This is a genomic window from Streptomyces sp. NPDC058279, from assembly GCF_042881255.1.
Taxonomy (GTDB): domain Bacteria; phylum Actinomycetota; class Actinomycetes; order Streptomycetales; family Streptomycetaceae; genus Streptomyces.
On the sequence record NZ_JBHVYA010000010.1, the window covers coordinates 161893 to 218066 of the forward strand.

At 73.8% G+C, this 56174-nt stretch carries 47 protein-coding genes (2 of these 47 only partly in view); 25 read left to right on the top strand and 22 right to left on the bottom strand.

Features of this window, described 5'->3' with window-relative positions; translation table 11 throughout:
* The 4 genes from ACFVXJ_RS20735 to ACFVXJ_RS20750 all read right to left on the bottom strand — a co-directional run.
* A protein-coding gene (locus ACFVXJ_RS20735; protein WP_389663524.1) for a 1,4-dihydroxy-6-naphthoate synthase crosses the window boundary here: on the bottom strand, nt 1–558 show its 5' portion. Its footprint begins 342 nt before the window's first position; only the first 558 of its 900 coding nucleotides appear in the window; the start codon lies at nt 556–558; the stop codon falls past the left edge of the window.
* Nucleotides 539–1270 carry a futalosine hydrolase gene (locus ACFVXJ_RS20740; protein WP_389663526.1) on the bottom strand — a complete coding sequence of 244 codons (732 nt, stop codon included), beginning with the start codon at nt 1268–1270 and terminating at the stop codon, nt 539–541. The genes ACFVXJ_RS20735 and ACFVXJ_RS20740 overlap by 20 nt, the downstream gene beginning before the upstream one ends.
* Before the next feature lie 7 nt (nt 1271–1277).
* Nucleotides 1278–1775, bottom strand: coding sequence for a DUF2771 domain-containing protein (locus ACFVXJ_RS20745; protein WP_389663527.1), 498 nt, complete (start codon nt 1773–1775; stop codon nt 1278–1280).
* Nucleotides 1776–2123: 348 nt separating this feature from the next.
* Nucleotides 2124–3503 carry an MFS transporter gene (locus ACFVXJ_RS20750; protein WP_389663529.1) on the bottom strand — a complete coding sequence of 460 codons (1380 nt, stop codon included), beginning with the start codon at nt 3501–3503 and terminating at the stop codon, nt 2124–2126.
* 323 nt (nt 3504–3826) lie between these two features.
* Here ACFVXJ_RS20750 and ACFVXJ_RS20755 point away from each other — a divergent pair, with 323 nt between their 5' ends.
* Nucleotides 3827–4735, top strand: a complete 909-nt coding sequence (locus ACFVXJ_RS20755) for a DUF3027 domain-containing protein (protein WP_389663531.1) — start codon at nt 3827–3829, stop codon at nt 4733–4735.
* 418 nt (nt 4736–5153) lie between these two features.
* On the opposite strand, the gene ACFVXJ_RS20760 is transcribed toward ACFVXJ_RS20755, so the two are convergent.
* From ACFVXJ_RS20760 to ACFVXJ_RS20770, 3 genes are all read right to left on the bottom strand, one after another.
* On the bottom strand, nt 5154–6668 hold the full coding sequence (locus ACFVXJ_RS20760) for an SPFH domain-containing protein (RefSeq protein WP_389663532.1): 1515 nt from the start codon (nt 6666–6668) through the stop codon (nt 5154–5156).
* Nucleotides 6669–6809: 141 nt separating this feature from the next.
* Nucleotides 6810–7016 (bottom strand): hypothetical protein, encoded by a 207-nt coding sequence (locus ACFVXJ_RS20765; protein ID WP_389663615.1) that lies wholly within the window; start codon nt 7014–7016, stop codon nt 6810–6812.
* Nucleotides 7017–7062: 46 nt separating this feature from the next.
* Complete coding sequence (locus ACFVXJ_RS20770; protein ID WP_389663534.1) at nt 7063–8055, bottom strand: WD40 repeat domain-containing protein; 993 nt, start codon at nt 8053–8055, stop codon at nt 7063–7065.
* 76 nt (nt 8056–8131) lie between these two features.
* Between ACFVXJ_RS20770 and ACFVXJ_RS20775 the strand changes: the two genes are divergently transcribed.
* Nucleotides 8132–8821: a GDSL-type esterase/lipase family protein gene (locus tag ACFVXJ_RS20775; RefSeq protein WP_389663536.1), complete on the top strand. Its 690-nt coding sequence runs from the start codon at nt 8132–8134 to the stop codon at nt 8819–8821.
* Between the two features lie 84 nt (nt 8822–8905).
* Here ACFVXJ_RS20775 and ACFVXJ_RS20780 read toward each other — a convergent pair whose 3' ends face one another.
* Complete coding sequence (locus ACFVXJ_RS20780) at nt 8906–9895, bottom strand: aldo/keto reductase (protein WP_389663538.1); 990 nt, start codon at nt 9893–9895, stop codon at nt 8906–8908.
* 231 nt (nt 9896–10126) lie between these two features.
* Between ACFVXJ_RS20780 and ACFVXJ_RS20785 the strand changes: the two genes are divergently transcribed.
* Nucleotides 10127–10555 carry an MmcQ/YjbR family DNA-binding protein gene (locus ACFVXJ_RS20785; protein ID WP_389663540.1) on the top strand — a complete coding sequence of 143 codons (429 nt, stop codon included), beginning with the start codon at nt 10127–10129 and terminating at the stop codon, nt 10553–10555.
* Here ACFVXJ_RS20785 and thpR read toward each other — a convergent pair.
* The 3 genes from thpR to ACFVXJ_RS20800 form a co-directional block, all read right to left on the bottom strand.
* Nucleotides 10504–11085, bottom strand: a complete 582-nt coding sequence (thpR, locus tag ACFVXJ_RS20790) for an RNA 2',3'-cyclic phosphodiesterase (protein WP_389663542.1) — start codon at nt 11083–11085, stop codon at nt 10504–10506. The two genes, ACFVXJ_RS20785 and thpR, sit on opposite strands and share 52 nt — an antisense overlap.
* Before the next feature lie 183 nt (nt 11086–11268).
* A complete protein-coding gene (locus ACFVXJ_RS20795) occupies nt 11269–12597 on the bottom strand; it encodes an MFS transporter (protein WP_389663543.1) in 1329 nt (442 codons plus the stop codon).
* Between the two features lie 27 nt (nt 12598–12624).
* Nucleotides 12625–13062, bottom strand: coding sequence for a MarR family transcriptional regulator (locus ACFVXJ_RS20800; protein ID WP_361314748.1), 438 nt, complete (start codon nt 13060–13062; stop codon nt 12625–12627).
* Nucleotides 13063–13237: 175 nt separating this feature from the next.
* Between ACFVXJ_RS20800 and ACFVXJ_RS20805 the strand changes: the two genes are divergently transcribed.
* Nucleotides 13238–13420: a hypothetical protein gene (locus tag ACFVXJ_RS20805; protein ID WP_031146958.1), complete on the top strand. Its 183-nt coding sequence runs from the start codon at nt 13238–13240 to the stop codon at nt 13418–13420.
* A 10-nt stretch (nt 13421–13430) separates the two neighbouring features.
* On the opposite strand, the gene ACFVXJ_RS20810 is transcribed toward ACFVXJ_RS20805, so the two are convergent.
* Complete coding sequence (locus ACFVXJ_RS20810) at nt 13431–14858, bottom strand: NCS2 family permease (protein ID WP_389663545.1); 1428 nt, start codon at nt 14856–14858, stop codon at nt 13431–13433.
* Between the two features lie 184 nt (nt 14859–15042).
* Between ACFVXJ_RS20810 and ACFVXJ_RS20815 the strand changes: the two genes are divergently transcribed.
* Nucleotides 15043–15327, top strand: coding sequence for a DUF2530 domain-containing protein (locus ACFVXJ_RS20815; RefSeq protein WP_389663547.1), 285 nt, complete (start codon nt 15043–15045; stop codon nt 15325–15327).
* Between the two features lie 132 nt (nt 15328–15459).
* Nucleotides 15460–17934 (top strand): HAD-IC family P-type ATPase, encoded by a 2475-nt coding sequence (locus ACFVXJ_RS20820; RefSeq protein ID WP_389663549.1) that lies wholly within the window; start codon nt 15460–15462, stop codon nt 17932–17934.
* Between the two features lie 27 nt (nt 17935–17961).
* On the opposite strand, the gene ACFVXJ_RS20825 is transcribed toward ACFVXJ_RS20820, so the two are convergent.
* Nucleotides 17962–18345: a hypothetical protein gene (locus ACFVXJ_RS20825; protein WP_389663551.1), complete on the bottom strand. Its 384-nt coding sequence runs from the start codon at nt 18343–18345 to the stop codon at nt 17962–17964.
* A 267-nt stretch (nt 18346–18612) separates the two neighbouring features.
* Here ACFVXJ_RS20825 and ACFVXJ_RS20830 point away from each other — a divergent pair, with 267 nt between their 5' ends.
* Nucleotides 18613–19923, top strand: a complete 1311-nt coding sequence (locus ACFVXJ_RS20830; protein WP_389663553.1) for a helix-turn-helix domain-containing protein — start codon at nt 18613–18615, stop codon at nt 19921–19923.
* Nucleotides 19924–19940: 17 nt separating this feature from the next.
* On the opposite strand, the gene ACFVXJ_RS20835 is transcribed toward ACFVXJ_RS20830, so the two are convergent.
* Both ACFVXJ_RS20835 and serC read right to left on the bottom strand, forming a co-directional pair.
* The gene (locus ACFVXJ_RS20835; protein ID WP_389663555.1) at nt 19941–23069 is read right to left on the bottom strand and encodes a sacsin N-terminal ATP-binding-like domain-containing protein; all 3129 of its coding nucleotides are present in this window, start codon (nt 23067–23069) and stop codon (nt 19941–19943) included.
* A 200-nt stretch (nt 23070–23269) separates the two neighbouring features.
* On the bottom strand, nt 23270–24391 hold the full coding sequence (gene serC / locus ACFVXJ_RS20840) for a phosphoserine transaminase (RefSeq protein WP_361314761.1): 1122 nt from the start codon (nt 24389–24391) through the stop codon (nt 23270–23272).
* A gap of 175 nt (nt 24392–24566) precedes the next feature.
* Here serC and ACFVXJ_RS20845 point away from each other — a divergent pair, with 175 nt between their 5' ends.
* Entirely contained in the window at nt 24567–27209 is a 2643-nt protein-coding gene (locus tag ACFVXJ_RS20845; RefSeq protein ID WP_389663617.1) for an FAD-binding and (Fe-S)-binding domain-containing protein, read from the top strand.
* Between the two features lie 76 nt (nt 27210–27285).
* Nucleotides 27286–28257: a DMT family transporter gene (locus tag ACFVXJ_RS20850; protein WP_389663557.1), complete on the top strand. Its 972-nt coding sequence runs from the start codon at nt 27286–27288 to the stop codon at nt 28255–28257.
* A gap of 13 nt (nt 28258–28270) precedes the next feature.
* On the opposite strand, the gene ACFVXJ_RS20855 is transcribed toward ACFVXJ_RS20850, so the two are convergent.
* On the bottom strand, nt 28271–29893 hold the full coding sequence (locus ACFVXJ_RS20855) for an alpha/beta fold hydrolase (protein WP_389663559.1): 1623 nt from the start codon (nt 29891–29893) through the stop codon (nt 28271–28273).
* 349 nt (nt 29894–30242) lie between these two features.
* On the opposite strand from ACFVXJ_RS20855, the gene ACFVXJ_RS20860 reads away from it, so the two are divergent.
* The 7 genes from ACFVXJ_RS20860 to ACFVXJ_RS20890 all read left to right on the top strand — a co-directional run bounded on the left by ACFVXJ_RS20860 (nt 30243) and on the right by ACFVXJ_RS20890 (nt 39376).
* On the top strand, nt 30243–31103 hold the full coding sequence (locus ACFVXJ_RS20860; protein WP_389663561.1) for a TIGR03084 family metal-binding protein: 861 nt from the start codon (nt 30243–30245) through the stop codon (nt 31101–31103).
* 89 nt (nt 31104–31192) lie between these two features.
* A complete protein-coding gene (locus ACFVXJ_RS20865) occupies nt 31193–32920 on the top strand; it encodes an acyclic terpene utilization AtuA family protein (protein WP_389663619.1) in 1728 nt (575 codons plus the stop codon).
* Nucleotides 32917–34515 (top strand): acyl-CoA carboxylase subunit beta, encoded by a 1599-nt coding sequence (locus tag ACFVXJ_RS20870; protein ID WP_389663563.1) that lies wholly within the window; start codon nt 32917–32919, stop codon nt 34513–34515. Before ACFVXJ_RS20865 ends, ACFVXJ_RS20870 begins: the two co-directional genes overlap by 4 nt.
* Nucleotides 34516–34523: 8 nt before the next feature.
* On the top strand, nt 34524–36488 hold the full coding sequence (locus ACFVXJ_RS20875) for a biotin carboxylase N-terminal domain-containing protein (protein ID WP_389663565.1): 1965 nt from the start codon (nt 34524–34526) through the stop codon (nt 36486–36488).
* Entirely contained in the window at nt 36485–37648 is a 1164-nt protein-coding gene (locus tag ACFVXJ_RS20880) for an acyl-CoA dehydrogenase family protein (protein ID WP_389663566.1), read from the top strand. Before ACFVXJ_RS20875 ends, ACFVXJ_RS20880 begins: the two co-directional genes overlap by 4 nt.
* Nucleotides 37649–38042: 394 nt before the next feature.
* Complete coding sequence (locus ACFVXJ_RS20885) at nt 38043–38780, top strand: enoyl-CoA hydratase family protein (protein WP_389663568.1); 738 nt, start codon at nt 38043–38045, stop codon at nt 38778–38780.
* Nucleotides 38768–39376 carry a TetR/AcrR family transcriptional regulator gene (locus tag ACFVXJ_RS20890; RefSeq protein WP_389663570.1) on the top strand — a complete coding sequence of 203 codons (609 nt, stop codon included), beginning with the start codon at nt 38768–38770 and terminating at the stop codon, nt 39374–39376. The genes ACFVXJ_RS20885 and ACFVXJ_RS20890 overlap by 13 nt, the downstream gene beginning before the upstream one ends.
* Nucleotides 39377–39477: 101 nt before the next feature.
* Here ACFVXJ_RS20890 and ACFVXJ_RS20895 read toward each other — a convergent pair whose 3' ends face one another.
* On the bottom strand, nt 39478–40584 hold the full coding sequence (locus ACFVXJ_RS20895; protein ID WP_389663572.1) for a citrate synthase 2: 1107 nt from the start codon (nt 40582–40584) through the stop codon (nt 39478–39480).
* A gap of 200 nt (nt 40585–40784) precedes the next feature.
* Here ACFVXJ_RS20895 and pdxH point away from each other — a divergent pair, with 200 nt between their 5' ends.
* Both pdxH and ACFVXJ_RS20905 read left to right on the top strand, forming a co-directional pair.
* Nucleotides 40785–41447 carry a pyridoxamine 5'-phosphate oxidase gene (pdxH, locus tag ACFVXJ_RS20900; RefSeq protein ID WP_389663574.1) on the top strand — a complete coding sequence of 221 codons (663 nt, stop codon included), beginning with the start codon at nt 40785–40787 and terminating at the stop codon, nt 41445–41447.
* 437 nt (nt 41448–41884) lie between these two features.
* Nucleotides 41885–43240: a PAS domain-containing protein gene (locus ACFVXJ_RS20905; protein ID WP_389663576.1), complete on the top strand. Its 1356-nt coding sequence runs from the start codon at nt 41885–41887 to the stop codon at nt 43238–43240.
* Nucleotides 43241–43275: 35 nt separating this feature from the next.
* Here the strand turns inward: ACFVXJ_RS20905 and ACFVXJ_RS20910 are convergent, their stop codons facing one another.
* Nucleotides 43276–44031 (bottom strand): SIS domain-containing protein, encoded by a 756-nt coding sequence (locus ACFVXJ_RS20910; protein WP_389663577.1) that lies wholly within the window; start codon nt 44029–44031, stop codon nt 43276–43278.
* Nucleotides 44032–44274: 243 nt separating this feature from the next.
* On the opposite strand from ACFVXJ_RS20910, the gene ACFVXJ_RS20915 reads away from it, so the two are divergent.
* The 3 genes from ACFVXJ_RS20915 to sigJ all read left to right on the top strand — a co-directional run bounded on the left by ACFVXJ_RS20915 (nt 44275) and on the right by sigJ (nt 47258).
* The gene (locus ACFVXJ_RS20915) at nt 44275–44967 is read left to right on the top strand and encodes a metal-dependent transcriptional regulator (protein WP_136217024.1); all 693 of its coding nucleotides are present in this window, start codon (nt 44275–44277) and stop codon (nt 44965–44967) included.
* 397 nt (nt 44968–45364) lie between these two features.
* Complete coding sequence (locus tag ACFVXJ_RS20920) at nt 45365–46273, top strand: alpha/beta fold hydrolase (protein ID WP_389663579.1); 909 nt, start codon at nt 45365–45367, stop codon at nt 46271–46273.
* A 91-nt stretch (nt 46274–46364) separates the two neighbouring features.
* Nucleotides 46365–47258: an RNA polymerase sigma factor SigJ gene (sigJ, locus tag ACFVXJ_RS20925; protein WP_389663580.1), complete on the top strand. Its 894-nt coding sequence runs from the start codon at nt 46365–46367 to the stop codon at nt 47256–47258.
* Nucleotides 47259–47316: 58 nt separating this feature from the next.
* Here the strand turns inward: sigJ and ACFVXJ_RS20930 are convergent, their stop codons facing one another.
* From ACFVXJ_RS20930 to ACFVXJ_RS20940, 3 genes are all read right to left on the bottom strand, one after another.
* A complete protein-coding gene (locus tag ACFVXJ_RS20930) occupies nt 47317–48963 on the bottom strand; it encodes a transporter (protein WP_389663582.1) in 1647 nt (548 codons plus the stop codon).
* Nucleotides 48960–49790 carry an ABC transporter ATP-binding protein gene (locus ACFVXJ_RS20935; protein ID WP_389663584.1) on the bottom strand — a complete coding sequence of 277 codons (831 nt, stop codon included), beginning with the start codon at nt 49788–49790 and terminating at the stop codon, nt 48960–48962. The genes ACFVXJ_RS20930 and ACFVXJ_RS20935 overlap by 4 nt, the downstream gene beginning before the upstream one ends.
* 106 nt (nt 49791–49896) lie before the next feature.
* Nucleotides 49897–50583: a bifunctional DNA primase/polymerase gene (locus tag ACFVXJ_RS20940; protein WP_389663586.1), complete on the bottom strand. Its 687-nt coding sequence runs from the start codon at nt 50581–50583 to the stop codon at nt 49897–49899.
* A gap of 214 nt (nt 50584–50797) precedes the next feature.
* Here ACFVXJ_RS20940 and ACFVXJ_RS20945 point away from each other — a divergent pair, with 214 nt between their 5' ends.
* The gene (locus ACFVXJ_RS20945; RefSeq protein ID WP_389663588.1) at nt 50798–52180 is read left to right on the top strand and encodes a transcriptional regulator; all 1383 of its coding nucleotides are present in this window, start codon (nt 50798–50800) and stop codon (nt 52178–52180) included.
* Between the two features lie 149 nt (nt 52181–52329).
* Nucleotides 52330–53904 carry a hypothetical protein gene (locus ACFVXJ_RS20950; protein ID WP_389663590.1) on the top strand — a complete coding sequence of 525 codons (1575 nt, stop codon included), beginning with the start codon at nt 52330–52332 and terminating at the stop codon, nt 53902–53904.
* A 36-nt stretch (nt 53905–53940) separates the two neighbouring features.
* On the opposite strand, the gene ACFVXJ_RS20955 is transcribed toward ACFVXJ_RS20950, so the two are convergent.
* A complete protein-coding gene (locus ACFVXJ_RS20955; protein ID WP_389663592.1) occupies nt 53941–55221 on the bottom strand; it encodes an ABC transporter substrate-binding protein in 1281 nt (426 codons plus the stop codon).
* A gap of 196 nt (nt 55222–55417) precedes the next feature.
* Between ACFVXJ_RS20955 and ACFVXJ_RS20960 the strand changes: the two genes are divergently transcribed.
* Complete coding sequence (locus tag ACFVXJ_RS20960) at nt 55418–55864, top strand: hypothetical protein (protein WP_389663621.1); 447 nt, start codon at nt 55418–55420, stop codon at nt 55862–55864.
* A 14-nt stretch (nt 55865–55878) separates the two neighbouring features.
* Nucleotides 55879–56174, top strand: partial view of a formyltetrahydrofolate deformylase gene (purU, locus tag ACFVXJ_RS20965; protein ID WP_389663594.1) — the beginning only. It continues 583 nt past the right edge of the window; the window shows 296 of its 879 coding nt (coding positions 1–296); its start codon is at nt 55879–55881; its stop codon lies beyond the right edge, outside the window.

Genomic DNA, 56174 nt, shown 5'->3' on the forward strand with positions numbered 1-56174 from the left:
GTCGGCCAGGCAGTGCAGCCCGTAGTCCTGATAGGTGAACCGGGCCTCGTGGATGACCAGTCCGGCGTCCACCCGGCCGTCGCGCACCGCGGGCATGATCTCGTGGAAGGGCAGCACCACGACCTTGCCGACCGGCGCGGGGAGCACGGCCGCCGCCCACAGCCGGAACAACAGGTAGGCGGTGGAGCGCTCGCTCGGCACGGCGACCGTCTTCCCGGCCAGGTCCACGCCGGGTTTCCGGGTGAGCACGAGGGGACCGCAGCCGCGTCCCAGCGCGCCGCCGCAGGGCAGCAGCGCGTACTCCTCCAGCACCCAGGGCAGCACGGCGTAGGACACCTTCAGCACGTCGAGCTCACCGCGCTCGGCCATGCCGTTGGTGAGGTCGATGTCGGCGAAGGTGACGTCGAGGGCGGGCGCGCCGGGGACCCGGCCGTGCGCCCAGGCGTCGAAGACGAAGGTGTCATTGGGACACGGCGAGTAGGCGATGCGTACCGGAGTGCCGTCGATACCGACATCGACGCCGAAGCCCACACCGCTGTCAGGGCTGCCGCTGCTCATGCTGTTCTCCCCAGTGGACGAGTACGGGTCCCAGCGCGCGGAAGCCGTCGGCCAGCGCGGCCAGGGCGTCCCCGATCCGCCAGGCGTCCCGGTCGCGGGGCCCGACGGGATTGGACACCGCCCGGATCTCCAGGACGGGCAACCCGTGCGCGGCGGCGGCTTCCGCCACGCCGAAGCCTTCCATGGCCTCGGCGCCGGCGAGCGGGTGGCGGGCGGCGAGTTCGGCGGCGCGGGCGGCGGTGCCGGTGACGGTGGAGACGGTGAGGACGGGCGCCAGCAGGGCGCCGGTCGCCTCGGCGGCCCGGGCGGCGAGCTCGACGGGCGGCAGGTGCACGCTGTGGCCGAAGCCGAGCGCGTCCACCGGCAGGAACCCGTCGGGTGTGTCGGCCCCGAGGTCGGCGGCCACGAGGGCGTCGGCGACGACGAGGGAGCCGGGTGGGGCGGCGGGCGCGAACCCGCCGCCGATGCCGGCGGAGACGACGAGTGAGTAGTCGGCCAGCACGAGGGCGGTGGCCGTGGCCGCCGCCACGGCGGCCGGCCCGACGCCGCCGACAAGGACGTCGGCGGCGAGACCGGGCAGGTCCCGGCGGTGGATCGGATAACCCCCGGGCAGCGTGCGCGGCTCCGGGGTGACCGGGTCCGGATGAGGGGTGAGACCGGCGGTCACGGAGTCTGCCTCCGCGGCCACGGCGGTCACGATGAGCGCGCGCACGGTGCGGCTACTTGAGCTTGACCTTGAAGGTCCAGACGGCGAGCGGCTTGCCGCTCGCGTCGACCTGGACGAAGCCCAGCATCTTCGAGGCGGGGGCCTCGCCCTGGCCGCCGGTGGCGAAGACGTCGGCGCCCTGGAAGCTGCGGTAGGTGTTCGAGGACGGCTCGGTGATCGGCTGGCCGTCGAGGACCGCCTGCCACTTCTTGTCGTCCTTGACGACGTCGGGCTCGACGCCGAGGCGCAGGGTGTCGCCGCGGCCGTACTCGATGGTCTTGGCGTTCTTGGCGTTGGCGAGGCAGGACTGGACCCGCTCGACCGTGAGCTCCTCGCCGCCGGCGGGGCGGCAGGCGCTCTCGGAGGACACCGACGAGCTGCCGACGGTCACGGTCGCGAGCGGGGTCGGCTTGGCGGAGCCACAGGCCGACAGGAGGAGGAGGCCGGCGGACACGGCTCCGAGGGCCGCGACGCTGCGGTGGGCCCTACCCGGGAAAAGCGGTGCGGTCATGAGCCGAAGGCTATCGGGCCGGTGGGCCGGGGTGCCGCACGGGGGGTGTGCGGGGCGTGGCTCCCCGCCGGGGGCGGTGGGCGCGGGTGCCGGTGCGGCGCCGCGGCGCGAGCGGCCCCGGCTGCGCCGGGCTTTCGGGGCTCCGCCCCGGACCCCGCGCCTCAAACGCCGGCGAGGCTGGATTGGGCCGGCGCCTCAAACGCCGGCGAGGCCGGATTGGGCCGGCGCCTCAAACGCCGGCGGGGCTGGATTGGGCCCGCGCCCCGGACCCCGCGCCTCAAAGCCGGTGGGGCCGGATTGGGCCCGCGCCTCAAACGCCGGCGAGGCTGGATTGGTGGGGCCGCGTTGTTACGCCACGCGGGGGCGGGAGGGGCCGGGGTGGTGGTGGGGGGCGGTGAGGGCGCCGCGGAAGGCGAGGGCGGTGCCCGAGGCGACTATGGCCGCCGCCACCGCCATGCCGAGGACGCCGTTCAGCGGGAGCACGATCCCGATGCCGCCGCCCAGGACCCACGCCATCTGGAGCAGGGTCTCCGAGCGGGCGAAGGCCGACGTACGGACCGCCTCCGGCACGTCCCGCTGGATCATCGCGTCCAGGGAGAGCTTCGCCAGGGCCTGGCAGAAGCCCGCCGTGGCGCCCAGGATCGCCACGAACAGCCCGCTGAAGAACACCGCCGCCAGCACCGCGACCCCGAGGGTCACCGCCAGCACCGCCGCGATGATGGTCTCCGGCGCCCGCGCCCGCAGCCACGCGCCCACCGCCGTGCCGCCCGCGTTGCCGACGCCCGCCGCCACGCCGACGATGCCCAACGACACCGCCGCGCTCTGCCCGGCCAAGGGCTGCTCGCGCAGCAGGAACGCCAGGAAGAAGATCAGGAACCCGGACAGCGCGCGCATCGCGGCGTTCGCCAGCAGCCCGCACAGCACCGGCCGGCTGATCGTCCGCAGCCCCGGCTTGCGCGAGTGCGGCTCGTGGGTGGACAGCCGCGCCCGCCGTTCGCCCTTCGCCTCGTCCACCTTGTGCGGCAGCGTGAACGCGGCGAAGGTCCCCCAGATGAAGATGGCGCACGCCCCGTACAGCGGCCAGGGCGGCCCGATCGCCTGGAGCCCGGCCCCGACCGGCGCCGCCGCGCCCGTGGCCAGCAGACCGGCCAGCGTGACCCGGGAGTTCGCCTTGACGAGCGAGAACTTCGGCGGGAGCAGTCTCGGCACCACCGCGCTGCGCACGACCCCGTACGCCTTCGACGCGACGAGGACACCGAGCGCCGCCGGGTACAACTCCAGACCGCCCGTGGCCACCGCGCCCGACATCATCACCGCCAGCAGGGCGCGGGCCAGCATCGCGCCCGCCATCGCGGCCCGCCGCCCGTGCGGCAGCCGGTCCAGCAGCGGCCCGATCACCGGGGCGAGCAGGGTGAAGGGAGCCATGGTGATGGCGAGGTACAGGGCCACCCGACCGCGTGCCTCGTCCGTGGGGACCGAGAAGAACACCGTGGACGCGAGCGCGACGGTGATCATCACATCGCCGGCGCCGTTGATGGCGTGCAGCTCGATCAGCTTGCCGAGCCCCGATTCGCCGGCTCCGTGCGCGTGCGTGACCCGCCGGATTCCGCGGACCGTACCGGTGATGGGGACGTGCAGGGCACGACCGACGGCCCGGCCGGCCCGCCTGGCCGGTCCCGGGCCGTCTGCGGACGACCGTACGGGTGCCACCTGGTCATAGTGCCCCACTCGGCCCTCGTGGACCCGCCCCGGCGCGTTTCGGGCGCCCGGCCGGTCGGGTTGTCCGCGAATCGGACCTTGCATGTGGGCCGGAGGCGTCGGAGGAGGTAGCGTGCGTAGCGCGCCACCGGCGGTTGCTCTTGGCCGCGCGCCTCTTCGCGATCCCGCAGAATGGATTGCAGGTAGGTGCGCCCGAGGCCGATCGGGTGCGGACGTCGACGCGGCCCTCTGGTCCGCTCCGCCCGCGCTACGTACGGACAAGACCGACGGGTCGTTGTGGACGACAGTACGGACGGCGCACTCGTGAGACGGCGTAGGAGAGAACGAGACCTGTGAGTGCTGCGACGACGCGAAGCCGTACCCCCGACCGCCTGTGTGCCGAGGCGGTAGACCTCGCCCGTGCGGCGGCCGAGGAGGCCGCCGCCCCCGGAGTGGTGGGCGAGCATGTCTCCGTCGTCTCCGAGGGCGACCGGGTCGTCACCCACTTCTTCGAGTGCAAGGACCCCGGCTACCGGGGTTGGCGGTGGGCCGTCACCGTGACGCGCGCCTCCCGCGCCAAGCTCGTCACCCTCGACGAAACGGTGCTGCTCCCGGGCGACGACGCGCTGCTCGCCCCCGAATGGGTGCCGTGGAGCGAGCGGCTGCGGCCGGGCGACCTGGGGCCGGGCGACCTGCTGCCCACCGAGGCCGACGACCTGCGGCTGGAGCCGGGCTGGTCGGGCGAGGACGCGCCGCCGCCGAACTCGGTGGTCTCCGAGGAGATGGCCGAGCTGGTCGAGGCGGAGGACGCGGACGTCACCGACCGGACGGTGGTCCCGGTACGGGGCTCCATCACCTCGGTGGCCGAGGAGCTCGGCATGCGCCGGGCGCGGGTCCTGTCGCGGTACGGGCTGCACAGTGCGGCGGACCGCTGGGACGAGGCGTTCGGGGCGAAGACGCCGATGGCCCAGGCGGCGCCGGCGTCGTGCGTGTCGTGCGGGTTCCTCGTGGCGATCGGCGGCTCTCTGGGCCAGGCGTTCGGCGTCTGCGCGAACGAGTTCGGTCCGGCGGACGGGCGGCTGGTGTCGCTGTCCTACGGGTGCGGGGGCCACTCGGAGGCCGCGGTCATGCCGAAGCCGCTGCGGCCGGCGCCGCCGGTGCTGGACTCCATGGCCTCGGACGAGTTCCTGCTGCGGCCGGCGCCGGACACCGGCTCGGTGCCGGTGTCCGACCTCCCGCCGGCCGACCTGGGCCACTCCTAGCCCGCGGCGCCGCGGCGCAGGTGCCCCCGGCCCCGCCGGGCTTCCGGGGCTCCGCCCCGGACCCGCGCCCGGAATCTTCCCCGGGTACCCCGGACTCCGTCCGGGAGAACCCCCTGAGCTGCCCCCACGAGGCCGCCTTCGCCGCGGCCGGCCCCGCTGACGTACGGGCGGGCGGTGGCCGCGGCGGCGGCTGCCTCGGCCTTCTCCACCGCCTTGCGGCGGCGGCAACGGCGCCACGCCGTGGGACTCACCCCGGCCCGCCGCGTCACGCGCGCACGGCCTCGCCCGAGATCGGGACGGCCCCGGGAGGGCTTGGCCGCACGTCAGCGGGACGCGGCCGGTGCCGTTCCGCGTCGACCGGCCCCCGGGTGCGGCTTTCCGGGGGCCGCGCCGGCGGGTACGGCCCCCGGTTGCGCCGTCAGGCCCCGGTGGCCTGGTCCGAGATCGGGATGACCTCGCCGGAGGGGGGCGTGGCGGTCGGGACGGCCGTGGCCGGCTGGTTCGGGGACTGCGCCATCGAGGACAGCAGCTGTCGGGCCAGGCCCAGGCCGGTGCCGCCCATCGTCAGGGCCTTGGCGAACATCTCCGACATGCCCTCCGCCCCGTTCAGCAGCACCATGTGCTCCACGTTGCCGAACGCACCCGCCCCGGCCTCCACGATCTTCGGCCAGTTCTCGGCGAGCTGCTGGGCCACCACCGCCTCCTGGTTCTCCGCCAGCGCCGCCGCCCGCGCCTTGATGGCCTCCGCCTCCGCGAGGCCCTTCGCCTTCGCCGACGCCGCGTCCGCCAGGCCACGGGCCTTCGCCGCCTCGGCCTCCGCGAGGCCCCTGGCCTGCGTCGCCGCCGCCTCGGCCTCGCCCGTCGCCCGGGTGGCCTTCGCGTTGGCCAGGCCGCGCGCCTCCGCCGCTTCGGCCTCGGCCGCCGCGGCCGCCTTGACCCGGGTGGCCTCGGCCGCCGCCGCGAGTTCCGTCTCCTTCGCCTTCGCCTGCGCGGCCGAGATCCGCGAGTCCCGGTCCGCCTCGGCGAGCGTGCGCTGCTCGTACGCCTTCGCGTCCGCCGGCTTGCGCACGTCCGCCTGGAGCTGCTGCTCGCGCCGGTTGGCCTCCAGCTCCGCGACCCTGGTCTCCTGGACGACGACCTCCTGGCGGGCGGCCGCCTCGGCGAGCGGGCCCGCCTGCTTGGCCGCGGCCGCGGCCTTGTCCCGCTCGGCCTGGTAGCCGGCCTGGAGGATCTCGCTGTCCCGGGTGGCCTCCGACATCCGGGCGAAGGCGGCCTGCTCGGCCTCCGTCGCCAGCAGGTTCGCGTCGGCCTGCGCGATCCGCGCGTCCCGCTGCACGGCCGCCGCGTGCGGCATCGCGAGGTTCTTGATGTAGCCGGTCGGGTCCTCGATCTCGTGGATCTGGAGCGAGTCGACGATCAGGCCGAGCTTCTCCATCTCGCTCCCGCAGGCCGCCCTGGTCTGACCCGTCAGCTTCTCGCGGTCACGGATCATGTCCTCGACGGTCAGCCCGCCCACGATCGAGCGCAGATGACCCGCGAAGACGATGTGCACGCGCTCGGGGATCATCTTCTGCTGGTCCAGGAACCGGCGTGCGGCGTTGGCGATCGAGACGGTGTCGTCCCCCACCTTGAAGATGACCACTCCGCGCACCTTCAGCGGGATGCCCTGGTGGGTCACGCAGTCCACCACGAGCTGGGTCTCGTTCAGGTCCAGTGACAGTTTCCGCACGGCCTGGACCCCCGGCAGTACGAGGGTTCCGCGCCCGGTGACGATCCGGAACCCCATGCCGTCGCCCAGGCCCTCGGTCCGGTGCGCGGAACCGGAGATGACGAGTGCTTCGTTCGGTTCGGCGACCCGCCACATGAGTTTGAACAGCCCGACCAGAACAAGTACGGCGGCGAGAACGACTCCCGCCACGACGCCGATGTCCATCGGCAAACGCCCCCTTAGAGCGGTGCCGTTGCGGCACCGGAGAAGGCGAGTGTGCGCCTGCCGGGACCGGGCGTGAAGGCGTCGGCGGAGACTTGTCGCAATCTTGATACGCGCAGGTGGAGTCGCAGGTGGAGCCGGGGGTCAGTTGACGTACGCGGCACTCACGTACACCGTGCGCGGCGGCAGGTGTTCCACCACGGTGACCACCGTCCCCACGGGCAGCGGCGTTTGTTCGCCCAGTGCCGGATACGCCAGGAAGTGCTCGGCTCCGCCCCGGATGCGGACGATGACCTCGCCCACCAGGCCGGGCCCCACCGTCCCGGTGACCCGCCCGCTCAGCCCCACCATGTCATCGGCCATACCGGCAGGTTACGCGGCCGGGCCGCCCGGGCCGTCAGCGTTTGCGCCGCACCAGCCGACGGCCGCCGAGCACCAGGGCCGCGGCCAGGACGAGGACCAGCGCGCCCTTGGTGAAGCTGCCGGACCCCGGCTTCGCGGGAGCGGCCGGGGAGCCCGGCGCGGGGCTCCCGGAGGGGCCCGGGGGGGTCGTCTTCGGGTCGGGTGTCGTCGGGCGGACCGGGACCGCGACGACCCGGCTGTTCGTGCCCTCGGAGCCGAACAGCAGCGTCGAGCCGTCCGCCGAGTACGTCACCGACTCCGCCTGCCCCTGCCAGGGCGCGGCCACCGCCTCGCCGGGGCCCTGCGGGCGCCCGTCCCGCCACGGGTACGTCTTCGCGAAGAAGTAGCCGCGCAGCGTCAGCCGGCTGCCGTCGGGTGAGAACGCCCCGTCCGTCACCCAGGGCACGTCCGCGATCCGCCGGAACACGTTGGTGCCGTCGGCCGACAGCCGGTCGGGCCCTTCGTAGAGTCCGCCCGTCCGCTCGTTCTTGCTCGCGATGTAGACGCGTCCCGTCACCGGATGCACCATCAGGGCCTCGGCGTTGCGCGGGCCGTCCGCGTACCGCACCGTGAACTGTTCGGCCTTGACCGTCACGTCCGCCAACTCCCGCGGCTCCGGGAAGCGGTAGATCCAGACGTGGTCCCAGGTGCCGTCCCGGTTGTCCCCGATGTCGGCGACGTACAACTGCCCGTCCGGGCCCAGCGAGATGGCCTCGACGTCGCGCGGCCGTCCGACCCCGGTCATCGTCACCCGCGCCACCGTCTTGCCGGTCGCGGAGTCCACCGCGTACACGTACGGGCCGTCGTCGCTGTCGTTGTGCGTCCAGTAGACGCCCGGGTGGGCGCGGCTCGCCGCGAGTCCGCTGGACTCGGTGATGCGCGGGTCCTGGATGGTGAAGTCCGAGACACCGGTCGCGGCGGTGGCCGTCGGGGACGCGGTGAGGACGGCGGCGGCGGTGAACGCGGTCACGATCGGCAGCAGGCGCATTCCCCCAGCCTGCCAGGCCGGCCGGCGTGGCGGGCATCACAGCGGACCCGGTCCGGTGATCCGCGATGATGACCGGATGCGTTTCATGTTCGTCGGCGACTCCATGACCATCGGACGCGCCGGCGACTACACCTGGCGCTACCGGATGTGGCAGCACCTGCGCGCCACCCTGGGCGACTCCTTCCGCATCGTCGGCCCGCGCGTCGCGCTGTACGACACCGCCGCCGACGCGCCCGTCAGCCACGCGTACGCGGCCCCGGACTTCCCCGAGGACGCCCGCCGCCACCTGGCCGGCTGGGGCGAGGGCTGGCAGCACATGGCACCGCTGATCGGCCCGGCGGTCGCCGCCGCCGAGCCGGACGTGCTGCTCGTCTCCCTCGGGCTGATAGACCTCGGCTTCTACACCGACGCGCCCCAGACCGCCGTGAACGTCCGCCGGTTCATCGCGGAGGCCCGGGCGGCGCGAGCCGACGTCCGGATGGTGCTGCTCCCCGTCATCCCGAACGTCCGGGCCGACTCCGACGCGCCCTTCGCCGCCCAGGTGACCGCCTTCAACGAGCTGCTCGCCAAGGCGGTGGCGGACCTCTCCACCCCCGCCTCGCCGATCCTGCTGGCCGCGCGCCCGCAGGGCTACGAGTTGGCGCGGGACACCTACGACGGCACCCACCCCAACGCCTCCGGCGAACACCGGCTGGCGGCCGAGTTCGCGTCGGCCCTCCACCAGGCGTGGTCCGTCGGCGGCCCCTACCGCGCGGCCGGCGGCTGACCGGCCCCGACGCGCGCCGGCCGCCGCCCGTGACGAACGGGACGACGGCCGGCGCGGGCGGGGCCGTTGGCTCCCGCGCCGCGGCTACCAGGCGAAGGCCTCCGGCGCCGGGCCGGGACCGGGGAAGATTTCGTCCAGGGCCGTCAGCAGCTCCTCGTCCAGCTCCAGTTCCAGTGCGCGCAGGGCGCTGTCGAGCTGCTCGGACGTGCGGGGGCCGACGATCGGGCCGGTGACCCCGGGCCGGGTCAGCAGCCAGGCCAGGGCCGTCTCGCCGGGCTCCAGGCCGTGCTTGTCGAGGAGGTCCTCGTACGCCTGCACCTGGCCCCGTACCGCGCTGTTGGCCAGCGCGTCAGCGGAGCGACCCGAGGCGCGGCGGCCGCCCTGCGTCTCCTTCTTGATGACGCCGCCGAGCAGGCCGCCGTGCAACGGGGACCACGGGATGACGCCGAGGCCGTACTCCCGGGCGGCCGGGATGACCTCCATCTCGGCCCGCCGTTCGGCGAGGTTGTAGAGGCACTGCTCGCTGACCAGTCCGAGCGTGCCGCGCCGGGCGGCGGTCTCGTTGGCCTGGGCGATCTTGTAGCCGGGGAAGTTGGACGAGCCCGCGTAGAGGATCTTGCCCTGCTGGATCAGGACCTCGACGGCCTGCCAGATCTCCTCGAACGGCGTCCGGCGGTCGACGTGGTGGAACTGGTAGACGTCGATGTAGTCGGTCTGGAGCCGCTTGAGGCTCGCGTCGACGGCCCGGCGGATGTTGAGGGCCGACAGCTTGTCGTGGTTGGGCCACGGGTCGCCCTCGGCGGCCATGTTCCCGTACACCTTGGTGGCCAGGACCGTCTTGTCCCGGCGGCCGCCCCCTTGGGCGAACCAGGTGCCGATGATCTCCTCGGTGCGGCCCTTGTTCTCGCCCCAGCCGTAGACGTTGGCGGTGTCCACGAAATTCAGGCCCGCGTCGATCGCGGCGTCCAGGATGCCGTGGCTGGTCGGTTCGTCTGTCTGCGGACCGAAGTTCATCGTGCCGAGGACGAGTCGGCTGACTTTGAGTCCGGTGCGTCCGAGCTGCGTGTACTTCATGGGACCCAAGCCAACTGCTTGGAGTCGACTCCAGGCAAGAGCGCGTGGGCGCCGAGCGCGGACGCCGAGCGCGGGCGCGGGGCTACTGGCCGACGGCGGCCGCCACGGCGACGACGACGAACATCAGGACGAGCACACCGGCCATGACACGGTTTCTGGTCTTCGGATCCACCCGTCGAGCCTAACGCGGCAGCCGCCGGTCCCCGGTCGTGGGGCTGCGACACTGCTCACATGGTGACCGTGGAGGACGTACGTCGACTGGCGCTCGCACTGCCCCGCACGGAGGAGCACCTGATCCGGGACCGGGTGAAGTTCCGGGTCGGCCGCATCGTGTACCTCGCGCTGTCCCGGGACGAGGAGGAGCTGGGCTTCGCCTTCCCGAAGGAGGAGCGGGCGGATCTGGTGGCGGCCGAGCCGGGGAAGTTCTCCCTGCCGGGCGCCGGGGACCTGCGCTACAACTGGGCGCACGCCCGGATGGCCGCCCTGGAAGCGGGCGAGCTCGCGGAGCTGGTCACCGACGCGTGGCGTCTGTGCGTACCGGCGCGGGTGGCCCGGGAACATCTGGCGCACCGGGAGCGCCCGGTGACGGGGGTGTCGCCGCGCGGCGCTCAGGCGGGCGCGGGGGCGACGGCCAGGGGCCAGGCGCCGACGACCTCGTAGCGGGGCCGCTCGCCGGGGATGCCGCCGGTGGGCAGGTTGCTGCGGACGAGGCTCAGGGTGTCGACCCGCCAGGGCCCGCCCTCGAAGGCGGCGAGGGCGTCGAGGTGGGGGCGGAGGGTGGCGCCGCGGGCGCCCCGCGCGAGCGTGAGGTGCGGGGTGTAGCGGCGGTGCTGCTCCATCGGGATGCCGGCGCGGCGGGCGGCGGCGTCGGCGCGTTCGGCGAGGAGCCGCATCCGGTCGAGGTCCCCGGCGGCGCCGGCCCACAGTGCGGTGTCGCCGAAGTGGCCGCAGCCGTGGATGCGGAGGGGGAACGCCTCGGTGCGGGCCGCCGCGCGGGCGAGGCGGGCGTGGAGGTCGGGGAGGAGCTCCTCGCGGACCTCGCCCATGAAGGCGAGGGTGAAGTGCCAGGACTCTTCCGTGGTCCAGCGGAGATGGGGGGCGGCGGGTGACGCGGCCCGCGCCGCCCGGACGGCCTCGTGGAGTTCCGCGACGGCGGGGGCGGGGGGCAGCACGGCGGCGAACAGCCTCATGGGGTGACCCTAGTGGTGGGCGGGGCCGTGGCCGCGTCGCGGGTGCGGCGCCGTTGCGCGGGGCGGCCCCGGCTGCGCCGGGCTTTCGGGACTCCGCCCCGGACCCCGCGCCTCAAACGCCGGCGGGGCTGGAACGACCGCCTCAAACGCCGGCGGGGCGGAGTCGCCCCGCCGGGGAGGGGGTCAGGCCGCCTTGACCAGGCTGCGGGCCTCGACGAACGTGAGGCCGCGGCGGGAGAGGCGGACGCTGAGGTTGCCGACGCGGGAGAGGACCACCGCGATGGCCAACGCCGAGACCAGGGAGACCGCGCCGCCCGCGGCCATGCCGATCCGGGCGCCGTACGTGTCCGTGATCCAGCCCACCAGCGGGGCCCCGAGCGGGGTGCCGCCCGTGAAGACCATCATGAACAGCGCCATCACCCGGCCCCGCATCTCGGGGTCGGTCGCCATCTGCACGCTCGAATTCGCCGTGACGTTGACCGTCAGGCCGAACATCCCGATCGGCACCAGGAGCGCCGCGAACAGCCACAGCCCCGGCGCGAACGCCGTCACGATCAGCAGGACCGAGAAGAGCGCCGCCGCAGCGACCAGTACCCGCAGCCGGGAGTGGCCGCGCCGGGCCGCCAGCAGGGCGCCCGCCAGGGAACCCGCCGCTATCAGGGTGTTGAACAGGCCGTACGTACCGGCGTCCCCGTGGAACACCGTGTTCACGAACGCGGACAGCCAGATCGGGAAGTTGAACCCGAAGGTCCCGATGAAGCCGACCAGCACGATCGGCCAGATCAGCTCGGGGCGCCCGGCGACGTACCGCAGGCCCTCCCGCAGCTGGCCCTTGCCGCGCGGCTGCCGCTCCACCGGGTGGAGTTCCCGCGTCCGCATCATCAGCAGCGCGGCGATCGGCGCGGCGAAGGACAGTCCGTTCAGCAGGAAGGCCCAGCCGGAGCCGACGGCGGTGATCAGCACACCGGCGATCGCCGGGCCGACCAGCCGCGCGGACTGGAAGTTGGCGGAGTTCAGGCTGACCGCGTTCGCGAGCTGGTCCTTGCCGACCATCTCCGGGACGAACGTCTGGCGTGCCGGGTTGTCCAGGACCGTGACCAGGCCGAGCAGGAACGCGGCGAGGTAGACGTGCCAGACCTGGACGTGACCGGCCAGGGTGAGCGCGGCGAGGGCGATGCCGGTCAGGCCCATGGCGCCCTGGGTGGCCAGCAGCAGCGGCCGCTTGGGCAGCCGGTCGGCGAGTACGCCTCCGTAGAGGCCGAACATCAGCATCGGCAGGAACTGCAGCGCGATGGTGATGCCCACCGCGGAGGCCGAGCCGGTGAGGGACAGGACCAGCCAGTCCTGGGCGATGCGCTGCATCCAGGTGCCGGTGTTCGAGACGACCTGTCCGGTGGCGAAGAGCCGGTAGTTCCGGATCCTCAGCGAGCTGAACATGGAGTTCCGGCCCGCGGGTCGAGTAGTGGTGGATGTGTGGCCGGGTGCGGAGTCTGCTCCGGTTCCCGTACTCAAAAGCGTTCGCCTCCTGGCGTCGGACGATTAGAAGTGCGCGAGCTTGTCCAGGACGGGCGCCGCGGCGCGCAGCTTGGCCCATTCGTCCTCGGTGAGCTCCGCCGCGAGCCCGGCCAGGAAGGCGTTGCGCTTGCGACGGCTCTGTTCGAGCATCGCCTCGGCTTCCTCCGTCTGGCTGACCACCTTCTGGCGGCGGTCGTCCGGGTGCGGCTCCAGCCGTACCAGTCCCTTGGCCTCCAGCAGCGCGACGATGCGGGTCATCGACGGCGGCTGGACGTGCTCGCGCCGCGCCAGCTCGCCGGGAGTGGCCTGGCCGCAGCGGGCGAGGGTGCCGAGCACCGACATCTCGGTCGGGCTCAGTGACTCGTCGACGCGCTGGTGCTTGAGCCGGCGGCCCAGGCGCATGACGGCGGAGCGGAGATCGTTCACGGCGGCAGCGTCGTCGCCATGGGAAAGGTCGTGCATGTTCCTTAGAATAACTCATTACTCTCTCTAAGGAACACTGGTTTCCGGGCGTCACACGTCACACCATGGGACACGGCGCCGGGTTCGTCCACCGCACCGGTTTCGTCACTCGTCCGGGTGAGTCGCTTCCCGAAAATGACCCGCGTCCCGGGCCGGTGCCCCGACTCTGTGCGGCATGGGGACTCATGTGCTGAGCATGCGCATAGACGGGGAGCTGCTCGAACGCCTCCGGACTCATGCCGCCAAACGGGGAATGAGCGTCCAGGACTATGTCGTCCGGACGCTCATTCGCGATGACTTCGACGAGCGCTTCAAGGCGGCCGTCGACGAGACGGAGAAGTTCTACGGGCTCACCTGACCCCCGGCGCCTACGTCAGGCCGAGGGCCGGCATCGCGTAGTAGAAGACGAACACCGCCGCGACCACCCACATGGCCACCGGGACGCCGCGGGCCCGGCCGGTCGTCAGGCGCAGGGTGCAGAAGCTGATGAAGCCGATGCCGATGCCGTTGGTGATCGAGTAGGTGAAGGGCATCATCACCATCGCCAGGAAGGCGGGGACGGCGATGGTGAAGTCGCTCCAGTCGATGTCCCGGACCGAGCCGGCCAGGATCAGGAAGCCCACCGCCACCAGGGCGGGCGTCGCCGCCTGGGAGGGGACCATCGTCGCCAGCGGCGTGAGGAAGAGCGAGACGGTGAACAGGGCGCCGGTCACCACGTTGGCCAGGCCCGTGCGGGCTCCCTCGCCGACGCCGGCGGTGGACTCCACGAAGCAGGTGGTGGCCGAGGAGGACGTGGCGCCGCCCGAGGCGACGGCCAGGCCGTCGACGAGCAGGACCCGGTTGATCCCGGGGAAGGTGCCGTCCGGCTTCGTCAGCTTGGCCTCGTCGCCGACGCCGAGGATGGTGCCCATCGCGTCGAAGAAGCAGGACAGCAGCACGGTGAAGACGAACAGGACGCCGGTGAGCAGGCCGACCTTGGCGAAGCCGCCGAACGGGCTGACCTGGCCGACGAGCCCGAAGTCGGGTGCGGACACCGGGTTGCCCGGCCACTGCGGCACGGTCAGGCCCCAGGCGGCGGCCGGAAAGTCGGTGATCAGCTGGACGACGACCGCCAGCACGGTCATGGCCACGATGGAGATCAGGATCGCGCCGGGCGTCTTGCGGATCAGCAGGGTCAGGGTGAGCAGCACGCCGAGCGCGAAGATCAGCACGGGCCAGCCGTGCAGGTGGCCGCCGGCGCCGAGCGTGAGGGGCACCGTGGTGTGGGCGACGTCGGGGATGCGGGAGACGAAGCCCGAGTCGACCAGGCCGATCAGCATGATGAACAGGCCGATGCCGATCGAGATGCCCTTGCGCAGGCCGAGCGGGACGGCGTTCATGACTCGCTCGCGCAGGCCCGTGGCGACCAGCAGCATCACCACGAAGCCGGCGAGGACGACCATGCCCATGGCGTCGGGCCAGCTCATCCGGGGTGCGAGCTGGAGGGCGACGACGGTGTTGACGCCGAGCCCGGCCGCGAGCGCGATCGGGACGTTGCCGATGACGCCCATGAGGAGGGTGGAGAACGCGGCCGTCAGGACGGTGGCGGTGACGAGCTGGCCGCCGTTGAGCTGGTGGCCGTACATGTCCTTCGCGCTGCCGAGGATGATCGGGTTCAGCACGATGATGTAGGCCATCGCGAAGAACGTCGCGAAGCCGCCGCGGACCTCGCGGGCGACGGTCGAACCGCGCTCGGAGATCTTGAAGAAGCGGTCCGTGGCGTTGGTGGGGGCCGCGGCGGGTGCCGAGGTGCTCATGCGGTCCTCAAAGGGTCATTTGGTTATTCATACGAATAAAACCGGTCGCAGGCAAACCGTTTCAGTATGAACACATGAGGGAACAGCCGTCCATCTCCGCGCGTAGACAGGGCTGAGTCGCCCCGGAAGTCGACCGGTACGGCCTCTCTTCGGCCCCTGCGACCTCCCCGCCTAGACTGGCCGCATGGCGAAATGGACCGCACAGCACGAGGCCCCCGAGCCCTTGGAGGGCCCCGTCGTCGCGACCGTCGTCGGCGGCACGATCATCTGGTTCGTCCTCTTCCTCGTCCAGCTCCCCTTCTACGGGTGGTTCGCGGACCGGGGCCTGCTGTGGTGGGTGTGGACCCCGGCGGCCGGCGCCGCCCTCGGCCTGTTCGGCATCTGGTACGCCCGCGGTCGCGAGGCCGCCATCAAGCGGCACAAGGAGCAGCAGGCCGCGGCGGCCGCGGAGTCCGGGCCCAAGGTCTGACGGTGTCCCACGTCTGGCGGCGCCCCACGTCTGGCGGGGCGGGCTACCAGGGGACGATTCGGGTCATCCCGGAGTCGGATCTTCCGGCCGCTCAAGGGGTGAAGCGGGTGAACGCCCTTTACCGTCGAAAGCATGACGCAGCGGGCGAAAACCGGAACCGACGGACCGGAGCCGGGCGGTAACGGCGCCGCCGCCTCCGGGACGGCCATCGACGCGGGGGCCGAACTGGACCCGGTCCACCCGATGCGCCCGCCGGCGCCCCGGTTCAGGCCGGGCGGCCTGAGCACGGCGGAGGTCGCCGAACGCGTCGCGCGCGGCGACGTCAACGACGTGCCCGTGCGCTCCTCGCGCTCCACCTCCGAGATCGTGCGGGCGAACGTCTTCACCCGCTTCAACGCCATCATCGGCGTCCTGTGGCTGATCATGCTGTTCGTCGCGCCGATCCAGGACAGCCTCTTCGGCTTCGTGATCATCGCGAACACCGGCATCGGCATCATCCAGGAGCTGCGCGCCAAGAAGACCCTCGACGGGCTCGCCGTCATCGGCGAGGCCAAGCCCAGCGTCCGCCGCGACGGCAGGACCGGCGAGATCTCCACCTCCGAGATCGTCCTCGGCGACGTCATCGAACTAGGGCCGGGCGACAAGGTCGTCGTCGACGGGGTGCTCGGCGAAGCCGACGGCCTGGAGATCGACGAGTCCCTGCTCACCGGCGAGGCCGACCCGGTGCTCAAGAAGCCCACCGACCAGGTCATGTCCGGCTCCTTCGTCGTCGCCGGCGGCGGCGCGTTCACCGCCACCAAGGTCGGCCGGGCGGCCTATGCCGCACAGCTCGCCGAGGAAGCCTCCCGCTTCACGCTCGTCCACTCCGAGCTGCGCACCGGCATCTCCACCATCCTCAAGTACGTCACCTGGATGATGGTCCCGACCTCGATCGGCCTCGTCGTCAGCCAGCTCGTCGTCAAGCAATCCGACGTCAAGGACTCCATCGCCCGGACCGTCGGGGGCATCGTGCCGATGATCCCCGAGGGGCTCGTGCTGCTGACGTCCGTCGCCTTCGCCGTCGGAGTCGTCCGGCTCGGCCGCAAGCAGTGCCTGGTCCAGGAACTGCCCGCCATCGAAGGGCTCGCGCGCGTCGACGTCGTCTGCCTCGACAAGACCGGCACCCTCACCGAAGGGGGCATGGACGTCACCGAGCTGCGCCCGCTCGACGGCGAGGACGGCGCGTACGTGGAGAAGGTGCTCGGCGCGCTCGGGGAGTCCGACCCGCGCCCCAACGCAAGCCTCCAGGCCATCATCGACGCCTACCCCGACAACGCGGAGTGGCGCTGCACCGAATCGCTGCCGTTCTCCTCCGCCCGCAAGTACAGCGGCGCCAGCCTCAGCGAGGGCGACGGCGAGAACAACACCTGGCTGCTGGGCGCCCCCGACGTGCTGCTGCCGGCCGGCGCCCCGGTCTTGGAGGAGATCGACGCCCTCAACGAACAGGGCCTACGGGTTCTCCTCCTGGCCCGGTCCGCCCGCGAACTGGACGACCCGGCCGTGGCCGACGGAGTCCGGCCCACCGCCCTCGTCGTCCTGGAGCAGCGGTTGCGTCCCGACGCCGCCGACACGCTGCGCTACTTCGCGGAGCAGGACGTCAAGGCCAAGGTCATCTCCGGCGACAACGCCGTCTCCGTCGGCGCGGTCGCCGGGAAGCTCGGTCTGCCGGGCGCGCAGAACACCGTCGACGCGCGCGAACTGCCCGACGCGAAGGACGACATGGCCGAGGTGCTGGCCGGCAACGCCGTCTTCGGCCGGGTCACCCCGCAGCAGAAGCGGGACATGGTCGCGGCCCTCCAGTCCAAGGGGCACACGGTCGCCATGACCGGCGACGGCGTCAACGACGTCCTCGCCCTCAAGGACGCCGACATCGGGGTGAGCATGGGCTCCGGCTCGGAGGCCACCCGCGCGGTCGCGCAGATCGTGCTGCTGAACAACAGCTTCGCCACGCTGCCCTCGGTGGTGGCGGAAGGACGCCGGGTCATCGGCAACATCACCCGGGTGGCCACGCTCTTCCTCGTGAAGACCGTCTACTCGGTGCTGCTGGCCGTCCTGGTGGTCTGCGCCCAGGTGGAGTACCCGTTCCTGCCGCGCCACCTGACGCTGCTGTCGACGCTGACGATCGGCGTCCCCGCGTTCTTCCTCGCGCTCGCGCCCAACAACGAGCGGGCGAAACCGCACTTCGTGAGACGGGTGATGCGGTACGCGATCCCGGGCGGGGTGATCGCGGCGGTCGCCACCTTCGTGACGTACCTGCTCGCCCGCCACCACTACACCGGCGCGGACAGCCTGCGTGCCGAGACCAGCGCCGCGACGCTGACCCTGTTCCTGACCTCGATGTGGGTGCTGGCGATCATCGCCCGCCCGTACACGTGGTGGCGGATCGCCCTGGTCGGGGCGATGGGCGGGGCGTTCCTCCTGGTCCTGGTCGTGCCGTCGTTGCAGGAGTTCTTCCAGCTCCGGCTGGAGGGCGACGTACTGCCGTGGACCGCCGTCGGCATCGCCGCCGCCGCCTCCGCGTCGATCGAGTTCACCTTCCGCTGGGTCGACCGGAAGTTCCCGGCCTAGACCGGGAACCAGCGTGCGGGAGCCGGTTCAGCCGAAGTTGCACTCGGCGAGGCCGGTGCGCCATGCGTTGGAGTCGTCCGTGTAGGGCGCGTACACCCAGCCGGCGCTGTTGCCGTACCAGCCGCTCGAGTGCCACTCGTTGTCGACGTAGTACCAGACGTTGCCCTGGTTGGCGATGTTCTCGCCGCGCTTCCAGCACAGGACGTCGACGTAGTCCCCGTTGAAGACGTCCGAGGTGACCTTGCCCGACGTCGAGGTGTGGTTGCCGTAGACGCCCACCCCGTGCGAGGTGGACAGGCGGGTCCACCCGCTGGTGGCGGAGGCGGTGGTGATCCCCGTGGCCAGCGCGCCTACGGTCAGGGCCGCGACCGTCGCGGCCATGGCGCCGCGGCGCCCGAGCGTGAACTTCATGGGTGTCTCCTGTCGGAAGTCGGCTGCCGGGCCCGTCCACCGGGTCCGGCGATGGGGCCAACCATCGGCAGCGGTGCCGGTGTCCGACAAGGCCGTTCGACGTGCTGGGACAAGCCCGGACGGCCCCGGACGCGACGGCCTCCCGGACCCGGCGGAGTTGGCCGGTCGAACGGTTACGGGGCCGGGCTCGCCGCTCGTAGGATCCGGACGCCCGGCCGCCGTGGGACACCTTCGGACGGGCCGGTCCAGGGGGATGGAGCGGGGGGCATGGCGATGCCGGAACGGGAAGGGTTACGGCGGCCGGAGTCGGTCGCCGATTTCATCGGGGAGCTGCGGGGGCTCAAGGCGGTGGCGGGGCTGTCCCTGCGCGAGTTGCAGCGGCGTACGGGGCTGCCCCGGTCGACCATCGCGCACGCCCTGCGGACGGACCGGCCGACGCTGCCGCCGTGGGACCGGGTCCTGGCCCTGCTGCGGGCCCTGGGGGTGGCCGAGACCGCGCTGCCGGCGTGGAAGCAGGCGTGGACGGGGCTTCGGCTGGCAGCGGATGCCGGGGCGCGGGCGCGGGTCGAGGGCCGCTCGAAGGGGTCCGACGCGACACCCGTGGCGGCCGAGGGGACCCCGGCGGGTTGCGACGGAGCCGCGGTGCAGGCCGACCGGGCCGCGGCGGACGGGGACTTCGCGGGCGGCGGGTCCGGGGCCGTGGAAGGGGTCACGGCCCCCGTACGGGGATTTCGGCGCGGCCCCTCCCGACAGCGGGTGCTCACGCATGCCGCGAGCCTGCTCCTCGGCGTCTGCATCGGCGTCGGCGCGATGGAAGGTCTGGCCGGCGTGGACACCGCCGGGAGTCCGGCCGGTGTCAAGGTGGGGTACCCGGTGGAGGAGCAGCCCTGTCCGTCGCCCACCGCCGATCCGGCGCCCGACCCGGCGGGCGTCGCCGACGCGGGCCCGCGGACCGGGAACGAGTCGGCGGCCTGGGTGGCGCGGGCCGCCGCGGACCAGCAGGTCCTGGGCGGTACCGACGTGGTGCTGCCGGTCACCAACGCGGTGACCGCGGGGAACGCGCTCGTCGTCACGATGATGCTGACCGCCACCTGTCCCGGCCCGCTCACGGTGACCGACACCCAGGGGAACACCTTCCGGATCGTGGCCGAGGAGACCGATGGCCGCCTGCACCGGACGCTGGTCCTCGCCGCCTTCCACGTCCGTCCGCTCAGCACGGCGGACTCGATCCGGGTGACGTACCCGCACGCGAGCAAGTACCACGTCGCCGTGGACGAGTTCAGCGGGATCAGCCGGGCCGTCGGGTACGCGCGGGCGCACGGCGAATCCGGCCAGACCGCGTTCAGCACCTCGTCGACCCGGCTCGACTGCGCCGCCGGGGACCTCGTGGTGGGCACCGTCGGGTCCAACAGCGGCACCGCCCCGGCCTTCACCGGCGAGTGGACCGCGCTGCCGGTCCTCAGGCTGTCGTCCTACCGGCTGTCCACGGCGTACCGGATCGTCCCCGCGGCCCAGATGTGCGCCGTCACGGGGACCACCACGTCCCAGTGGGCAGCGGCCGCGGTGGTCTTCCGCTGAGGGGGCCGGGCGCGGGATCAGTCGAACCAGCGGTCGCGGGCCAGTTCCGCCGTGCGGGAGGGGTCCTCCAGCAGGGCAGCGACCTCGAAGCGGCGCGGCCACTGGCCCGCCGACCAGGCGAGACCGGCCGCGACGCCCTCCAGCGTGGCGGCGTGCAGGGTGCCGTCCGGGGTGCGGCGCCAGTCGAGTTCCGTGCCGCCCGCGACGAGTTCCTCGTGCTCGACGTACGTCCGCGGCGTCGCGGGGCCCAGCAGGACCCGTACCGCCTCCGGGACCTCGTGCTCCTCGCCCGGGGTCGTGACCTCCGCCGGGACGGTGTCCGACAGACGGCGCACCTGGAGCAGTTCCGCCAGGTCGGCGGCCCGGGCGGGGGCGACCGGCAGCAGGGGCAGGCCGGCCGTCAGGGGCAGCAGGTCGGGGGCGTCGGCGATCACCGCGTCGGCCGCGTCCACCACCCGGACCTCGCCGTCCACCACCGCCCGCAGGTCGTCGGGGAGGGTGACCTGTTCGGGGTCCAGTTCGGCCAGCGCCCCGTAGAGGGCGTGCAGCTGGCGGTCCGAGACCTCCCGGTCCGGGTCGGCGAGGCGGCCCAGGAGCTCGGCCGCGCCGCCGGGTTCGTCGAGCAGGGCGTCCACGGTGGTCCGTACGCCGAGGGCCCGCAGCACCTGCTCGTCCTCGAAGCCGGTGGCGTCGGCGGAGGTGTAGAGCCCGGCCAGCAGCGGGTCGCCGCCCGCCGCGCGCAGACCGGCCGGGCGGCGGCCGTCGAGCACCGGGTGGTCGCGCAGCCACCAGGCGGTGTACGGGCGCACGGAGCGGGTGGTGCCGTCGGGGAGCAGGACCCGCACGGGTTGGGTCAGCGCGTCGCGCAGCGGGGGTTGGGCGAGCATGGCCAGGGCCTGGGGCCAGCGGTCGTCGTCGACCAGGTCCAGGTCCCGTACGCCGATCAGTTCGGTGGCCACCGGCGGCAGGGGGGTGTCCGGGAGCTGGTCCAGCAGGTCCTCGCACCACACGTCGACGGCGTCCAGCAGGCCGGCGTCGTCCGGCTCGGCGAAGTCGCCGTCGCGGGGCTCCAGTTCGTCGGGGTCGAGGACGACGTCGGTGGCACGGACCAGCTGGAAGGTGCCCAGCACCCCGACGGCGGTGAGGGTTCGGGCGTCCCAGCGCTCGGCGAAGCCCGGGTCGAGGTACGGGATCTCGTCCTCGCGGATCACCGACGCGAGCGGCGAGCCGGGCAACAGCAGCTCGCCGGCCGGGGTCGGTTCGCCGTCCTCGTCGGGCAGGGCGAGGGCGCCCAGCCACGGCTCGTCGCCGGGCTCCAGGCCGGCGTCGCGGACCAGGGTCAGGACCACCTCGGCCAGCTCGTCGGCGTCCGGCGCGTCCTCGTCCCAGATCTCGCCCGCGTCCAGGGAGGCCGCCACCGCCGCCCGGACCTGCGGGGTGGTCAGGACCGCGCGCGGGGTCGCCGGGAGCGCGCCGAGCTTCTCCAGCAGCGGGTGCGCGGCCTCGGGGTGGGCCACCTTGAGTCCGAGCCGGGCCAGCCCCTCGGGGGTGTCGGTGCCGGGCAGCAGGATGTGGCGCGGCCCGATCGCCGTGCGTCCGTCGGCGAGCGGCACGGGCAGCCCGGACAGCCGGTCCGGGTCGACCCCGGCGAGGCTGTCGTAGAGCCGGTACCACCACTCGGGGGTGCGCTCGATGCCGGCGATCCGCTCGATCGCGTCGCCCAGCGGCAGCCGGCCGACGCCGAGGTGGCGCAGCTCGGGGCGGCGCTCCAGCCCGGCCGGGAGCAGGGTCGGCAGCACCTCCGCCAGGACCCGTACGGTGTCGGCGCCGGCGCCCTCGACCACCTCCGCCTCGAAGGGGCGCAGTGCCTTCAGCTCCTCGGAGGGCGCGGCGGGCGCGAGGAACGCCGTACGGGGCAGCCGCCGCAGGACGGCGCCGCGCAGGGCCCCGTCGAGCTCGCTCTTGCCGAGCGGGCCGGGCACGAGGTCGACCAGGTCGGTGCTCACCGGCTCCCAGTCGCGCAGGAGTTCGGCGTAGGCGTCGGCGGCGCGCTCCACGAGGAAGTCGGTCAGCGGGCCGGGCGCGGGGTGGCGCCGGCTGGTGTCGAGCGGCAGCGAGGCGATGAGGAGGGCGGGGATGCCCAGCGGCTCGTCGGTCGGGGTGGGCGCGTGGACGACGGGCGCGGTGCGCGGGTACTGGGGCGCGCCCTCGATGTCGGCGGGCACCGCCCAGGTGACCGTCCAGAAGGGCCGGAGCCGTTCCTCCACGGGCCGGTCGGCGAGCAGGGCGGGCTCGATGGGGCCGCTGTGGCGGACGGTGCGCCAGCGGTGCGTGCCCGAGGCGGAGTCCTCGATGACGGTGTACGGGCCTTCGGTGCGCCGGTACAGCACCCGGTGCCCGGCGGCGGGGGTCTCCACGACGACCTCGCGCAGCCCGGGCAGCGTCAGGAGCAGCGCGTCGTCGATCCCGGCCAGCAGCCGCTCCACGAGTTCCTCGGCGGCGGTGTCGCGCAGCGGGAGGACCACGACGGTGTCGTAGCCCTGCGGCGCCGTGCCCTCGGCGGGCAACGGCAGGCGCAGCAGCGGGACGTGGCCGTCGCGGCGGCGCAGCTCGTCACCGAGGCCGGGGCTGCCGCCCGATGCCTCCCGGGCCAGTTCGCGGGCCTCGGCGAGGGACCAGCGGACCCCGCCGTGCCGGCCGAGTACGGCGGGCTCGTCGGTGACGGCGAGGACGGCCGCGAAGCCGACGCCGAAGCGGCCCACGGTCTCGGCGGAACCGCCCGCGCCGGCCGGCTCCCGCTTCGCGGAGGCCCGTAGCGTCGACAGCGACTCCACGCCCGCCGCGTCCAGCGGGGCGCCGGTGTTGGCGACGGCGAGCACCGCGTGGCCGTGTTCCCCGTCGCCCGGGTGCAGGGTGAGCCGCAGCCGGCCCGGGACGCCCGCGCGGGCGGCGGCGTCGGCCGCGTTCTGGGCCAGTTCGACGACGAGGCGGTCGCGGTAGCCGCCCAGCGCCAGGTCCTCCTCGGCGTTGGCGTCCTCGCGGAACCGGGCCGGGCCCGCGCCCCACGCGTCGAGCACCCCGCGCCGCAACCGGGCCGTGCCGAAGGGGTCCACGCCGCCCTGGGCCGCCGTCACTCGCACGCTCACGCCGCTGCCTCCAAGTATCAGTGGACCCGCACCCGGGGCGCTCGGCCCCGGACCTCATGAAGGTATCGCGTACGGCCGGCCTCTCGGCCGGTGAGGTGCGCGAACGCCACCCGGACGACGTCCGGGACGGCCGGGCCAAGGGAACGACGGGGCCCCCGGCGCCGTGCGGCACCGGGGGCCCCGTCGTACGGGTTCGCGCGTTACAGCTTCTCGATCACGTAGTCGACGCAGGCGGTGAGCGCCTGCACGTCGGCCGGGTCGATCGCCGGGAACATCGCGACGCGCAGCTGGTTGCGGCCGAGCTTGCGGTAGGGCTCGGTGTCCACGATGCCGTTGGCGCGCAGCACCTTGGCGACGGCGGCCGCGTCGATGTCGTCCGAGAAGTCGATCGTGCCGATGACGGACGAGCGCTTGGCGGGGTCCGCGACGAACGGGGTCGCGTACTTCGACGCCTCCGCCCAGCCGTACAGGTTGCGGGCGCTGGCCGCGCTGCGACCGGTGGTGAACTCCAGGCCGCCCTGGCCGTTCATCCACTCCAGCTGCTGGTTCAGCAGGAAGAGCGTGGCGAGCGCCGGGGTGTTGTACGTCTGGTTCTTCAGCGAGTTGTCGATCGCGGTGGGCAGCGAGAAGAACTCGGGGATGTGCCGGCTGCCGGACGCGTGGACGCGGGCCGCGCGCTCCAGGGCCGCCGGGGAGAACGCCGCCAGCCACAGGCCGCCGTCGGAGGCGAACGACTTCTGCGGGGCGAAGTAGTAGACGTCGGTCTCGGTGATGTCCACCGGCAGACCACCGGCGCCCGAGGTCGCGTCCACCAGGACGAGGGACCCGGCGTCGGCGCCCGCGACGCGCTTGATCGGCGCCGCGACACCCGTCGAGGTCTCGTTGTGGGTGTACGCGTACACGTCCACGCCCGCCTCGGCGACCGGCTCGGGGTGGGTGCCCGGCTCGGAGGAGATCACGGAGGGCGCGTCCAGCCACGGCGCGAGCTTCGCGGCGGTGGCGAACTTGGAGGAGAACTCACCGAAGGTGAGGTGCTGCGACTTCTTCTCGATGAGACCGGCCGTCGCGATGTCCCAGAAGGCGGTGGAGCCGCCGTTGCCCAGGATCACCTCGTAGCCCTCGGGCAGGGAGAAGAGGTCCCGGAGTCCCTGGCGCACCGAGCCGACCAGGTTCTTGACCGGGGCCTGGCGGTGTGAGGTTCCGAGCAGGGAGGTACCGGTGGCGGCCAGGGCGTCGAGCGCCTCGGTCCGCACCTTGGAGGGGCCCGCGCCGAAGCGTCCGTCGGCGGGCTTGATGTCAGCGGGAATCTGGATCTCAGCCACGAGCGGAGCGTATCGGGTCCCGGTCGCCGTTCCGGGAGCGCGTCCACCCGATGAGACGCACGGCGGCGGTGGCAGGGTGGACATCGTGACGGCATCCGGGGAAGTCGAACGGACATTGCGGGCGAACGTGCGCGGGGACGTGGACTTCGGCGCCGCCGCGCGGGCGCTGGTGACCATGGACGCCTCGAACTACCGGCGCGTCCCGCTCGGCGTCGTCGCGCCGCGCGACGCCGAGGACGTGGCGGCGGCGCTGCGGGTGTGCGCCGAGGCCGGGGTCCCGGTCGTGCCGCGCGGCGGGGGGACCTCCGTCGCGGGCCAGGCCACCGGCACCGGGGTGGTGCTCGACCTGACCCGCCACATGAACGCCCTGGTGGCGCTGGACCCGGCCGCCCGGACCGCCGTCGTCCAACCGGGCCTCGTACTGGACCGGCTGCGGGAGGCGGCGCGCCCGCACGGGCTGACCTTCGGCCCCGACCCCTCCACCCGCTCCCGCTGCACGCTGGGCGGGATGATCGGCAACAACGCGTGCGGGGCCCACTCGGTGGCCTGGGGCACCACCGCCGACAACATGACGGAGCTGGCGGTGACCGCGTACGGCGGCGCCGCGCACCGGATCGGCACGGGCTGGACCGGCGCCCCCGAGGGCCTGCGCGAGCTGGTCTCCCAGAACCTGGCGGTGCTGCGCACGGGCATGGCCGGCGGCTTCTCCCGCCGCGTCTCCGGTTACGGCGGCCTGGACGCCCTGCTCCCCGAGCGCGGGGTGGGGCAGGCCCGCGCGTTCTGCGGGAGCGAGGGCACGCTCGGGGTGGTGACCGAGGCGGTGGTGCGCCTGGTGGAGGCGCCGCGCGCGCCGGTCCTCGCGGTGCTCGGGTACGCCGACGAGAGCGCGGCGGCCGACGCGGCGGCGGGGCTGCTGCCGTACCGCCCGCTGACGGTGGAGGGCATGGCCCGGGACCTGGTCGGCCCGGCGGCGCGGGACCTGCCGCGCGGCGGGGCGTGGCTGTTCGTCGAGATGCGGGACGAGGGCGCCGCCCGGACGCTGGTCCGGGGCGCCGACGCCCTGGCCGCGGCGCTGGTCACCGACCCGGCCGGACAGCGGACCCTGTGGCGGATCCGCGAGGACGCGGCGGGCACGGCGACCCGGCTGCCGACCGGGGAGATGGCCTGGCCGGGCTGGGAGGACTGCGCGGTGCCGCCGGTCCGGCTCGGCGCCTACCTGCGGGAGTTCCGGGCGCTGCTGGCGCGGCACGGGCTGCACGGGTCCCCGTACGGGCACTTCGGGGAGGGCTGCGTCCACGTACGGATCGACTTCGACCTGGTGTCGGCGGCGGGCGTGGCCCGCTTCCGGGAGTTCTCCTCGGCGCTGGCGGACCTCGTCGTCTCGCACGGCGGCTCCCTGTCGGGGGAGCACGGCGACGGGCAGGCGCGCGCCGAACTGCTGCCCAGGATGTACGGGCCCCGGGTGCTGGAGCTGTTCCGCGCCTACAAGGACGTGTGGGACCCGGCGGGCGGCATGAACCCGGGGATGCTGGTCCGCCCGGCGCGGCTGGACGAGAACCTGCGCTTCGCGGTGCTGCCGGCGACGCCGTTCGCCGGGGAGGTGGCCCGCTGCGTCGGCGTCGCGAAGTGCCGGGGTACGGAGCCGGTCGGCGCGGAGGTCATGTGTCCCTCGTACCGGGTCACCGGGGACGAGCGGCATTCCACCCGGGGGCGGGCGCGGCTGCTGCACGAGATGCTGGCCGGGGAGATCGTCACGGACGGTTGGCGCTCGACGGAGGTCGCCGAGGCGCTGGACCTGTGCCTGGCCTGCAAGGGGTGCCGCAGCGACTGCCCGGTGGGCGTGGACATGGCGACGTACAAGTCGGAGTTCCTGGAGCGGCACTGGGCCGGCCGGGTCCGGCCGCTGTCCCACTACACGCTGGGCGGGTTGCCGCAGTGGCTGCGGCTGATCGCCGCGCTGCGGGCGGCGGGGCCGGTGGGCGCCGCCGCCCGTCTGGTGCCGGTGCCGGGGCTGGACCGGCGCCGGGCCCTGCCGGCGCCGGCCCGGGAGCCCTTCACCCGGTGGTGGCGGCGGTCCGGAGCACGCCGGTCGGGGGCGGCCCCCGGCCCCGGGGGCGTCACGCTGTGGCCGGACACCTTCACCGAGTACCTGTCCCCGGAGACCGGCCGGGCCGCCGTACGGGTCCTGACGGCGGCCGGGCTGGGGGTGTCCCTGCCGCCCGGCCGGGTCTGCTGCGGTCTGACGTACCTCTCCACCGGCCGCCGGGCCCGCGCCCGGCAGGTCCTCACCCGCACCCTGGACACCCTCGGGGAGGCGGCCGGCCCGGTGGTGGTCCTCGAACCGAGCTGCGCGGCGGCCCTGCGTACCGACCTGCCGGCCCTGCTGCCGGACGACCCGCGCGCCGCGCGGCTGGCGGCGGCCGTCCGGACCTTCGCGGAGACCCTGGAGGAGTACGCCCCGCAGTGGCGCCCGCCGCGCCTGGACCGGCCGGTGGCGGGCCAGACCCACTGCCACCAGCACGCCGTGCTCGGGGACGCGGCCGACCGCCGGCTGCGCGAGCGGGCCGGCCTCACCGGCGGGCTCAGCGGCGGCTGCTGCGGCCTGGCGGGCGACTTCGGCTTCGAGCCCGGTCACCACGACCTATCGGTGGCCTGCGCGGAGGAACAGCTCCTGCCCGCGCTGCGGGCCGCGCCGCCGGAGGCCGTGTTCCTGGCGGACGGGTACTCCTGCCGGACCCAGATCGCGCAGCTCGGCGAAGGCCGCCGGGCCCGCCACCTCGCGGAGGTCTTGGCGGACGTCCTCGGCGAGCGGCTTTAGCGCCGGTTACGGGGGTGTGCGCAAGGTAAGGAAGAACACGGCGTCGCACCCGTTACGTACCCCTTAGCCTGGTGGAATGACCCCGTCCCCCTCGGCTTCCGACACCGTGCCCGCGTCCCCCGACAGCGCCTCCCGCACCGGCGCGCCCCGCGACGCGGCGCCGTCCGCCTCCGGTGTACGGGCGCGGTTCGGGCCGGTCGCGCTGGTGGTCTCGGCCGGGGTCTCGGTGCAGTTCGGCGCCGCCCTCGCCGTCATGGTGATGCCCCGGACGGGCGCGGCGGGCGTGGTCACCCTGCGGCTCGCGGCGGCGGCCCTGGTGCTGCTGCTGGTGTGCCGGCCCAAGGTGCGCGGCTACGCCCGGGCCGACTGGACCACCGTGTTCTGGTTCGGCGTGACCATGGCCGGCATGAACGGCCTCTTCTACCAGGCGATCGACCGCATCCCGCTGGGCCCGGCCGTCACCCTGGAGGTGCTCGGCCCGCTCGCCCTGTCGGTGCTCGTGTCCCGGCGCCTGATGAACCTGCTGTGGGCGGCCCTCGCGCTGGCCGGAGTGGCCCTGCTCGCCGGCCACGGCGAGGGCGGCTTCGGCGGCCTCGACCCGCTGGGCGCCGCCTTCGCGGTCGGGGCGGGCGCCATGTGGGCGGCGTACATCGTCTTCAGCGCGCGCACGGGCCGCCGCTTCCCGCAGGCGGACGGCCTGGCCCTGGCGATGGCCGTCGCCGCGGTCATCTCGCTGCCGCTCGGGGTGGTCGAGGCCGGCTCCGACCTCGTCGTGCCGAGCACCCTGGCGCTGGGCCTGGGCGTGGCCGTCATGTCCTCCGTCCTGCCGTACACGCTGGAACTGCTGGCCCTGCGCCGGCTGCCCGCCCCGACCTTCGCGATCCTGATGAGCCTGGAACCGGCCATCGCGGCGAGCGCCGGCTTCCTGGTCCTGCACCAGGGCATGTCCCTCGTGGACGCCCTCGCCATCGCCCTCGTCATCGCGGCCAGCATGGGCGCGGTCCGCTCCCAACTCGGCGCCCGGTCGCGTCGTACCTCGTCCTCGTAGGCCCGGCCGGTCCTCAGCCCAGCGGCAGGTCCAGGTACGAGGGGGTCGCCTCCGGGGAGGTGAAGGAGAGTGTCGCGCGGGGGAGGTTGGGGTCCGCGTAGAACGGGTCGAGGGCGTCGACGACCAGGAGGACGCGGTGCCCGGGCGGGACGTCGTACGCCGTCGCCTGGAGGTCGATGTCCGCGCTGATCAGGCTGTCCGGCGCCGAGCCGAGGTCGCTGTACGGGGCGTGCGTGATGATGTGGGCCGTCCCGTCCGGCGCGGTGTCCAGCAGGTAGGCGACGAAGCCGGAGCCCGGGTTCGCCGCCCGGTACGTCACCCGCAGCCGGGGCGTGCCGCGCAGCCGTAGGCCGGCCTCCTCGGGCGCGGTGGCCCAGACGGCGGCCACGGAGCGGTCGATGTCGCCGGTCGGGTATGCCTTCGGCAGGCCGGCGATCTCCGCGTAACCGGAGCGGACGATCTCGTCGGCGACGGTCGTCGGGGTGTCGATCCCGCAGACGACGGTCGCGGTCCAGCCCGCCTCGGGCTTCTCGGCCAGTTCCCCGCCGCCCGCGAGGTGCACCCGGCGGAACCGGCGGGTGAGGTCGTGCCAGGTGGGGGCCGCTTCGAGGGCCTTCGTCCACATCACCTCGGCGACCACCTGCCCTTCGGCGTCGATGCCGTTGTCCACGCCCTTGAGGTGGTGGTCGAGCCAGCGGTGCGCGTCGGTCCAGATCCGGTTCGGCAACCCGAGGACGCCCGACATCTCGGGGCCCGAGTGGTCGCCGATGGAGAGGTCGATGCGCTTGGGGCCGGTGAGCTCGTTGAACATCTTCAGGGTCTGGTTGCCGGGGAAGAGCGTCTCGTGCCACGCCTGCGCCAACAGGACGGGCACCCGGCGCCGGTTGAGTTCCTTGACGTGGGTGAAGGGCGAGCGCGGCTCCGCCCAGCGCAGGGTGCCGTCGAGGTCGCGGTCGGCCAGGACGTTCTCGAAGACGCCCTCCGTCTGCGGGCTGAGCCGGGCCCGCGCCGCCGCGTTCAGCAGCGCCTGTACGGAGGCGACGTGGCGGGTGGAGTTCTCCAGGAACGCCTCGCCCAGGTCGCCCCAGGTGCTCATCGCCACGACCGCGTCCACGCGGGTGTCGTGCGCGGCGACGAGCAGGCTGATGCCGGAGCCGTACGAGTCCCCGAGGAAGCCGATCTTCGTGACCGGCCCGGAGGTGCGCTCGATGACGTGGTCCAGGGCCCGGCTGCCGTCGGCGACGTCGAGCGGGCCGGCGACCTCGACCTGCCCCTCCGACGCGCCGAACCCGCGCGCGGTGTAGGCGAGGACGTCGTACCCGCGGGCGGCGAACAGGCCGGCCTGGACGGCGTACGTGAGCCAGCCGAGGTCCGTCCACGGCGCGGGCATCACGATCACCGGCCGGGGCTGCGGCCCGGTGTGCCGCCACAGCGCGGCGTCGAGCAGCGCGCCGCCGGCGCCGGTGACCTTGCCGCGGCTGAACACGACGCGCGAGCGCACCTCGGCCACGTCGGCGGCGCGGGCGGGGGACAGCCCCGTCACGTCGCCCGTCTCCAAAGCGGTGACGAAGGCGGCCAAGGCGGTGGCGTCGAGTTCGGGGTAGAGGGAGAAGGCGGCTGGGTTCGCGTACGTCACGTCGGTTCGTCCTCTTCGTCGAGTGCCTCACGTGCCATGACAGGAACGGATGTCCGCGCTGCGCGCGCATGCGCCGGGTCGCGCCGGCGGCGGGGCATTCAGTATCGGCGCGACATCGCAGACGTTCCGCGAGTTTCCGGCGTACGGCCGAAATCGCCCCCGTGCCGGCCGACGGTGGTGGGGCGTCGTTGCCCACGCCCGGCCGGTGACCCGCCCAATTCGTCCTTGCCCGGGCCCGGTTGTGCCGCCGGCGGGAAACGCGGCGACCGCCACGAAAATCATGCAAGCATGCTTGATTGTTTCTCGGACCCCTGCCAGGCTTCCCCCACGCCGAGAAGGGGAGCGCACCGTGCCCGATCCGTCCGCTGTCGCCGTCTTCGCCGATCTCCGTGCGGAGGGGGCCGAACTGGACTCGCTGGTGGGGGAGTTGCCGCAGGAAGGGTGGGCGACGGCGACACCCGCCGCCGGGTGGACCGTCGCCCATCAGATCGCCCACCTGCACTGGACCGACCAGGCCGCGCTGCTCGCCCTCACCGATGCCGAGGGCTTCGCGGTGATGGCCGAGGAGGCGGTGAAGGCACCCGACACCTTCGTGGACGAGGGCGCCGCCGAGGGGGCCCTGCTGGACCCGGCCGATCTGTCGGCCCGGTGGCGCGCGGGACGGGCCGCGCTGGACGCGGCCCTCGCCGCCGCCGACCCCGAGGCGCGCTTCCCCTGGTACGGGCCGCCGATGAAGGCCGCCTCGATGGCGAGCGCCCGGTTGATGGAGACCTGGGCGCACGGGCAGGACGTCGCCGACGCGCTCGGTGTCCGACGGGTCCCGACGGCCCGGCTGCGGCACGTCGCGCGGATCGGGGTGCGGGCGCGGGACTACGCGTACGCGGTACGGGGCCTGCCGGCGCCGGGCGCGGAGTTCCGGGTGGAGCTGCTCGCCCCGGACGGCGTCACGACCTGGGCGTACGGGCCCGAGGACGCCGAACAACGGGTCATGGGCCCGGCGTTGGACTTCTGCCTGCTGGTGACCCGGCGCGCCCATCGCGCCGACCTGGCCCTGACGGCGACCGGCGCCGACGCCGACCGCTGGCTGGACATCGCCCAGGCGTTCGCGGGCCCGCCCGGCCCGGGCCGCGCTCCGTCGGCCGACGGCGCCCCCTCGGCCGAGGACGGGGAGGGCCCCTCTTCGACGGCCGGCGCGGAGGGCTCCCGGTGAGCGGGCGGCTCCCGGTCACCGCGCGGCGGCCCCTGCGGATCGGGAACGCCTCCGGCTTCTACGGCGACCGCTTCGACGCGGTGCGCGAGATGCTGACGGGCGGCCCGCTGGACGTGCTGACCGGGGACTACCTGGCCGAGCTGACCATGCTGATCCTCGGCCGCGACCGCCTGAAGAACCCGGACCTCGGCTACGCGAAGACCTTCCTGCGCCAACTGGAGGAGAACCTGGGCCTCGCGCACGAGCGCGGCGTACGGATCGTCACCAACGCGGGCGGCCTGAACCCGGCCGGACTCGCCGACGCCATCCGCGAGCTGGCCGCGAAGACCGGGGTACCGGTGACGGTGGCGCACGTGGAGGGCGACGACCTGACGCCGTACGCCTCCGCGCGCGGTGACGCCCTGACGGCCAACGCCTACCTGGGCGGCGCGGGGATCGCGGCCTGCCTGCGCGCGGGCGCGGACGTGGTCGTCACCGGCAGGGTCACGGACGCGGCCCTGGTCAGCGGGCCGGCCGCCTGGTGGTTCGACTGGGCACCGGGCGACTTCGACCGGCTGGCGGGGGCGGTGGTGGCCGGGCACGTCCTGGAGTGCGGGACCCAGGCCACCGGCGGCAACTACGCCTTCTTCACCCGGCACGACGTCGGCCGGCCCGGGTTCCCGCTCGCGGAGGTCTCCGAGGACGGCTCGTCGGTGATCACGAAGCACCCGGGGACGGGCGGCGCCGTCACGCCCGGCACGGTCACCGCGCAGCTCCTCTACGAGACCCACGGCGCCCGGTATCCCGGCCCCGACGTGACGGCCCGGCTGGACACCGTCCGGTTGGAGCCGGCCGGACCCGACCGGGTACGGATCTCGGGGGTCCTCGGGGAGCCGCCGCCGGACACCCTCAAGGTGGGGGTGACCCGGGTCGGGGGCTGGCGCAACGAGGTCGTGTTCGTACTGACCGGCCTCGACATCGAGGAGAAGGCCGCGCTGGTCCGGGCCCAACTGGCCGAGGCGCTGCGGGAAGTGGCCGCCGTCGACTGGACCCTGTCCCGCACGGACCACGCCGACGCGCCGACGCAGGAGACCGCGAGCGCGCTGCTGCGCCTGGTGGTGCGGGACGCCTCCCCGGACCGGGTCGGCCGGTCGCTGACCGGCGCGGCGATCGAGCTGGCGCTGGCGAGCTACCCCGGCTTCCACGTCACCGCCCCGCCGGGCCCCGCCCAGCCGTACGGCGTCTTCACCGCGGACTCCGTCCCGGCCGCCGAGATCCCGCACACGGCGGTCCTCCCGGACGGCACCCGCGTCCCCGTCCCGGCCGCGCCGCTCACCGCACCCGGGACACCGCCGGGGCCGTCCGGGCGCGGAACCGGGCCCGTCGCCGGGCCCGCCCCTGAGTCCGCGCCCGAGTATCCGCCCGAGCCCGCGCCCGCCGAGCCCGCCGGGAGCGGGCCCGCGCCACAGGCGTGGGACGGCCCCACCACCCGGGCCCCGCTCGGGCGGGTGGTCGGGGCGCGCAGCGGCGACAAGGGCGGCGACGCCAACATCGGGGTCTGGGCCGAGAGCGACGACGCCTGGGCATGGCTGCGGCACACGCTCACCACCGAGGCGCTCCGCGAGCTGCTCCCGGAGACCGCCGCCCTGCCCGTCACCCGGCACGTCCTGCCGCACCTGCGCGCCCTCAACTTCACGATCACCGGCATCCTCGGCGACGGCGTCGCCTCCGCCCACCGCTTCGACCCCCAGGGCAAGGCGCTCGGCGAATGGCTGCGCGCCCGCCACCTCGACATCCCGGACCACCTGCTGTCCGCCCCGGAGGGGACCGGCCCATGACCCGTCTGACCACGACCGTCGACCCGCACGCGCCCGAGCACACCGCGGCCCGCGCCGCCGCCCTGGACCGCCTGGCCGAACTCGACGCGGCCCACGAGGGCGCCCTGCGCGGCGGCGGCGAGAAGTACACCGCCCGCCACCTCGGCCGCGGCAAGCTCCTGGCCCGCCAACGCGTCGAACTGCTGTTGGACCCCGATACCCCGTTCCTCGAACTGTCCCCACTGGCCGCCTGGGGCAGCGACTACCCGGTCGGCGCCTCGATGGTCACCGGCATCGGCACGGTGTCGGGCGTCGAGTGCCTGATCACCGCCAACGACCCCACCGTCCGCGGCGGCGCCAGCAACCCCTGGACCCTGAAGAAGGCCCTGCGGGCCAACGAGATCGCCCGGCAGAACCGGCTGCCCTGCGTCAGCCTGGTCGAGTCCGGCGGCGCCGACCTGCCCTCCCAGAAGGAGATCTTCATCCCGGGCGGCGCCGTCTTCCGCGACATCACCCGGCTGTCGGCCGACGGCATCCCCACGGTCGCCGTCGTCTTCGGCAACTCCACCGCCGGAGGCGCGTACATCCCGGGGATGTCCGACCACACCGTCATGATCAAGGACCGTTCGAAGGTGTTCCTCGGCGGTCCGCCGCTGGTCAAGATGGCCACCGGTGAGGAGAGCGACGACGAGTCCCTGGGCGGGGCCGACATGCACGCCCGGACCTCCGGCCTCGCCGACCACTACGCGCTCGACGAGCACGACGCCATCCGCCAGGCCCGCCGGATCGTCGCCCGCCTCAACCACCGCAAGCCGCACCTGGATCCCCCGCCCGCCCGCGAGCCGCTGTACGACGCGGAGGAACTCCTCGGCGTCGTCCCCGCGGACCTGAAGACGCCCTTCGATCCACGCGAGGTCATCGCCCGGATCGTCGACGCCTCCGACTTCGACGAGTTCAAGCCCCTCTACGGCACCAGCCTGGTCACCGGTTGGGCCACCCTCCACGGCTATCCGGTCGGCATCCTCGCCAACGCCCAAGGGGTGCTGTTCAGCGCCGAGTCGCAGAAGGCCGCCCAGTTCATCCAGCTCGCCAACCAGCGCGACATCCCGCTGCTGTTCCTGCACAACACCACCGGCTACATGGTCGGCAAGGAGTACGAGCAGGGCGGCATCGTCAAACACGGCTCGATGATGATCAACGCGGTCGCCAACTCCCGGGTGCCGCACCTGTCCGTCCTCATCGGGGCCAGCTACGGCGCCGGCCACTACGGGATGTGCGGCCGGGCCTACGAGCCCCGGTTCCTCTTCGCCTGGCCCAGCGCGAAGTCCGCCGTCATGGGCCCCGCCCAACTCGCCGGGGTGCTGTCGATCGTGGCCCGCCAGTCCGCCGCCGCCAAGGGACAGCCCTACGACGAGGACGCCGACGCCGGGATGCGCGCCTTCGTCGAGGCGCAGATCGAGTCCGAGTCCCTGCCGATGTTCCTGTCCGGGCGGCTCTACGACGACGGGGTCATCGACCCGCGCGACACCCGTACCGTCCTCGGCCTGTGCCTGTCGGCCGTCCACAACGCCCCCGTCGAGGGCGCCCGTGGCGGCTTCGGCGTCTTCCGGATGTGAGCCCGCAGATGACCCTGACCCTGACGTCCGTCCTCGTCGCCAACCGGGGCGAGATCGCCGTACGGATCTTCCGCAGCGCCCGCGCCCTGGGCCTGGCCACCGTCGCCGTGCACTCCGACGCCGATGCCGACGCCCTGCACGTACGCCGCGCCGACGCGGCCGTGCGGCTGCCCGGCACCGCCCCCGCCGACACCTACCTGCGCGCCGACCTGATCGTGGCGGCGGCCCTCGCGGCGGGCGCCGACGCCGTCCACCCCGGCTACGGGTTCCTGTCCGAGAACGCCGGCTTCGCCCGCGCCGTCCGCGACGCCGGGCTGACCTGGATCGGGCCGCCGCCCGAGGCCATCGAGGCCATGGCGTCCAAGACGCGGGCCAAGGACCTCGTGCGGGCCGCCGGGGTGCCGCTCCTGGACCCCGTCGACCCGGCCGACGTCACCTCCGCCGACCTGCCCCTGTTGCTCAAGGCCGCGGCGGGCGGCGGTGGCCGCGGGATGCGCGTCGTACGGGACCTCGACCGCCTCAAGGAGGAGCTGGAGGCCGCCCGCGCCGAGGCCCGCTCCGCGTTCGGCGACGACGAGGTCTTCGCCGAGCCCTACATCGAGCGGGCCCGCCACGTGGAGGTGCAGGTCCTCGCCGACACCCACGGCACCGTCTGGGCGCTCGGCACCCGCGACTGCTCGCTCCAACGGCGCCACCAGAAGGTCATCGAGGAGGCGCCCGCGCCCGGCCTGCCGGAACCCCTGCGCGAGCGCCTCCACCAGGCCGCCGTCGCCGCCGCCCGGGCCGTCTCCTACGAGGGCGCCGGCACCGTCGAGTTCCTCGTCACCGCCGACGGGCGCCCGTACTTCCTGGAGATGAACACCCGCCTCCAGGTGGAACATCCCGTCACCGAAGCCGTCTTCGGCCTCGACCTGGTGACCCTCCAACTGCGGATCGCCGAGGGCGCGGCGCTGGCGCCGCAGCCCCCCGCGCCCGCCGGGCACGCCGTCGAGGCCCGGCTGTACGCGGAGGACCCGGCCCGGGACTGGCGGCCGCAGACCGGGGTGCTCCACACCCTCGCCGTGCCCGGCGAGGTGCGCGTGGACACCGGGTTCGAGGACGGTGACGGCGTCGGCGTGCACTACGACCCGATGCTGGCCAAGGTCGTCGCCCACGCCCCGACCCGGGCCGAGGCCGTCCGTTCCCTCGCCCACGCCCTCGCCGGAGCGCGCATCCACGGCCTGACCACCAACCGGGACCTCCTCGTACGGTCCCTGCGGCACCCGGACTTCACCGCCGGACGGCTCGACACCGGCTTCTACGAGCGCCACCTCGCCGCCCTCACCGAACCCGCCCCGGACGCGGAACGGGCCGCCTCGCTGGCCGCGCTCGCCGCCGCCCTCTCCGACGCCGCCCCCACCCCCGACGCCCCGCTCGCCACCCGCCTCGGCGGCTGGCGCAACCTCCGCTCCCAGCCCCAGGTACGGCGCTACGCCGTGGGCGGGGCCGAGTACGAGGTCGGCTACCACCCGGCCCGCAGCGGGCCGCCGGAACCCGTCGACCACCCCGGGGTCCGCGTCCTGGCCGTGGCACCGGGGCTCGTCACCCTCGAAGTGGACGGCGTCCGACGGGTGTTCCACGTGAAACACAAATCGAACAAGGGGGGCGTCGGCCCTGCCGAGGTCTACGTGGACGGAGCACTGGGCGCCCACACCCTGACCCGGCTGCCCCGGTTCGCGGACCCCGAGGACCGCACCGCCCCCGGCTCCCTGCTCGCCCCCATGCCCGGCACCGTCGTCCGCGTCGCCGAGGGCCTCGCCGCCGGCTGCGCCGTCACCGCCGGACAGCCCCTGCTCTGGCTGGAGGCCATGAAGATGGAACACCGCATCGTCGCCCCCGCCTCCGGCACGCTCACCGCGCTCCACGCCGCGATCGGCCACCAGGTCGAGTTCGGCGCCCTGCTCGCCGTAGTCCAGGAGGAAACGCCCGCATGAGCAACTCCGTTGTGGAATCCGAAGAGCACCAGGCCCTGCGCGCCGCCGTCGCCGCCCTCGGGCAGCGCTACGGCCGCGAGTACCTCGCCCGCACGGCCCGTGAGGGCCGGCACCCCGACGAGCTGTGGGCCGACGCCGCCAAGCTCGGCTATCTCGGGGTCAACCTCCCCGAGGAGTACGGCGGCGGGGGCGGCGGCATCGCCGAACTCTCCATCGTCCTCGAAGAGCTGGGCGCCGCCGGGTGTCCGCTGTTGATGATGGTCGTCTCGCCCGCCATCTGCGGCACCGTGATCTCCCGCTTCGGCACCGAGGCCCAGAAGCGGGCCTGGCTCCCCGGCCTCGCCGACGGCACCCGCACCATGGCCTTCGGCATCACCGAACCCGAGGCCGGCTCCAACTCCCACCGCATCACCACCACCGCCCGCCGGGACGGGGACGGCTGGGTCCTGACCGGCCGCAAGGTGTTCATCTCGGGTGCGGACATCGCGGACGCCACCCTGATCGTCGGCCGCACCGAGGACGCCAGGACCGGCCGGCTCAAGCCCTGCCTGTTCATCGTGCCGCGCGAGACGCCCGGTTTCTCCCGCTCCGTCATCGACATGGAACTCCAGGCGGCGGAGAAGCAGTTCGAGCTGGTGCTGGACGAGGTCCGGCTGCCCGCCGAGGCGCTGGTCGGCGAAGAGGACGCGGGCCTGCTCCAGCTCTTCGCCGGACTCAACCCCGAGCGGATCATGACCGCCGCGTTCGCCATCGGCATGGGCCGGTACGCCCTTGCCAAGGCCGTCGACTACGCCAAGACCCGCCAGGTCTGGAAGGAGCCCGTCGGCGCCCACCAGGCCATCGCCCACCCCCTGGCCCAGTCCCACATCGAACTGGAACTGGCCCGGCTGATGATGCGCAAGGCCGCGCTCCTCTATGACGCGGGCGACGACACGGGCGCGGGCGAGGCGGCCAACATGGCCAAGTACGCCGCCGCCGAGGCGTGCGTACGGGCCGTGGACCAGTCCGTCCACACCCTGGGCGGCAACGGCCTCACCCGCGAGTACGGCCTGGCCTCCCTCGTCACCGCGTCCCGGGTGGCCCGGATCGCCCCCGTCAGCCGGGAGATGATCCTCAACTTCGTCTCGCACCAGACCCTGGGCCTGCCCAAGTCCTACTGAGGCCCGCGCCCGGCCCCGCCGCGGCGGCCGGCCGGCCGGCCCGTAGGGCGCCTCACCCCCGGCCCGGGGCCGAGTGTCGTCGTGGCGGGCGGACGAGCCGCCTGCTGACCGGTGCGGCCGTCGCGGGGCCGTCCCGGCCCCCCGGCGGGGCGTCCGCAGGCGGTCTCGGCTTTCACACCCCGCTCGCGAGGTCACCCGGTCCCCGTCCCCGCTCCCCTCCCCACCCGTCCCGCTCCCAGTGGCTCCCAGCCCGGCCCGCTTCGGGCCGGGCCGTACCCGGCCCGCCGCGACCGGTCGCGCCTTACGCGGGGTTGGCTTGGCGGGCAGGGGGCGGGGCCGCATACCCTCCCACCGGGGAGGACCCCCCGACCGGCCCAGCCCCTCCGGAGGAGACATGGCCCCACTCGTGCACGCCGGCCAGGCGACCGGCATCACCACCCTCACGCTCGACTCCCCGGGCAACCGCAACGCCCTCTCCGCGGACCTCGTCGGCGAGCTGCGCGCGGCCCTCGCCGAGGCCGCCGGGGACCCGACGGCCCGCGCCGTCGTCCTCACCCACACCGGCACCACCTTCTGCTCCGGCGCCGACCTCAAGTCCCCGTGCGACCCGGCCGACTTCCTGGCCCTGCTCCGGGAGCTCGCCGAGCACCCCAAACCCGTCGTGGGCCGCGTCACCGGGCACGTCCGGGCGGGCGGTCTCGGGTTGCTCGGCGCCTGCGACATCGCCGCCGCCGGGCCGAGTTCCACGTACGCCTTCACCGAAACCCACCTCGGGGTCGTGCCGGCCGTCATCTCCGCGCCGCTGCTGCCGCGCCTGGACCCGCGCGCGGCCGCCCGGTACTTCCTGACCGCCGAGGCGTTCGACGCCGCGGAAGCCGCCCGCATCGGCCTGCTCACCCTGCACGGCGAGGACGTCGACGAGGCGCTCGCCCCCGTGCTCGCGGGTCTGCGCAAAGCCGGCCCCGCGGCCCTCGCCGCGACGAAACGGCTGCTGACCGCTCCCGTCAGGGCCGCGCTCGCCGAGGACGGCGCCGCCCTGGCCGAACTGTCGGCCCGCCACTTCGCCTCCGCGGAGGCCCGCGAGGGCATCACCGCCCGCTTCGAACGCCGGGACCCGTCATGGGCACGGTGACCGGTCCCGGGCCGACGGCCGGCCCCAAGCAGGCCCGTAGCCGTGTCACCCGCCGCCACCTGCTGGAGGCGGCCGTCTCCTGCCTCGCGGAACACGGCTGGGCGGGCTCCACCGTCGCCGTCGTCGCCGAACGGGCCGGGGTCTCGCGCGGCGCGGCCCAACACCACTTCCCGACCCGCGAGAAGCTGTTCACGGCCGCCGTGGAGTACGTCGCCGAGGAACGCTCCACGGCCCTGCGCGAGCTGTTCCAGGCGGGCCCGGCCCCCCGGGCGGCCGTCGTGGAGGCCCTGGTGGACCTGTACACCGGGACGCTCTTCCGGGCCGCCCTCCAACTGTGGGTCGCCGCCTCGAACGAGGAGCAACTGCGCCCGCAGGTCAGCGGACTCGAAGCCCGGGTGGGCCGCGAGACCCACCGCATCGCCGTCGAACTGCTCGGCGCGGACGAGTCCGTGCCGGGCGTACGGGAAACCGTGCAGGGCCTCCTCGACATGGCCCGCGGTCTCGGCCTGGCCAACGTCCTCTCCGACGACACGGCCCGCCGGGCGCGCGTCGTCGGTCAGTGGGCCCGCATCCTGGACGCCGCGCTGGGCCCCTGAACCGGCCGTCCCCCAGCCCCCGGACACACGACGGGCGCCGCACCCCGACCGGGATGCGGCGCCCGTTGTCGCGCGCGCGGAGCGCGCGGGCCGTGCGCGGATCAGGCCGTCTCGGCGATGTCCGCGTAGCCCCGGATGTCCCGCGGGTCGCGCCGCCCCGGCCCGATGTAGCGGGCCGACGGGCGCACCAGGCGGCCCGTGCGCTTCTGCTCCAGGATGTGCGCCGACCAGCCCGCCGTACGGGCGCAGCTGAACATCGAGGTGAACATGTGCGCCGGGACCTCCGCGAAGTCCAGCATGATCGCGGCCCAGAACTCCACGTTCGTCGCGAGCACCCGGTCGGGCCGGCGGGCGTGCAGCTCCTCCAGGGCCGCCTTCTCCAGCGCGGCCGCCACCTCGTAGCGCGGCGCGTCCAGCTCCTTGGCGGTACGCCGCAGCACACGGGCGCGCGGGTCCTCGGCCCGGTAGACCCGGTGTCCGAAGCCCATCAGCCGCTCGCCCTTGTCCAGGGTCTTCTTCACGTACGCCACGGCGTCGCCGGTGCGCTCGATCTCCTCGATCATGCCGAGGACCCGGGACGGCGCCCCGCCGTGCAGCGGCCCGGACATCGCGCCGACGGCGCCCGAGAGCGCCGCCGCCACATCGGCGCCGGTGGAGGCGATCACCCGCGCGGTGAAGGTGGAGGCGTTCATGCCGTGCTCGGCGGCGGAGGTCCAGTACGCGTCGACGGCCTTGACGTGCCGGGGGTCCGGCTCGCCCCGCCAGCGGATCATGAACCGTTCGACGACGGACTCCGCCTTGTCGATCTCCTTCTGCGGAACCATCGGCAGTCCCTGGCCGCGGGCCGACTGGGCGACGTAGGACAGCGCCATCACGGCCGCCCGCGCCAGGTCGTCGCGGGCCGTCCGCTCGTCGATGTCGAGCAGCGGTTTCAATCCCCACACGGGGGCGAGCATCGCGAGCGCGGACTGCACGTCGACCCGGATGTCCCCCGAGTGCACGGGGATCGGGAAGGGCTCGGCGGCCGGCAGACCGGGGTTGAAGGCACCGTCGACCAGCAGGCCCCACACGTTCCCGAAGGAGACGTGGCCGACCAGGTCTTCGATGTCCACCCCCCGGTAGCGGAGGGACCCGCCCTCCTTGTCGGGCTCGGCGATCTCCGTCTCGAACGCGACGACCCCTTCGAGCCCGGGTACGAAGTCGGACATCAGGCGGCTCCTCAGATAGTGCGAACACGCGCGGCTCCCGGCGTGATTCGCGGTCCGGCGCGGTCATCCCCGTTGATGCCCGGCACGGCCGATGGTCATCCGTGCGGGGACCCTCGGACCGGCCCCAAGATTTTGTCCGTTCCGGATGGCCTGCGGAAGCGTGACATACGGCACACCCCCGGCGGTCGTACTGCGGCAGGATGGCCCGCGTGACCCACCAGGACCTTGATCCCGCGACCATGCGCAAGCACTACCGCTCCGAGATCCTCGACGAGGAGAACCTCGCCGGGGACCCGATGGGGCAGTTCGCCCTGTGGTTCCGGCAGACCGCCGCGTCGCACCTCTTCGAACCCAACGCGATGATCGTCTCGACCGCGAGCGCCGACGGCCGCCCCAGCTCCCGCACGGTCCTGCTCAAGCAGTTCGACGAGCGGGGCTTCGTCTTCTTCACGAACTACGCCTCCCGCAAGGGCCGCGAGATCGCCGAGAACCCCTACGTGTCGCTGCTGTTCCCGTGGCACCCGATCGCCCGCCAGGTCAGCGTGACGGGCACCGCCGCCCGGATCGGCCGCGACGAGACGGCCGCGTACTTCCGCTCCCGGCCGCACGGCTCGCAGCTCGGCGCCTGGGCCAGCGCGCAGTCCCAGGTGATCGGCTCCCGCGCGGAGCTGGACCGGCGGTACGCGGAACTGGCGGAGCGCTATCCGGAGGGCGAGCAGGTGCCCGTGCCGCCGGAGTGGGGCGGCCTGCGGGTGGTGCCCGAGACGGTGGAGTTCTGGCAGGGGCACGAGAACCGGCTGCACGACCGGCTGCGCTACGTCCGCGAGGGCGCGGACTGGCGCGTCGAGCGGCTCTGCCCGTAGGCGTCCGCCGGGAAAGCCCCGGCCCCCGGAGGTTTCGGGTGCCCGGGAACGCAGACGACCCGCGGGCTCGGGATCCTCTCCTGCAGTGAGAGGAGCCGGCCGGACGTACCGGCGAGCCCGCGGGTCGGGTGACTGCTTGGGATTGGCGCCTGGCGTTCCCGCCGGGCACCGCACTGGGTGCGTGCGACGACGGGCGCTTTAGCCCGCAGCCACCTCACGCGTCCGGTTTCCGTACATTTCGGGAACCACCTCCCTTCTCGTGTACGGCAGAGCCTACGAGCCCGTCCCCGGTCGCTCAAGCCATTTATCCGGCGGATTCGCGACGAGGGTCGAAACGGAAAAAACGGGACGATTCCGGGAAGGGGGTGTGGGCTGCGTCACGTTCCAGTTCAATGATCTGACGTGCCGCATACGCGAACACCTGCAGGGGGTGCCAGGTGAGTGTTTCCGGACGTGACGAGACGACCGACGATCTGCTCGCAGCGCTGCTGGACGGGATGGACGCGGCGTTGTGCGCGTTCGACGCCGACGGTGTGATCACGCACTGGAACCGCGAGGCCGAGCGGATCCTGGGCTGGACCGCCGCCGAGGCGGTCGGCCGGCGCGGGTTCGCCGGGTGGGCCGTGCGCGCCGCCGACGCCCAGGACGTGGAGGAACGGCTGATGTCCGCCCAGGACGTCCCGGGCCGGCACGTCCACGAGTTCGCGCTGCTGACCAAGGACGGCGGGCGGGTCCTCGTCCGGACCCAGTCCGCCGGGGTCCCGGGCGCCGACGGCAAGCCCGCCGGCGTCTACTGCGCGTTCAGCGAGGTCCACGCGCAGATCGACCTGGAGCGCTCCATCGCGCTCAGCGAGGCCCTGCTGGAGGACGCCTCCTGGGGGGTCGTCCTGGTCGACGTGGACTTACGCCCGGCGGTGGTGAACCTGCACGCCGCCCGGGCCTTCGGCTCGGGGCGCACCGCCCTGCTGGGGCGCCCGCTCGGGGAACTGCTGGCGCAGGGCGTCGAGGAGCTGGAGGGCGCGCTCCAGCACGTGCTGGCGGAGGGCGCGCCGCCGGCGCCCGTGGAGCTGTGGGTGACGGTCCGTACGCCCGAGGGGGTGCGGCGTCGGTGCTGGCGCTCGGGGTTCCTGCGGCTGGCCTCGCCGCTGGCGGAGGAGCCGGTGCCGCTCGGGGTGGGGTGGCTGTTCCAGGACGTCACCGAGGCCAGACGGGCCGAGTTGGACACCGGGCAGCTGCGGTTCCGCTCCAACCAGCTCTACCGGGCCGGGCGGGCCGCCGCCGAGTGCGAGGACCCGGCGGAGGCGGCCGCCGTACGGCTGGACTTCGCCCTGGCCGGCTTCGCGGAACACGCGCTGGTGGACCTGCTGGACGTACTCGACGGCCCGGACCCGGCCGGCCCGGGGCGACGCAGGCGGCTCGTCCGCTCCGCGGTGTCGGCGTCGGGGCAGACGCTGCTGCTGCCGGCGCCGGGTGCGATCCCGGTCCGGTACGCGGGCGCGCACCCGGCGTTGCAGGCCCTGGACCGGATCGGCCCGGTACGGGCCAGCGTCCCGGCCGGGGAGCCTGCCGGGGAGTGGGCGCGGGCCCGGCACTGGCCGCCGGACGCGGCGCACGCGCTGTGCACGGTGCTGCGCAGCCGGGGCCGCACCCTGGGGGCGCTGACCTTCCTGCGCGGCCCGTCGCGGGCCGCCTTCGAGCGCGCGGACGCCCTGTACGCGGAGGAGGTGGCTTCCCGCGTCGCGGCGGACCTGGACCTGGCCCGCCGCACGGCCGCCCGCCCGGCGGACCTCTGAGCGCGGCCCGTACGGCCCGCGAGTCGTTCGGCGAGCTAGTGGCGGAAGAAGATCCGGTCGCCGTACTCCCGCATGACGCGGCCGTTCCACTCGTGGCCGCCGTCCACGTTGCCCGAGCGCAGCAGCGGCGGTTCGATCCCGCGCGCGGCCAGCCCGCCGGCCGCCGCCGCCATCACGGCCTGCATGATCGCGCAGGTCACGACGGTGGAGGCGGGGGCGAACGGCGCTTCGATGCCGTCGAGGCTCAGCTCGGCGTCGCCGACCGCGATCTTGCTGTCGAGGACGATGTCGCAGTGGTCCTTGAGGAAGGTGCCCGACGCGTGCCGCGACCGGGTCTCGGCCGTGTAGGCCACCGAGGTCACGCCGATGACCGTGAGGCCGAGCGCGCGGGCGTTCATCGCCATCTCCACGGGCAGGGCGTTGCGCCCCGACAGGGAGATGATCACGAGGACGTCGCCCTCGGCGGCCGGACTGCTGTCCAGCACGGCGGCGGCGAGGCCGTCGACGCGCTCCAGGGCACTGCCCAGGGTGGCCGGCATGACGTCGATGCCCGCGGTGCCGGGTACGGCGAGGAAGTTCATCAGGGCCAGCCCGCCGGCCCGATAGACCACGTCCTGGGCGGGCAGCGAGGAGTGCCCGGCGCCGAAGGCGAAGAGCCGCTTCCCGGCGGCGACGGCGTCGGCGATCGCTGCCGCCGCGGCGCCGATCGGCCCGGCCTCCTCGTCCCGCACCCGCTCCAGCAGACCGATGGCGGCGTCGAAGAACTGCCCGGCCAGCTTGCTCTCGCTCATACGCCGAAGGCCCTTCCAGGGGTGGGGTGCGGGTGGGTTGCGTCGGTGTCCGCCGCTCACCGTGCGGTCTGGACCAAGGGCGTGTCAATACGAACGTCAATCCGTGGGACGGAAGGCCCGCGGCGGTGGGAACGGGCCCCGGGCGGATGTGCCGTACCGGCCGTGACGTTCGGCAGGGACGGTTGTCGGCCCGATGCGTCAGAATTGGGGGCAGGGCCAGCGCACGCAATCCGAGGGGCACGAATGTCCGGACTGATCGACACCACGGAGATGTACCTCCGCACCATCCTCGAGCTGGAAGAGGAAGGCGTGGTCCCCATGCGCGCCCGGATCGCCGAGCGGCTCGACCAGAGCGGCCCGACGGTGAGCCAGACGGTCGCCAGGATGGAACGCGACGGCCTGGTGGCCGTGGCCAGCGACCGGCACCTGGAGCTGACGGAGGAGGGGCGCCGGCTGGCGACGCGCGTGATGCGCAAGCACAGGTTGGCCGAGTGCCTGCTCGTCGACGTCATCGGCCTGGAGTGGGAGCAGGTGCACGCCGAAGCCTGCCGCTGGGAGCACGTGATGAGCGAGGCGGTGGAGCGGCGCGTACTGGAGCTGCTGCGCCACCCGACGGAGTCGCCGTACGGGAACCCGATCCCGGGACTGGAGGAGCTGGGCGAGAAGGCCGAGGCCGACCCGTTCCTGGAGGCCGGCATGGTCAGCCTCTCGGAGCTGGACCCGGGCAGCGAGGGAAAGACGGTGGTGGTGCGTCGGATCGGCGAGCCGATCCAGACGGACGCGCAGCTGATGTACACGTTGCGGCGGGCCGGTGTGCAGCCGGGATCGGTGGTGAGCGTGACGGAGTCGCCGGGCGGGGTGCTGGTCGGCAGCGGTGGCGAGGCGGCGGAGCTGGGCGCCGAGGTCGCCTCGCACGTGTTCGTCGCCAAGCGCTGAAGCGGACCGGACCGGACCGGGTCGAACCGGCCGGGCGCCGACCGGGGTGCCGGCGGGGCGCCGTCCCGGGGTGTTGACGGGTCGCCGGTCGGGAAACCGGCCGGTGCCCGCGTGTCGATGCCGGCGACGCGGGCACCGGAGCGGTAATGAACGGTCCCGGCGCCTTTCGGCGCCGGGACCGGTCCTCCCCTGACTGACCTGGAGCCCCGAGCTCTCAAGGTCATCCCCTTCGGACCGTCTTCCCCGAGCGGCCCGCCTCCCTGTGGAAAGGATCTCCATCGGCAGCGGCGGCCAATCCTTGAGCAAGGTCACTCGAAAGAGCGGTGTTGTCGGCGAGAACGCCGTTTTCGAATACGGGTTCGATACCCTGGCGGGGATCGAAGGGGGTGCATCTGCGGTGGTACAGCGCATCGATGTCACAGGGGCCGACGGCGTACGCCTGGCCGCCTGGGAGTTCCTCGCACCGGGCCGTGAGGGCCGGGCGGAACACCCCGCGCCCGGGGAGCCGGAGCGGCCCGCCGTGCTGTTACTCCACGGCCTGATGGGTCGCGCCCTGCATTGGGCCGGCACCGCCCGCTGGCTCGCCGAGCGCCACCGGGTCGTGGCCCTGGACCAGCGGGGGCACGGTCACAGCGGCCGTCCGCCGGCCGGCCCCGACGCCCCGGACGCGCCGGCGGCGTTCGGCCGCGAGGCGTTCGTCGCCGACGCCGAGGCCGTCGTGGAGCAGCTCGGCCTCGCCCCCGTGACCCTGATCGGCCACTCCATGGGCGCCCTCACGGCCTGGCAGCTCGCGGCCCGCCGCCCGGACCTGGTGGAGGCCCTCGTCATCTGCGACATGCGGGCGTCCGCGCTCGGTGAGGCGTCCCAGCGGGAGTGGGAGGACTGGTTCCGCCGCTGGCCGCTGCCCTTCCCCACCCAGGACGCGGCCCGCCGGTGGTTCGGCGAGGACGACCCCCGGGTGGACCGTCCCGACCCCGGCCGCGGCGCGTTCTTCGCCGAGGTCATGCACCGGGCCGAGGACGGCTGGCGCCCCCTCTTCTCCCGCCGCCAGATGCTGACGGCCCGTGAGACGTGGGTCCATGACGCGCACTGGGAGGAACTGGCCCAGGTCAGCTGCCCGACGCTGGTCGTGCGCGGGCTCGACGGCGAACTGGGCCGCGCGGAAGCCCAGGAGATGGTCCGCGTCCTCCCGGCGGGCCGGTACGCCGAGATCCCGGACGCCGGCCACTACGTGCACTACGACCAGCCGGCCGCCTGGCGCGCGGTGCTGGAACCCTTCCTGGACGGCGTCCGGGCCGCTTCCTGACGGACTCCCGGATACCGCCTGGGTGTTTCGGCGTGCCAGGACGGAGGATGCGGGGACACGGCCCGCGCGGGCGGGGCGTGGTGGAGGGGGAATGCGAGACGTGGACGGGCACGAACTGCTGGCGCAACGGTTCGAGGAGCACCGCGGGCACCTCAAGGCCGTGGCCTACCGCATGCTGGGCTCCCTCGGCGAGGCCGAGGACGCCGTACAGGAAGCCTGGCTGCGGCTCGGCCGCAGTGACGTCGGCGCGGTGGAGAACCTCGGCGGGTGGCTGACGACCGTGGTGTCGCGGCTGTGCCTGGACGCCCTGCGCTCGCGCGCGACCCGGCGCGAGGATCCGCTGGAGACCTTCATCCCCGACCCGATCGTCAGCCGTGAGACGGTGACCGATCCCGAGCAGCAGGCCATGCTGGCCGACGCGGTCGGGTTGGCGCTGCTGGTGGTGCTGGAGTCGCTGTCGCCCGCCGAGCGGCTCTCGTTCGTCCTGCACGACATGTTCGCCGTGCCCTTCGACGAGATCGCCCCGCTGCTGGAGAAGACCCCGGCGGCCGTACGGCAGTTGGCGAGCCGTGCCCGCCGCCGCGTCCAGGGCCAGGCCCCGGCCCCGGACCCCGACCTCGGTGAGCAGCGGCGCGTGGTCGACGCGTTCTTCGCCGCCGCCCGCGAAGGGGACTTCGACGCGCTCGTCTCGGTGCTGCACCCCGACATCGTCCTGCGCTCCGACGGCAGTGCCGGACGCGCCCGCCGGACGATCGTCCTGAACGGCGCCCGGACGGTGGCCTCCCAGGCGCTCACGTTCAGCGGCCTGTCGCCGTTCGTCCGCCCGGCGCTCGTCAACGGCGCGGCCGGCGTCGTCGTCGCCACGAAGGGACGCCCGCTCTCGGTCATGGCCTTCACCGTCACCGACGGCCTGATCGTCAGCATCACCGCGATCGGCAACCCCGACCGGCTGGCCTCCCTGGACCTCGCCGGAATCGAGGTCTGACCCCACACCCCGGCCCCGCCCGCCCCAACGGGGTGAGCGGGGCCGGGCCCCTTCGCCGTCAGCCCTTGCTGACCGCCGTCAGGATTTCCGGCAGGCGGCGGAAGGCCATGGGGGCCGCCAGGCGCAGGCCGGTCCAGGCCGCGAGGGTCGCCCAGGCGATGCCCAGGGGCAGCACGAGCCAGGCGAGGGACCGCTGCTCCGGGCTCGTCGCGAAGTACACCGTCAGCGCGATCACCGGGGCGCAGATCACCGCCGAGGCGAACATGCCGCCGAAGATGCCCATCCAGGCGAGCCCGCCCTGGCCCGGCGCCACGTTCTTGAACGCGCCGTCCGTGGGGATGGAGTACGGGAAGCGGGCCGAGGCCAGCGCGCCCGTGCACAGCATCGCGCCCAGCAGGGCCAACGCGAGGCCCAGCGCCGCCGGGAAGTAGGTCCAGTTGCCGACCAGCCCGGCGGTGACCGAGGTGACCAGCACCGTGTACGGGACGGTGACCAGGGCCAGCGCCGCGGCGCGGGCCCGCATCTCGACGAACACGTCCCGCGGGGTCGTCAGGGTCTGCGCGACCATCCAGAACGCGGAGGTGTCCTGGCCGAACTGGTTGTACATCTGGATGCCGAGCATCCCCGTGCCGAAGCAGGCGAGGTAGAGCGAGCCGGTCCCCTGGAGGGCGTTGAACACCGGCACGATCAGACCCATCGCCAGCGCCGTCACCCACGCCGACTTCGTCTTCGGGTCGCGCAGCACGTACCGCAGGGTGCGCTGCATCGCGGCGCCCGTGCGGCCCCCGGGCAGCAGGCCCCAGACGCCGGCGCCCGCGTCCCGGTCCTCGCGGGGGGCGGCGGCCGCGAGGGTCGAGCCGTCCGGGGTCACCATGAGCCTGGTCAGGCTCCGCTCCCAGAACCACATCAGCCCGGCCAGGGCGGCGAGGGTGATCACCAGTTGGGCCCCGGCGACGGCGTAGTCGCCCCGGCTCGCGGAGTCCACCATGCCCACCGCCGTCGCGGGCGGCAGCCAGCGGATCACGGCCTCCGCCGGCTCCAGGTGGGCCAGTCCGCCCGGTTGGCCCAGCCGCTGCGCCGCGAAGTTGGCCATCTGGGCGCCGATCGCGATCAACAGCCCGCTCAGCAGCGCGAGGTCACGCCCCTTGCGGCTCGACAGCAGCCGTACGTTGGCGGTCGCCACCGCCCGCGCCAGGGTCACGCAGCCCAGCAGCAGCAGCGGAACGGCCACGACGGCGCACACCGCCCCGGCCGCGCCCCGCGCCACCGCCACCACCGAGCCGACGGCCAGGCAGAGGGTGAACAGGGGCCCGATACCGACCAGCGAGGACGCCAACAGGGCCCGCACCAGCGGACGCGGGCGCAGCGGCAGCATGACCAGCCGGCTGGGGTCGAGGGTCTCGTCGCCGCTCGGGAAGAACAGCGGCATGAAGCTCCACGCCAGCGCCAGGATCGCCGCGAGGATCACGACGACCGTTCCCGCGTGCGCGTTGCCGTGCAGCAGGGCCAGCCCGAGCGTGACGAAGAAGCCCACCACCAGCGCCAGCGCCAGGGTGCCGAACCAGGCCGCCTTGCGCTTGGAGGAGCCCTTCAGCCCGTTCTTGAGCAGCGACAGCTTGAGCCGCACGAAGAGCGGTGTCAGGGAGACGGCCGGGACGGCGGTGCCGGGCGCGGTCACCGCGGCGGTGGTGACCGGGGCGCTCATCGGCCGCCACCCAGCCAGTCCAGGGAGTCGCCCGCGGCCCGGTCCCGTGCCCCGACGAGTTCCAGGAACGCGTTCTGGAGCGAGGGCGCGTCACCGCGCACCTCGGCCAGCGGGCCCGCGGCGCGGATGTGGCCACCGGCCATGACGGCCACCCAGTCGCACAGCGACTCGACGAGTTCCATCACGTGCGAGGAGAACACGACGGTGGCACCGGACGCGGTGTAACGTTCCAGCACTCCGCGGATGGTCTGCGCGGACACCGGGTCGACGCCTTCGAACGGCTCGTCCAGGAACAGCACTTCCGGGTTGTGCAACAGCGCGGCCGCCAGGCCGATCTTCTTGCGCATGCCCGTCGAGTAGTCCACGACCAGCTTGTGCTGCGCGCCCGCGAGGTCCAGCACGTCCAGCAGCTGCGTCGCCCGCTTGTCCGTCTCCTCGCCCGACAGCCCGCGCAACCGGCCCATGTATCCGAGCAGTTCCCGCCCGGAGAGCCGCTCGAACAGCCGCAGCCCCTCCGGCAGGACGCCGATCCGCGACTTCGCCTCGGTCGGGTCGGCCCACACGTCGTGGCCGGCGACGAACACGCGCCCCATGTCGGGGCGCAGCAGTCCGGTCACCATCGACAGCGTCGTCGTCTTGCCTGCGCCGTTCGGTCCGACGAGTCCGATGAACCGGCCCGCCGGGATCTCCAGATCGATGCCGGCCACGGCCACTTGCTCGCCGAACCGCTTCCACAGTCCCTCTATCCGCACGGCGGCGGGCGGCACGGATCGCGCGCCCCCCGTCCCGCCGTCCGTCCCGCCCGTCGCATCACCCTGGTCCGGCATGCGCCTGCCTCTCGTTCTGATCCCCGTGGTCGTACGTTCCTCACCATAGGAGGAGGGGCGAGACGGCAGCAGTTACGTATGTCATGAACCCGCGTACGTCATGGACTCAGGCGGTGTGGCCGGCGCGGGCCGCGGCCGCCTGGCTGCCGCACGCGTAGGCGAGCGCGTCGATCAGTTCCTCGGTGTCCGGCAGCCACCGGTTCGCCGGGGTGGGCTTGCGGGCCCACTGCACCGGGCCCCGGCCGCCGTAGCGGGTGGGCGGCGCGGCGACGTACTCGCCCTCGCCGCGCGCGATCATGTCGATCGCCGGCGCCGACCAGCCGAGCTTCCGTACCAGGTCCGGCACCTTCGCCCCCGCTCCGGGCAGGACGAAGAACAGCATCCGGTGGTCGGGGGTCAGGGTGACCGGGCCGAGGGTGCGCTGCATCCGCTCCAGCCGCGCCACCGCGTGGATGCCGGCGGCGGAGGGCACGTCGATGGCGTCGAAGGTCCGACCCGTCGGCAGCAGGATGGCGGCGCGCGGCTGCTTCGCCCAGATCCGGCGCACCTGCACCGCGCTGCCGGTGGCCAGCGCCGCCCAGTCCTTCACCGCCGGGTGGGCGCCGGGCGCCGGGCATTCGAGGTCCCCGCAGGAGCACACCTCCCGGCCGTCGCCAGCCTCCAGCCAGGTGCCCGCGAAGACATCCCAGTGCCGTTCTTCCGCGTACCGCACGGCATGGTCCAGCAGCTGCTCGCCGCGCTGCTTGGGGATGGGTGCGGTCGCCGTGACTCCGATGGTCTCTTCCACGCCCATCACAACTCCCGCACACACCCGGGGTTACGGGCGTAAACCGGCCCGTGGGCGGAGCATCGATCCTGCAAATGGGGCGCACGGAAGCATGCGCGGGGGCGCGTAGGAGCCCGGGGCGCGGTCCGTGGGTAGCGACACCACGCAGAGAGGAAGATTCTCCGCACATCAGGCGGGAAGTGATCATTCCATCGCTCTCCCGCGGCTTCAGGGGGTTTTCATGGCAGCCAGGCCACTCCTCGCCCGTCAGCCGAACGAACGGCTGCAGGCGCTCATCCAGGAAGCCGGGTGCTCCAATGCCGGGCTCGCCCGGCGCGTGAACATGTGCGGGGCCGAGCACGGCCTCGATCTCCGCTACGACAAGACCTCCGTCGCCCGGTGGCTGCGCGGTCAGCAGCCCCGCGGCCGGGCACCGGGCATCATCGCCGAGGCGATCGGGCGCAAACTCGGTCGGACCGTCACCATCGACGAGATCGGGATGGCCAACGGCAAGAACCTCGCCTCCGGTGTCGGCCTGCAGTTCTCCCCGACCGTCGTCGGCGCGATCGAGCAGGTCAGCGAGTTGTGGCGGAGCGATGTCGGCCGTCGTGACTTCCTCTCCGGCTCCAGCGTGGCCGCCTCGGCCCTCGTCGAACCCAGCCGGGACTGGCTGATCACCGGCGCCGACCCGCAGGTGGCCCGCACCAGCGGCTCGCGCGTGGGGATGCCCGACGTCGAGGCGGTACGGGCGACCACCGAGGCCCTCAAGGAACTCGACCACCGCTTCGGCAGCGGGCACGTGCGCCCGGTGGTGGTGCACTACCTGAACTCCGTGGTGTCCGGGCTGATCGGCGGCTCCTACCGGGAGCCGGTCGGGCGGGCACTGTTCGCGGCCGTGGCCCGGCTGACGGAGCTGGCGGGCTACATGGCGGTGGACACCGGCCAGCCGGGCCTCGCCCAGCGCTACTACATCCAGGCGCTCCGGCTGGCCCAGGCGGCCGGCGACCGCGCGTACGGCGGCTACGTCCTGGCCGCCTCCATGAGCCACCTGGCCGCCGAACTCGGCAACCCGAGGGAGATCGCGCAACTGGCGCGGGCCGCCCAGGAGGGCACGCGCGGGCAGGTCACCCCCCGGGTGGAGGCGATGTTCTACGCCGCCGAGGCGCGCGGGCACGCGCTGCTGGGCGACGCCCGGGCCACGGCGGTGCTGTCGGGGCGGGCGGTGACCGCGCTGGAGCGGGCGGAACCCGAGTCCGGCGACGACCCGGTGTGGATCCGGCACTTCGACCAGGCGTACCTCGCGGACGAACTGGCCCACTGCCACCGGGACCTCGGCCAGGCCGACGCGGCGGTCCGGCGGGCCGAGGAGGCCCTGCGCGGCCTGCCCGAGACCAAGGCGCGGCGCCGGGCGATCGGGCTGCTGCTGCTGGCGGCGGCCCGGGTCCAGCAGCGGGAGGTGGAGCAGGCGTGCCAGACGGCGGCGAGGGCCGCCGAGTTGCTGGACTCGCTGCGGACCCGGCGCGGGACGGAGTACCTGGAGGATTTCCGGACCCGGCTGGAGCCGTACCGCGAGGAGGCGGCGGTGCGGGAGTTCACGGCGCGGCTGGAGGTGGCGGCGGTCTGAGCCGGGGCGCCGGAGGCGGAGCGCGGCCGGCGGGGTGCGGGCGGCGGGTGCGGGCGCGGGCGCGGAGGTAACCGACCGGGCCGGCCGGTGACCGGGTAGCGTGGGCCGACGGTTCCGTACGTGCGGACAGGTCGGTGAAGGAGTTCCCGGTGACGGAGAGCGGACAGGGGAGCGGTCATGAGGCCGCCCCGCAGGCCGGTGCGCCGTGGGGCCCGGACCCCGGGCACGGGGCGCCGCGACCCGGTGACGGGACGGGTGCCGAGCAGGGCTCGCCGCAGCCGGGGCGGCAGGAGTACCCGGGATACGGGGAGCGGGAGCCCGGTGCGCCGGGCGGCGGCCCCGCCTACGGGTACCCGGCGCAGGCGCCGCCCGAGTACGCGGCCGGGCCCGGGTACGGATATCCGCAGCCGGGGCACGTGGTCGGCCCGGGCTTCGAGGGGCCGGGGGACCCGCACGGCTACGGGTACCCGCCGCTGCCGGAGGCGGTCACCCAGTACATCCCGCCCATACCGGGCACGCCGGTCCCGGTCGAGCCGGCCACGCAGTACATCCCGCCGGTCGTGGACGGGCCGGCCCACCACCAGGCGGCGACCCAGTACATCCCGCCGGTCCCGGCCGCGCCCCGCCCTCACCAGGCGGCGACCCAGTACATCCCGCCGGTCCCGGCCGCGCCCCGCCCTCACGAGGCGGCGACCCAGTACATCCCGCCCGTCCCGGCCGCGCCGGGCCACAACGAGGCGGCGACCCAGTACATCCCGCCGGTGGTGGACGGCCCCGGTCATCACGAGGCGGCCACGCAGTACATTCCGCCGGTCCCGGCCGCGCCGGGCCGGCACGAGGCGGCCACGCAGTACATTCCGCCGGTCCCGGCCGCGCCCGGGGACGCCGCGATCCAGGGTTTCGACGGCCTGTTCCGCGACGACGACCAAGCCGGCAGCACCCAGCAGTTGCCGAAGATCCAGGAGCCGCTGCCGGCCCGGGCCCCGCGCGCGCGGGGCCCCGTAGGGCCTCCCGCCGGACCGGTACCGCCCCGGCAGCAGTACGCCCCGCCGCCCCCGCCGCCCGGCCCCGGCCCCGCTCCCGCGCCCGCCCGCAAGGTCTCGACCGGGGTCATCGTGGCCGCGGTCATCGGCCTCGCGGTGGCCGGGCTCGGCGTCGGCTCGTTGCTCGGCGACGGCGGCAAGGCCGCCAACAGCGACCCGGGCGCCCAGGCCCCCGCGCCGACCGGCTCCGGGGCGGCGGCGGCCGGTGACGCCCAGGTCGACCCGGCCCGCGCGCAGGCCGTCCAGCTCGACAAGGTGCTCGCGGACAGCAACGAGAGCCGGGCGGCGGTGATCAAGGCCGTCGACGACATCAAGAGCTGCCGCAATCTCGACCAGGCGGCCCTGGACCTGCGCGACGCGGCCAGCCGGCGCGAGGACATGGTCACCCGGCTCCAGGACCTGAAGCTCGACCGGTTGCCGGACCACGCGAAGCTCGCCGCCGCCCTCACCAAGGCGTGGAAGTCCTCGGCCGCCGCCGACCGGAGCTACGCGGGCTGGGCGGACGACGTCGGCCACGACAAGGGCAAGTGCAAGGACGGCAAGGCCAAGTCCACCGACAACGCCGGCGCCGGGAACAAGTCCAGCGGCGAGGCGACGCGGGCGAAGGAGTCGGCCGCGACCATGTGGAATTCGATCGCGGCCAAGTACGGCCTCACCCGACGGGACAAGACCGAACTGTGACGGCCGCGGCCCCGGGTTCCCGGAGCCGCCCGGGCCTCACGCCGCGCGGGGGGCCTGCTCCAGGGTCGGCGTCATGTCCTGCGGCTCCTCGCCCGGCTGGGCGACGAGCCGGCCCTGCCGGACGATCTGGAAGGTCACCCGCCCGTTGGAGATGCGCGGGAACCCGGCGACGGCGCGTACGTCCTGGTGGCGCCAGCTCAGTTCGGGCGTGAGGCCGCCGGTCTGGACGCCCGCGGTCTGGTTGAGGGTCTTGGCGACCTTGCGCGCGGTCACCTCCTCGTCGGCCTTCAGCCGGCCGACGATCTGGTTCAGCACGGTGTACGCGATCCAGGTCGTCTGCGTTCCGCTGTCGTCGGGGTCCACGCTGTCGTCCCCGAAGGCCTGTTCGGAGATCACCTTGCGCATCGGCCCCCACAGCGGGTCGCCGGCCACCGGGTACCAGCTGGTGAGGTAGGCGCCTTCGAAGGGGCTCTCCCGGCCGCCGGTGCGGTCGACCAGCGCCTGGCTGACACTGCCGAGCACGGAGGCGATCTGCGGTTTCTTGCGCTTCTCGTCGGTGCGGCGGAAGGCGTCGAGGAAGGTCTCCGTGCGCTCGCCGAGCACCGCCGTCACGCAGCCCCGCTCCTTGGCGGCGGGGCCGGTGGTGTCGGCCAGTGCCTCGCGGGCCTGGGCCGTGTAGTCGGCGCTGTCCTCGGCGGCCCGGATGTCGGCGGCCTCGGGCACCTTGTTGGCCTGGAGCCCGGCGTTGAGCAGGACGGGCATCGAATCGCCCACGAGGGTGTCGGGGCGGACCAGGGCGACCTGGCCGCACGCCTTGCCGAGCTGGTGTCCGGCGCCGGCGAGGAGGACGGGCTGGCCGCCGTTGACGGGGTAGGAGAGGGTGCTCTCGAACTCCTCCGAGGAGACCCCGTAGCCGCCGATGAAGGGGATGCCCTCGGATTCCAGCGGGGCCATGAACGCGCGGCCGTGCTGGCTGTACGAGCCGACGACCGCGACGGCCTTCTCGGCGACCGCCTCGCGCGCGCAGTCGGCGGCGCCGGTCGGGGTGTTCTGCTCGTTGCAGGTAAGGACGCGCAGCTTGTGGCCGTTGATGCCGCCCTTGGCGTTCACCCAGCGTTCGTACGCCTTGGCCATGCCCACCATGCCGGGCATGTTGGTCGCCTTCGTGCCCATGGGGGCGAAGGTCAGCACGGTGATGGTGCCCCCGGAGCCCCCCGAGCCCCCGGGGACCACCCCGCATCCGGCGATGAGACACGCACCCATCGCCGTGGCCAGGAAGGTGCGGGACAGATGGGTCGTGCGTCGCCGGTCGGTCATGTCCACGCACCATTCCGCCCCAGGGGGAACACGGGCATGAGGTGTACACAACATGGGGTGACCGGGAGGTGAATTGCGAGGGCGCGGTCACGCACAGGTGCTTCAAGATCGCGCCAAGGGGGAACGTACGATCGAAAGCGTGACATTCGCCCAAGGTTCGAAGAACTCTTCCCGCCGCGGCGGCCGCTCCTCCACCATGGGCGGCATGCCCCTCAACGACATGCCGTGGTGGCGCTGGCGCAGCAACGTGCGCTCGGCGCTGCACATGCTTTCCGACCCGGTGTTCCAGGAGGAGGTCTGGCAGGCCGGCGTCGAAGGCTACGGCGACGTCACCGACGCCGTGTACCGGCTCGTCGAGGACACCTGGCTCGACAGCTGGTCGGCCGAGAAGTACGTCGGCACGATCTTCCGCGACTCCGGCGAGGCCGCCCTCGTCGACGTGACGGTCCTGCGCGTGCTGCGCATCCTGCACCAGGTCGGCCCGGACGCGCCCGTGTCCGCGTACCTGGACCACCACGGCTGGCCCGAGGCGGTGCGCGCGGCGCGCGAGGCGCACGTACGGCTCGCGACGGCGGACGGGGACGATCCGGACGCCGCGCCGCGCTCCCTCGAACTACTGAGGATCGTCACCCGCGCGGTGTGAAAGGCTTTGCCGTCATGAACGATGACCCGCAGCGCCAGGCGCAGCCGCAGCAGTACGTCCTCACCCTCTCCTGCCCCGACAAAAAGGGCATTGTGCACGCCGTGTCCAGCTACCTGTTCATGACGGGATGCAACATCGAGGACAGCCGGCAGTTCGGCGACCGCGACACCGGCCTGTTCTTCATGCGGGTGCACTTCGAGGCGGACGCGCCGGTCACCGTGGAGAAGCTGCGGGCCAGCTTCGCCGCGATCGGGGACTCCTTCCAGATGGACTGGCAGATCCACCGCTCCGACGAGCGGATGCGGATCGT

Excerpts from the sequence above, each read along its gene's own strand:
- ACFVXJ_RS20815 (WP_389663547.1), top strand. The coding sequence starts at position 15,043 with ATGGCGAAATGGACCGCACAGCACGAGGCCCCCGAGCCCTTGGAGGGC.
- ACFVXJ_RS20960 (WP_389663621.1), top strand. The coding sequence starts at position 55,418 with ATGGGCGGCATGCCCCTCAACGACATGCCGTGGTGGCGCTGGCGCAGC.
- thpR (WP_389663542.1), bottom strand. The coding sequence starts at position 11,085 with ATGAGGCTGTTCGCCGCCGTGCTGCCCCCCGCCCCCGCCGTCGCGGAA.
- ACFVXJ_RS20800 (WP_361314748.1), bottom strand. The coding sequence starts at position 13,062 with ATGCACGACCTTTCCCATGGCGACGACGCTGCCGCCGTGAACGATCTC.
- ACFVXJ_RS20770 (WP_389663534.1), bottom strand. The coding sequence starts at position 8,055 with ATGCGCCTGCTGCCGATCGTGACCGCGTTCACCGCCGCCGCCGTCCTC.
- ACFVXJ_RS20825 (WP_389663551.1), bottom strand. The coding sequence starts at position 18,345 with ATGAAGTTCACGCTCGGGCGCCGCGGCGCCATGGCCGCGACGGTCGCG.
- ACFVXJ_RS20820 (WP_389663549.1), top strand. The coding sequence starts at position 15,460 with ATGACGCAGCGGGCGAAAACCGGAACCGACGGACCGGAGCCGGGCGGT.
- pdxH (WP_389663574.1), top strand. The coding sequence starts at position 40,785 with ATGGCCCGCGTGACCCACCAGGACCTTGATCCCGCGACCATGCGCAAG.
- ACFVXJ_RS20765 (WP_389663615.1), bottom strand. The coding sequence starts at position 7,016 with ATGGTGGGGCTGAGCGGGCGGGTCACCGGGACGGTGGGGCCCGGCCTG.
- ACFVXJ_RS20945 (WP_389663588.1), top strand. The coding sequence starts at position 50,798 with ATGGCAGCCAGGCCACTCCTCGCCCGTCAGCCGAACGAACGGCTGCAG.
- ACFVXJ_RS20895 (WP_389663572.1), bottom strand. The coding sequence starts at position 40,584 with ATGTCCGACTTCGTACCCGGGCTCGAAGGGGTCGTCGCGTTCGAGACG.
- ACFVXJ_RS20810 (WP_389663545.1), bottom strand. The coding sequence starts at position 14,858 with ATGAGCACCTCGGCACCCGCCGCGGCCCCCACCAACGCCACGGACCGC.
- ACFVXJ_RS20745 (WP_389663527.1), bottom strand. The coding sequence starts at position 1,775 with ATGACCGCACCGCTTTTCCCGGGTAGGGCCCACCGCAGCGTCGCGGCC.
- ACFVXJ_RS20870 (WP_389663563.1), top strand. The coding sequence starts at position 32,917 with ATGACCCGTCTGACCACGACCGTCGACCCGCACGCGCCCGAGCACACC.
- ACFVXJ_RS20955 (WP_389663592.1), bottom strand. The coding sequence starts at position 55,221 with ATGACCGACCGGCGACGCACGACCCATCTGTCCCGCACCTTCCTGGCC.
- ACFVXJ_RS20780 (WP_389663538.1), bottom strand. The coding sequence starts at position 9,895 with ATGAAGTACACGCAGCTCGGACGCACCGGACTCAAAGTCAGCCGACTC.
- ACFVXJ_RS20845 (WP_389663617.1), top strand. The coding sequence starts at position 24,567 with ATGGACGCCTCGAACTACCGGCGCGTCCCGCTCGGCGTCGTCGCGCCG.
- ACFVXJ_RS20850 (WP_389663557.1), top strand. The coding sequence starts at position 27,286 with ATGACCCCGTCCCCCTCGGCTTCCGACACCGTGCCCGCGTCCCCCGAC.
- ACFVXJ_RS20775 (WP_389663536.1), top strand. The coding sequence starts at position 8,132 with ATGCGTTTCATGTTCGTCGGCGACTCCATGACCATCGGACGCGCCGGC.
- ACFVXJ_RS20940 (WP_389663586.1), bottom strand. The coding sequence starts at position 50,583 with ATGGGCGTGGAAGAGACCATCGGAGTCACGGCGACCGCACCCATCCCC.
- ACFVXJ_RS20885 (WP_389663568.1), top strand. The coding sequence starts at position 38,043 with ATGGCCCCACTCGTGCACGCCGGCCAGGCGACCGGCATCACCACCCTC.
- ACFVXJ_RS20890 (WP_389663570.1), top strand. The coding sequence starts at position 38,768 with ATGGGCACGGTGACCGGTCCCGGGCCGACGGCCGGCCCCAAGCAGGCC.
- ACFVXJ_RS20915 (WP_136217024.1), top strand. The coding sequence starts at position 44,275 with ATGTCCGGACTGATCGACACCACGGAGATGTACCTCCGCACCATCCTC.
- ACFVXJ_RS20805 (WP_031146958.1), top strand. The coding sequence starts at position 13,238 with ATGGGGACTCATGTGCTGAGCATGCGCATAGACGGGGAGCTGCTCGAA.
- ACFVXJ_RS20865 (WP_389663619.1), top strand. The coding sequence starts at position 31,193 with ATGCTGACGGGCGGCCCGCTGGACGTGCTGACCGGGGACTACCTGGCC.
- sigJ (WP_389663580.1), top strand. The coding sequence starts at position 46,365 with ATGCGAGACGTGGACGGGCACGAACTGCTGGCGCAACGGTTCGAGGAG.
- ACFVXJ_RS20935 (WP_389663584.1), bottom strand. The coding sequence starts at position 49,790 with ATGCCGGACCAGGGTGATGCGACGGGCGGGACGGACGGCGGGACGGGG.
- ACFVXJ_RS20910 (WP_389663577.1), bottom strand. The coding sequence starts at position 44,031 with ATGAGCGAGAGCAAGCTGGCCGGGCAGTTCTTCGACGCCGCCATCGGT.
- ACFVXJ_RS20785 (WP_389663540.1), top strand. The coding sequence starts at position 10,127 with ATGGTGACCGTGGAGGACGTACGTCGACTGGCGCTCGCACTGCCCCGC.
- ACFVXJ_RS20875 (WP_389663565.1), top strand. The coding sequence starts at position 34,524 with ATGACCCTGACCCTGACGTCCGTCCTCGTCGCCAACCGGGGCGAGATC.
- ACFVXJ_RS20760 (WP_389663532.1), bottom strand. The coding sequence starts at position 6,668 with ATGGACATCGGCGTCGTGGCGGGAGTCGTTCTCGCCGCCGTACTTGTT.
- ACFVXJ_RS20930 (WP_389663582.1), bottom strand. The coding sequence starts at position 48,963 with ATGAGCGCCCCGGTCACCACCGCCGCGGTGACCGCGCCCGGCACCGCC.
- ACFVXJ_RS20830 (WP_389663553.1), top strand. The coding sequence starts at position 18,613 with ATGGCGATGCCGGAACGGGAAGGGTTACGGCGGCCGGAGTCGGTCGCC.
- ACFVXJ_RS20880 (WP_389663566.1), top strand. The coding sequence starts at position 36,485 with ATGAGCAACTCCGTTGTGGAATCCGAAGAGCACCAGGCCCTGCGCGCC.